This is a genomic window from Ruegeria sp. D6, from assembly GCF_056534365.1.
On the sequence record NZ_JBQFPH010000001.1, the window covers coordinates 1 to 57,671 of the forward strand.

Sequence of the window (57,671 nt, forward strand, 5' to 3'; positions counted from 1 at the left end):
CAAATCCTGCTCCCGCAACCAACTTTAGAAAATCCCAGAGCAGCCCGCGCAGACTACAATTGATCACCCCGATCAATCGCTTAACGATCAAACCTCGTCAGGCTCATAACCTGAAACTCAGAGGTTCAAATCCTACTCCCGCAAACAAAAAACACCGTGCAACATCAGATGTTTACGCACCGCCCTAGGGCGGTTTTGTTCATTCTGGGACGCCCCCAAAGTAAGCAAATCCGCAAGTTCCCCAACAAGTTTAATCGCATACTTCCGTTCTTCGGGGACCTACTGGGTCTCCGACAGAAGGCAGCGGATGATCGTCATCACCTCGGCTTTTGTGTATAGATCATTCAACGCTTCTTTTCAAAGTTAACTTGATGATTGGCGATGACTGGAGGCAGCTGTTGGGACGAAAGCGGTTAAGTGTCATTCATTAAACGCTATAGGTCAAAACCAGCCAATCCGGTGCGATGTCTGCTGCAGATACTGACGTTTACTGGAACTCCAATCTGAGAATGGCAACCTTTCAAACTGCCTATTCGAAGCGGTCTAAGTACGCTTTCGATTTGTCAAATTTTGTGTTGAAGGAACCCTTATCAAAGGTCTGAGACGGTATTGGCGCAGGTGGTAAGCCGGCAGAGACTACACTTCACACGACCAAGTTACTCGCAGCGAGTCAATGCGTTACGGAAAAATCAAGAAAACGTAGTTGAAGTAACATAATGCTTGCTGCGAATCGATGAGAGGCTTATTAACCGACCTATCGGTCACTTAATGATGTGAATTCAAATTCGGAGTAATCGACCTATGGACGCCTTTATCTGCGACGCCCAGCGCACCCCGATCGGACGATATGGTGGTGGACTTAGCCAGGTGCGCACAGATGATCTTGCCGCCCTGCCAATCGCTTCGCTTGTCGCGCGTAACCCACAGGTGGATTGGTCCAGTCTGGACGACGTGATTTATGGCGATGCGAACCAAGCCGGTGAAAGCAACCGCAATGTGGCGCGGATGGCGGCGTTGCTGGCAGGGCTGCCTGTGGATGTACCGGGAACGACAATCAATCGGCTCTGCGCGTCTGGCATGGATGCGGTGGGCATGGCTGCGCGCGCCATCAAGGCTGGGGATTATGACATGGCGATCGCGGGTGGGGTCGAAAGCATGTCGCGTGCGCCATTTGTGATGCCCAAGGCAACATCCGCCTTTACTCGTGCCAATGCCGTTTACGACACCACGATCGGCTGGCGCTTTGTGAACCCGAAAATGGAAAAGGAATTTGGTATCGACTCGATGCCCGAAACAGCGGATAACGTAGCGGAAGCTTATGGTATCAGTCGCTCCGATCAGGACGCGTTTGCCGAACGCAGCCAGGCCCGCTGGGCCGCGGCGCACCAGACCGGGGTGTTTCAGGAGGAGATCACCCCGGTCACAATCCCACAGCGCAAAGGTGACCCGGTGGTGGTCGATACGGACGAGCATCCACGTCCGGGGACTACAGCAGAGAAACTGTCTGGCCTAAAGGGCATCAACGGGGTGGACAAGACTGTGACCGCTGGAAACGCCTCGGGTGTTAACGACGGCGCGGCGGCGATCCTGATGGCAAATGAATCTGCTGCGGCAAAGAACGACCTGACCCCGATTGCCCGTGTGGTTGGCATGTCCGTTGCTGGAGTGGAGCCGCGCGTGATGGGCATCGGCCCGGTTCCAGCCAGCCGTAAGGTGCTTGCACGGGCCGGGCTCAGCATCGATCAGATGGATGTGATAGAATTGAACGAGGCGTTTGCCTCGCAGGGCCTAGCCACGCTGCGCGAACTCGGGGTGCCTGATGATGCGCCGCATGTGAACCCAAATGGCGGGGCAATCGCAATTGGCCACCCGCTTGGAATGAGCGGTGCGCGGCTAGTGATGACTGCTGCCTATCAACTGCGCCGCACCGGAGGCCGCTACGCGCTCTGTACCATGTGTGTCGGGGTAGGGCAGGGTGCCGCACTTATTCTTGAACGTGTGTAAGGGAGGAGACCTCACATGTACGCTCAGATGATTAAAACAGCCGGATCCGGCGTGAAATCCCGCGAGGAGATGACCGAGCAGGAACGCGCGTTTCAGGACAAGATCGACGCCGATATCAAGATCGAGCCCAAGGATTGGATGCCCGACGACTATCGCGCGACACTGATCCGTCAAATTGGCCAGCACGCACATTCTGAAATCGTAGGCCAGCTGCCCGAAGGAAACTGGATCACCCGAGCGCCAACGCTGGAGCGCAAGGCGATCCTGCTGGCCAAGGTGCAGGATGAGGCCGGGCATGGGCTGTATCTCTATTGCGCGGCAGAAACGCTGGGTGTCAGCCGGGATGAGATCACCGAGATGCTGCTGGACGGGCGCATGAAATACTCGTCGATCTTTAACTATCCGACCCTGAACTGGGCTGATATCGGCGCGGTCGGATGGCTGGTCGATGGCGCTGCGATCATGAACCAGGTTCCGCTGCAGCGGACGTCCTTCGGACCATACTCGCGCGCAATGATCCGCATCTGCAAAGAAGAGAGCTTTCACCAGCGCCAGGGCTATGATGCGATCCGCAAGATGGCAGAGGGTACGCCAGAGCAGCGTAAGATGGCGCAGGATGCAATAAATCGACTGTGGTACCCGTCGCTGATGATGTTCGGGCCGTCGGACAAGGAAAGCGTGCATTCGGCGCAATCCATGGCGTGGAAGATCAAGATCAACACCAATGACGAGCTGCGCCAGAAATTCGTGGATCAGACCGTGCCTCAGGCCGAATATCTGGGTCTGAGTATCCCTGACCCGGACCTGAAATGGAACGAAGAACGGGGCCATTATGATTACACCGACCCGGACTGGTCCGAGTTTTTCGATGTGATCAAGGGCAACGGCCCCTGCAATGTCGACCGGCTGGCCGCGCGTAACAAGGCGTGGGACGACGGTAAATGGGTTCGCGACGGGCTGCTGGCTCATGCCCGCAAGAAACGCGCCGCAAATCTGGCTGCAGAATAAGACTGCCCTGAGGAGGATACCAAATGAACAACGAATGGCCCCTGTGGGAAATCTTCATCCGCGGACAACATGGCATGAGCCACCGCCATGTTGGGTCGTTACACGCCCCGGACGCGGAAATGGCGATCAAGAACGCGCGCGATGTCTACACGCGCCGCAACGAAGGCGTTTCGATCTGGGTGGTTGAGGCCAACAACATCTCGGCCTCATCGCCCAGCGACAAAGGTCCGCTGTACGAGCCCAGCGAAAGCAAAGTGTACCGCCATCCAACCTTCTTCGATATTCCCGAAGAAGTGGGGGCGATGTAATGAGTGTTCCGGTTTCCAATGACGCTTTGCTGCAGTTTCTGCTGCGGATGGGGGACAATACCCTGATCCTCGGCCATCGCGTCAGCGAATGGTGCGGCCATGCGCCTGTGCTGGAGGAAGACATCGCGCTGGCCAATACCGCGCTGGACTTGATCGGTCAGACTCAGATGTGGCTGGGTCTTGCGGGTGAGATCGACGGCGGCAAATCCGCCGATGATCTGGCCTTTCTGCGCGACGCCTGGGATTTCCGCAATGTGCTGCTGGTCGAAGTGCCGAACGGCGACTTCGGCCGCACGCTGATGCGTCAGTTCCTGTTCGATGCGTGGCATTCGATCATGCTGGGGCGTCTGATGACATCCTCTGACGACCGGGTCGCGGCGATTGCCGCCAAGGCCAGCAAAGAGGTCACCTACCACCTCGAACGCTCGGGCGACACGGTTGTGGGCCTCGGCGACGGGACCGAGGAAAGTCATGCCCGCATGCAAGAGGCGCTGGACTATCTCTGGCCATATGTCGGCGAGATGTTTGCCAGTGACGATGTTGATGCAGAAATGGTTGCGGCGAGGATTGCCCCGAACCCGGCAGATCTGCGCGCAGAATATGACGCTCTGATCGAGCGTGTGCTGTCCGAGGCGACACTAACCATTCCCGAAAGCCGCTTTGCCCATAAGGGCGGTCGCGACGGTCGCATGCATACCGAGCATCTGGGCCATCTTCTGACACAGATGCAGTGGCTGCAGCGCGCCTATCCCGGCGCAAAGTGGTAAGGATCAATGCGGGCTTCAACGGATCAGGTTTGGGAATGGCTGGACGCTGTACCAGACCCTGAGATTCCGGTGATCTCGGTCGTCGATCTGGGCATCGTACGCGATGTGCGATGGGATGAAGACACTCTGACGGTTACCGTCACGCCGACCTATTCAGGCTGCCCGGCGACCTCGGTCATCAGCATGGATATCGAAACTGCGCTGCGTGATCATGGAATCGACGATCTGCGGATCGAGACAAGTATCGCACCGGCTTGGACCACCGATTGGCTCAGCGACAAGGGCCGTGCTCGGCTCGAGGATTACGGCATCGCCCCGCCGCAGCCTGCAGGTGGACCTGAACGCTGCCCACATTGCGGTAGCAAGGCGGTTGAAAAGGTCAGCCAGTTTGGCTCGACCCCTTGCAAGGCCCATTGGCGCTGCACCGACTGCCTGGAACCTTTTGACTATTTCAAGTGCATCTGAGGGAGGATCACCGGATGGCACGCTTTCATGATCTGGAAGTTACCGATGTTCACAAAACCATCCGCGATGCGGTGGTCGTGACGTTGAAACCTGTAAACGGTTCAGCCGATGAATTCGACTTTACCCAAGGCCAGTACCTGACCTTCCGCCGCGATTTCGACGGGGAAGAACTGCGCCGGTCCTATTCGATCTGCGCGGGCAAGGATGAGGGCATTCTGCAGGTGGGGATCAAGCGCGTGGATGGCGGCGCATTCTCGACCTGGGCCAACTCCGATCTAAAGGTGGGCGATACGGTGCAGGCGATGCCGCCGATGGGCAGCTTTTACACCGCAATCGATCCCTCCGCCGAAAAGCATTATCTGGGCTTTGCGGGTGGGTCGGGCATCACGCCGGTTCTCTCGATCCTGAAGACGACGCTCGCCCGAGAAACACATTCGCGGTTCACATTGGTTTATGCCAACAAGGGCGTGAACACGATCATGTTCCGAGAGGAGCTTGAGGACCTCAAGAACCTCTATATGGGGCGTTTGAACGTGATCCATATTCTGGAAACAGACGCGCAGGAAATCGAGCTTTTTACCGGTCTGGTCACGCAGGACAAATGTGCCGAACTTTTTGAACACTGGATCGATATTCAGAACGTCGACACGGCTTTTATCTGCGGCCCCGAGCCGATGATGCTGGGCATTGCCTCAGCCCTGCGGGCGCATGGGCTGAACGACGGGCAGATCAAGTTTGAACTCTTCGCCAGCGCTCAACCCGGTCGGGTCAAGCGCAAAGTGAGCGGGGCGGACACGGCATCTCAGGACAACCAGACCAAAACATCAATCACCATGGACGGGGCAACGCAAACGATCACCATGCCGAAGGATCAATCGATTCTCGATGCCGCGTTGGAGAATGCGATGGACGCGCCTTATGCCTGTAAGGCCGGGGTCTGTTCAACCTGCCGCTGCCGAGTGCTTGAAGGCGAGGTCGAGATGGTCGCCAATCACGCATTGGAAGACTACGAAGTCGAGAAAGGATACGTCCTGAGCTGTCAGGCCTATCCGATGACCGACACCGTTGTCGTGGACTACGATCAGTAGACGGAGGGAATGATGGCTGAAGACATGACAATCGAGAGCTATTTGGCAGCGGGTGGTGTCCTGAGTAATCCAACCAACGTGCCTCCGCGCTATCGTGCAGAGCTCATGAAACTGATGGCGACCTTCGTGGACAGCGAACTGGCCGGCGCAGCGGGCTTTGCCGACATCATAAATCTGGGCCCGGGCATTAAGGAACGCATCGCGGCGGCCAAGATTGTGCTGGAAAAGACCGACAACGCAGATCGTGTCCTGAAAATCATGGGCGAGTTCGGAGCCAATACTGACCGCTATGCAAATCACCATCCCTGGACCACACGTCTGGATCGTGATGCGGATATCGGGGCTACGCGGTCCGAACACGACATGCGCCTTGCTGTATTCAACTATCCGATCGAAGGATGGGAAGATGCCGTGGTTATGAACCTGCTGATGAGCCAGGCGGTTGACGTCCAACTCGCCCAGTTTTCGCAGATATCCTATCAGCCTCTGGCCGAGGCCTTCCGCGGGATTTCCCCGATCGAGGCGCGCCATGGGGAGCTTGCGCTTGAGGGTGCGGGCAAGCTGATCGAACAGGGAAAGGCTGCAGAAATGCAAGCGTCGGTCGACTATTGGTGGCCCCGGGTCGCGGCAAGTTTTGGGGCAGGCACAGCCGAGAAAACCGAAACGCTCCGCAAGCTGGGGCTGCGGCAATTAACCGGGATTGAGATGAAAGATCAGTGGACAGTAAAAGCGACCGAACAGATCGAAAAGCTGGGACTTAAAGTACCCTAGCTTTCAAAGTTGGCGTTTACGGCTCAGCAACCCATACTTCACGGCCAATCCGCGAAGCGTGCGACGCTTTCGCCGATCTTTCTTCAATGACTGCTGGGCTTTAGCACCACATTTCCGATTGAACTCAAAAACGTCAATCACCCGCTCGGCGCAGCCACAGGCTTCGCCCAGACCTACTTTGGCGAAATAGAATTTATCGAAACGATCAGGGCGTTGCATGGGTAACCTCCGCCCTTATTGAACCTCATCCTGACCGAAGAGCCAAATCAACTCTGTGCCAACAAGGGTTCAAAGGCCATCAACACCTGATAATGTCAGATTGCTTACCAACGCGGCGTAATCGCTGCGCGCGTTGGCATCCGCCCCGGCATTCCACATGTAGAACCAGTTCAACATTCCGAAAACGGACATGGTCGTGGCTCGAAGCTTGGCCGCATCATCCTTAAAAGTTGCAGGCGAGATGCTGGCGATGATGTCGCTGACGAACACCACCAGATCCCGCTGATAGCCACGCAGCAGATTCTGCTGCTCTTCGGGCAATGCGGACATGCCGCTGGTTTGCACGCGATGCTCATCATCCACGCCTTGATAGGCCAGTAGGATTTCCCGCACCACCCGTTTCAAGCGATCCGCGGGTTCCATCCCGTCAAGGTCCAAGCCGCAAACCTGGTCACGCAATTGCAGCAGGTAACTGTCGAGAATATCAAACAGAATGGCGTCCTTGCTGTCGTAGTAATGATAGATATTGGCCTTGGATATCCCGCACTCCCGCGCCAGCTGAGACATTGACGCCCGATCAAATCCTTCCTGCGCGAAGACGCGGGCGGCGCATTTCAGGATACGTGTTCGTTTATGGTCGTGGTCTTTTGCTATCGTGCGCGCCAAATCCTGACCCTCCGTCTGTCGCTTAGCTGTCCCGATTGTCAATCACGCGCCGGGCCTTGCCCTGTGAGCGTTCAACCTCGCCCGGCTCGCCTATATCGATCTCGGTCGAGATGCCAACCACCTCTTTAATCCGACGAGATAGCATCCGAGCAGCGGCGGTTTTGCTCAGCTCATCGGCTGCATCTGGCGTTGCTTCGACATGCACGCGCATCGCGTCCATCCGGCCAGCTTTATAAAGTTCGATCTGGTAGTAGGGCGCCAGACCGCCGGTTGCCAGAACCTGCTCCTCGATCTGACTGGGGAAGACGTTGACACCCCGCAGAATGATCATGTCATCCGAGCGGCCCGTGATCTTTTCCATCCGACGCATCGACCGCGCCGTGCCGGGCAAAAGCCGCGTCAGGTCACGGGTGCGATAGCGGATCATCGGAAGACCTTCTTTGGTCAGCGTGGTAAAGACCAGTTCACCAATCTCACCATCAGGCATGACCTCGCCGGTCTGCGGGTCGATGATTTCGGGGTAGAAGTGGTCTTCCCAGATCACGGGCCCATCTTTGGTTTCGACGCACTCATTGGCGACGCCCGGTCCCATGATCTCGGACAGGCCATAGATATCGACGGCATGCATATCGAAAGCCTGTTCAACCTCGGAGCGCATCGAATCCGTCCAAGGTTCAGCGCCAAAGACGCCGACAGCCAAGGAACTTTCGCGCGGATCGAGTCCAATCTTGTGATACTGCTCAAGAATGTTCAGCATATAGGATGGTGTTACCATAATCCCGTCTGGTTTGAAGTCGGTGATCAGATCAACCTGCTTGCCGGTCTGTCCACCGCTCATCGGGACGACCGTGGCCCCCAGACGTTCGATTCCATAATGCGCGCCCAGGCCGCCGGTGAACAGGCCATAACCATAGGCGTTGTGCACCATGTCGCCCCGGCGCAAACCGCTGGCACGCAATGACCGCGCCACCAGATCCGCCCAGTTGTCTATGTCGCCTTGCGTATACCCCACGACGGTTGGCTTACCCGTGGTTCCCGACGAGGCATGAACACGAATGATCTGCTCACGCGGGACTGCAAACAGACCAAAGGGATAGTTTTCCCTCAGATCGTTTTTGTAGGTAAACGGAAACCGTGCCAGATCACTGAGGGACTGAAGGTCGTCAGGATGCACACCGGCCTCATCAAACCGCTGCCGGTACATAGGCACGTTGTCATAAGCATGGCGCAGCGACCATTTCAGCCGATCCAACTGTAGGTTGCGGATTTCATCAATCGAGGCGATCTCGATCGGATCAAGATCCGCCTTGTTCGGAGTAAGATCCTTCATGCCATCCCCCTCATCTCAGGTCTCGTCAAACACCGGGCCTTTGACCGCGCGGGAAAAGCCCCGAAATTCTGCGATCTTTTGTCCGGCTTGGTTGGTTATGGATACGTCATAGATGCCGCTGCGCCCTGTCAGGCTCAGTTCCGTTGCGCGGGCCGTCAGCAGATCACCGGATCGCGCGGGCGCGACGTAGCTGATCACATTGTGCTGGGCGACTGTGGACTGGTTGCGACTATTGCAGGCAAAGGCAAAGGCGCTGTCGGCCAACATGAATGTCACGCCGCCATGGCAGATCCCGTGCCCGTTGCAGTGATGGTCAGCCACCTGCAACGCCAGCGTCGCAGCGCCTTCATCCATCTCGACCAGTTCCATGCCTGCCCATTTCGAGGCATTGTCCCGCCCCCACATGGCAGCAGCGGCTTTCTGGGCGCGTTCCTTCGGCGTCATCTCATTCTCCCCGAAATACTGGCGCGCGCTTTTCCAGAAACGCAGTAACGCCCTCGGCATAGTCGACGCTTTCGCCGCAGGTTTTCATTGCGTCCGCCTCAATCTCGAGATGATCGGTCAGGGTATTCGTGGCAGCCGCCTGTATCGTCTGTTTCGTCAGGCCAAGTCCCAGCGTTGGACCATTGGCGAACTGTTCCGTTAGCGCGCGCGCCTCGGTCATTAGTTCAGCGTCTGGAATTGCTTTCCAGATCAGCCCCCAATCCGCAGCCTGCTTTGCTGGCAGGGGTTGCCCAGTCAGGGCCAGCCCTTTGGCTCGGGCTTCACCCAGCAAACGTGGCAGATGCCAACTGCCGCCGGTATCAGGTATCAGGCCCACTTTGGAAAATGATTGGATAAACTTGGCAGAGTCAGCGGCAAGTACCACATCACAAGCCAGGGCTAGATTCGCACCCGCCCCGGCGGCAACGCCATTGACGGCGCAGACAACAGGTAATTCCAAAGACCTGATCAGGCGGACCAAAGGTGCGTAGAACGTGCGAACCGTATAGCCCAAATCCGGCGGACCCTCCATCGTGGCAGGGTTTCGATCGCCCAAATCCTGCCCTGCGCAGAACCCGCGCCCCGCGCCGGTTAACAGCACCGATCGGGCACCACCGTCACGCGCGGCCTCAAGTGCAGCGCGCAGGGCATAGTGCATCTCATCAGTGAAACTGTTCAGGCGATCAGGGCGATTGAGTGTAATTTCAACCCATTGACCCATATTCTGCGAAATAATCGTGTCGGACATGCCCGGTTCGCTTTTCATAAGTTACAACAAACTTCTTGCATAAACCGAACGGTTGGTCAATAAATTCTATAGCCGTTTGTGACTCGGCGATCGGAAATGCACTTTGGCCAGCGGGCGGAACAGCATTTCTCGTCGTTGATAGTTACAAAACGTACCATTAACACATTCACGACTTGCGATTTTGAGGAGGAGACCCGGTCATGAAATTCACCAAGCTCACCACATTGTTGGCGTCTGCAACCTTGGCGGTGTCCGGCACCATTGCTTTTGCGGCTGACTACACCTTGACAATTTCCAGCTGGGCCCCACCCACCCACGGCATCAACGCAAAGATGTGGCCCAAATTCGTCGAAATGGTAGAGGAGGCCACTGACGGGCAGGTCACCGCAGAGCTTAAGCTGGGTATCGCTCCACCGCCTGCGCAGATGGACCTGATTATGGATGGCGCGGCCGATGCCTCGATTATCTTTCACGGCTATCAACCGGGACGCTTCGTCACCACCAAGCTGATCGAACTGCCTGGTTACGAAGGCTCGGCCGAGGACGCTTCGGTTGCCTACTGGCGCGCCTACGACAAGTACTTGAAAGCTGCTGACGAGCATCGTGGTGTCAAAGTCATCGCCTTGCACACGCATGGACCCGCGCAGCTGCATTCCAGCGCGCCAGTAACCACTCTGGATGAGGTTTCGGGCCTGAAAGTACGTATCCCGGGTGGCGTTGGCGGAGACGTTGGTGCGGCGCTTGGCGCGACCGGCATTCAGGTGCCCGCTCCGAAAGTCTATGAAACACTGGCATCGAAAGCCGCTGACGGCGTGGTCATGCCACTGGAATCGCGCAAGGGTTTCAAGCTGACCGAGGTTGCGCAGAACGTCTATGAGATGCCCGGTGGCCTCTATCGTGGTTCGTTTGCATTCATCATGAACGAAGACACCTTCGCAGATCTGCCACCCGAGCTGCAGACGGCGCTGGAAGAAAACGTATTCGGTGAACCGCTGAGCCGTGAGATCGGCAAAATCTGGGATGAGATCGACGCCACTGGACGTGAGGCAACCGAGGCGGCAGAAGGCAATGCCATCAACGCTGCCACTGACGCGGATATGGAGAAGTTCTCGGCCATCGCCGAAGACATCCGCGGCAAGGTCATCGCCGAGGTTGACGCAACAGGAGTCGACGCACAGGCCGCATATGACATGATCAAATCGGAAATGTCCTCGAACTGATCCGACTGCAGGGCGGCTCTTGCGCCGCCCTGACTTACCCTGCGCGAGTTTCCCATGACCCCTATTATTCAGCTTGTGCGCCGTGCCAGCGCCCTTCCCGTGATCGTGGCCTGCATTGCACTGTTTATCCTGATGGTAATGACCTTTTGCGACGTGATCCTGCGTTCGGTCTTCAATGCGCCCATTGAGGCCGCCACCGAGCTGACGCGCATTCTGATGGCAATTCTGGTGTTTTCTGTCCTCCCGATCGTCTCCACCACCAATGGCCATATCGCGGTCGATCTGACAGACGGGTTCTTCCACCGTCTGCATCTGTCGCGTGCGCGGGACGTTGTGATCTATGTGGTCAGCGGCATCATGCTGTTCTGGCCGGTCCAGCGCGTTTGGGTCCTGGCCGAGCGTGCGCGGGATTATGGGGATGTAACCGAATATCTTTCAATCCCCACCTACCTGATCGGCTGGTTCATTACCCTGTCTGTTGCCATCACTGCACTGGTGATGATCGCCACTGGGCTGCTAAGGGCCTTCGCCCCAAATACACTGTCGGAGCCTATGTAATGACCGCAGCGCTAATCGGATTTGCGATTGTATTGATCTTGGTGCTGGTGCGCCTTCCTATCGTCTTTGCCATGGGTCTGGTCGGCACATTGGGATTTGCCTATGAGCGTGGCGGCTCAATCTTTGATGAGCGCGGGATGAAGGCTGCCATGTCCATGGTGGGCCGACAGATCACCGACACTGCGCAGGACTATGGTCTGTCGGTTGTACCGCTGTTCATCCTGATGGGCCTGTTCGTGAACAAGGGCGGCATGGCGCGCGAGCTTTACGCGGTGTCCAACGCCTTTCTTGGCCACATGCGCGGTGGTATTGCCATGGCAACGGTTGCGGCCTGTGGCGGATTTTCGGCTATCTGCGGATCGTCGCTGGCAACCGCCGCCACGATGTCAAAGGTCGCGATGCCGCAGATGCGGCGTTACGGCTATTCCGATGAACTCTCGACCGCCTCGATTGCCGCCGGTGGTACGCTTGGCATTCTGATCCCTCCATCGGTCATTCTGGTCATCTACGGGTTGCTGACCGAGACCTCGATCGGGAAACTGTTCATGGCGGGCATCATCCCTGGCATCCTCGGCATTCTGTTCTACCTCTTCGCCGTGCGCTGGACCGTCTGGCGCAACCCCGAGGCCGGCCCAGCCGGAGAGCGTGCCACATGGTCCGAACGCATCAGTGCGCTGGGTTCGGTTTGGGCGGTGCTGTTGTTGTTCTTCCTAGTGATTGGCGGGCTTTATGGAGCCTTCGATTTTGAGCCCCTAAACCTGACATTCTCACCCACCGAGGCCGCAGGTATGGGGGCCGCTGGGGCCTTTCTGATTGCACTCTTTCGTGGGGGTCTCACGGTTGGCTCGACATTCGAGGTGCTGAAAGAGACCTGCTTTACCGCGTCTGCCTTGTTCGCGGTGTTGATTGGTGCGCAGATATTCTCAAATTTCATCAATCTGGCCGGTTTGCCCGAAGCCCTGATCGCGATGGTGACCGCCTATGATGTGGCTCCGTTTGTCGTGATCCTGATGATCCTTGGTATCTACATCATTCTGGGTTGCGTCTTCGAATCTCTCTCGATGCTGTTGCTGACGGTTCCGATCTTCTTCCCGTTGGTCACGTCTCTGGGCTATGACCCAATCTGGTTTGGCATCGTCGTCGTGGTTGTCACCGAAATCTCGCTGATCACTCCACCCGTAGGCCTGAACGTCTTCATTCTGAAAGGCGTGGTGGGTGACGTCTCGACCGGCACCATATTTCGTGGCGTCACTCCGTTCTGGATCGCCGATATCTTCCGCCTCGCGCTGATCGTGCTGGTGCCCATCGTGGTGCTGTATCTGCCGCAGCAAATGGGCGCTTTGGGACACTAGTCCCACCGCATCAAACAGGAGAACACCATGTCCCTGCATCAGATTTCCAGCTTCGCCGCTGGTACTTGGGTCGCGCCCGGTGAAGGCGCGCGCACCATCGCATCCGCCATCACCGGCGCACCGTTTGCCAGCGCTGGCAATGCCGCGCTCGACGTACAGGCGATGCTTGACTATGCGCGTAATACCGGTGGCCCCACGCTGCGCAAGTTAACGTTCCATGATCGTGCTCGGATGCTCAAGGCGCTGGCGCAAGAGCTTTCGGCGCATAAACAAGCCCTTTACGACCTGAGTTTCGAAACCGGAGCTACGCAGAAGGACCACCTGATCGATATCGATGGTGGCATCGGCACGATGTTTGTCTTTGCCTCTAAGGGTAGACGCGAGATGCCGGATGCGCAGGTTTATCTGGACGGCGAAATCGAGCAGTTGTCACGCAATGGCACCTTTTTGGGGCAGCATATCTGCACGCCCCTGCAAGGGGTCGCGGTTCATATCAACGCCTTCAACTTCCCGGTCTGGGGGATGCTGGAAAAGCTGGCCCCGACGCTGCTGGCTGGCGTGCCTGCAATCGTCAAGCCGGCTACCAACAGTTGCTACGTCACCGAACTGGCAGTGCGGATCATGCTGGATAGCGGCATCCTGCCTGCCGGTGCGCTACAGCTGGTCTCGGGCGGGTTGGGCGACATGCTCGATCACTTGGATTGTCAGGATGTGGTCAGCTTCACAGGCTCGGCGAACACCGCGTTGAAGCTGCGGCAGACGCCTGCGATCTTGCAGAACTCGGTCCGGTTTGTGGCCGAGCAGGACAGCTTGAACGCTTCCATCCTCGGGCCCGATGCCACGCCCGGTACGCCCGAATTTGACCTGTTCGTCAAGGAAGTCTCGCGCGAGATGACCACAAAGGCGGGCCAGAAATGCACTGCGATCCGACGCATCATCGCGCCCCAGCTGCAGGTCGACGCCATAATTGCCGCGCTGTCTGACCGATTGGCAAATATCACCATCGGCGACCCCCGTTCCGACACCACTCACATGGGCGCGCTGGTGTCGAACGGGCAGAAAGCCGACGTTCTGGAAAAGGCAGCTCTGATCGGGCAAGAGGCTGAACGGGTTTATGGCAACCCCGACGCGTTCGACCTGCACGGCCCTGAAACCGGCGCATTCGTTCCCCCGATGCTGTTTTACTGTGCTGACCCCGACAAAGCGCAGCGCGTGCACGATACCGAGGCCTTCGGCCCAGTTTCGACCCTCATGGGCTACCGCGATCTGGATCATGCGGTGGCACTTGCCAATCGCGGGCAGGGGTCTCTGGTCACGTCGCTGATCACTCACGACACAAAGGTCGCGCACAACGTAGTGATGGGGGCCGCAGCCTATAACGGGCGGATTTACATCAACGACCGCGACTCGATGGCTGAATCGACCGGCCACGGATCTCCGTTGCCCCATATGGTGCATGGAGGGCCGGGCCGTGCGGGCGGTGGTGAGGAAATGGGCGGCGTGCGCGGTGTGAAACACTATATGCAGCGCACGGCCATTCAGGGCTCCCCGCGCATACTCAGTGGTATCAGCACCAAATGGGTGCCAGGAGCGCCCGAAATCCAAGGTCCGGCCCATCCCTTCACCCGTAAATTTGGTGAGTTGCAGGTCGGAGAGACGCTGCACACAGCCTCGCGAACCATCACGCTGGAGGATATCGAACACTTCGCCAATTTCACCGGCGATACCTTTTATGCGCATATGGACGAGGACGCGGCGGCGCGGAACCCGTTCTTCCCCGGTCGTGTGGCGCATGGTTATTTGTTGCTCAGCTTTGCGGCTGGTCTGTTTGTCGAGCCGAACGAGGGGCCGGTGCTGGCCAATACCGGGCTGGACGGGCTGCGGTTCATGAAGCCCGTTGTTGCTGGCGACAGCATCAAGGTGCGCCTGACGGCAAAGCAGAAAACCCCACGCAATGACGACTATGGTGAGGTTCGCTGGCACGTGTCCCTGACCAATCAAGATGACGAACCGGTCGCAGAATACGAGCTTCTGACCATGAACGCCCGCTGACCCGCTGTACTACCTGTTTTTCTTATTGGGCCTAATGGGTTAAACTGGGTCCATGACCGAAAAGACCTCGTGGTTCGAAACGGCTGTGGCCGAACTGGCGGACCCGCAAGACCAGCGGGTCTGGTCGATTATCGTCTCGCTGTTTGGTGACATGGCACAAGAGCCCGGCGCGCAAATCTCGGGCGGTGTTCTGACCCGGATAATTGAGCCGATGGGCATCAAACCCGAAGCGATCCGCGTCGCTCTGCACCGGCTGCGCAAGGATGGTTGGATCGAGAGTGACCGGATTGGACGCGTCTCGCGCCATGTCCTCTCGGAATTCGGCCGGACGCAATCCGCCGCCGTCACGCCGCGCATATATGCGCGCGGTCCTTCGCCCATTGAAAATTGGCATCTTCTAATCGCCGAGGATGGATCGGGCACACAAGTGCTTGAAGACGTGATGCTCAGCGATGACTATATCCCTATTGGGCGCAACGTAGCGATGGGTGCGGGTCCCGTACCAGATCAGTCGGACGGTTTGCTGGCCTTGGACATCTCTCCGCACGCAGCCCCCAAATGGGTGCAGGATCGGTTGTGTCCACCTGAATTGCGTGCCTCTTGCAAGGCTCTTCTGGGCGCGGTCGAACGCGCCGCGAAGTCCCGTCCCGAAGGCTGGGCGCCTACACCCTTGCAGAGCGCAACACTGCGCACCCTACTGGTGCATCGGTGGCGGCGCGTCGTGCTACGCCAGCCGGACTTACCTTTGGCTTTTTATCCTGTGGATTGGGCTGGTCCGGCTTGTCGCGATAGCGTGTTCGGGCTGCTTGATCTGCTGCCACGACCCTCAGCTGATGTGTTGAGCGGTACGAGTTGACCGCTGAGCGGTCTGTTCAACCATATTATCAGTGCGGCGCACATACCGGGTGCTGGGAGCTTTTCTGACCAAGTCATACCAATTTACACACCATTAATTAGGTTGCGGTTATCTGCCTGCCAATTCAGCCGTTCAGAAAACGCATGGTGCAATCGGGCTCCGGGCAATACCATCGCCTGTGCAAACCTGCCGGAGAACCGTGATGTCGATTTTGCTAACGATTGTCTTGTTGCTGATGTCCCTTTTGCTGGGGATGCACATCTGGACTCGCCGCCTAACGCGGCAGGGCACCGAAATGGTGCCGCAACTGGGGCGGATCGTGCCCGTTCACGGTGGCAGCATTCACTATGTCGAAAAAGGCGACCCTTCCAACCCGACAATTGTCATGATCCATGGCCTATCAGGCCAATTGCAGCATTTTACGTATGCGTTAGTGGATGATCTTGCTCAGGATTATCACGTTCTCGCGGTTGACCGTCCGGGCTGTGGCTATTCCACGCGCGATGCTGCCCAGTTGGCGGAATTGCCCGAACAAGCCCGCATGATCCACGAGTTTCTGGAAATAAAGACCGTCGATCAAGCCACACTGGTCGGTCATTCTCTAGGTGGCGCCGTGTCTCTTGCGATGGCACTGGATTATCCGGACAATACGGCGGCGTTGGCGCTTCTGGCCCCCTTGACACAACAAATGCCGGAACCGCCCGCCGTTTTCAAACCACTTGAAATCCGTACCGAGTGGCTGCGCAACCTTATTGGCAATACAATCGCCGTCCCGATGGCCCGAAAAACCGCACCTCTCGTGCTGAAAGACGTCTTCGCACCCGAGCCCGCGCCCTCAGACTTCCTGAACCGTGCTGGGGGTGCCCTTGGTCTTCGCCCCTCGGCCTTTATCACCGCCTCACAGGATGTTGTTGGGGTAGAGGCCAGCATGGGTGCCCTGACTTCACGCTATAACGATCTGCGCGTGCCCGGAGGCATCCTGTTCGGCACAGAGGACCCGATCCTGTCCGCCGAGCTACACGGTGCTACAATGACGAAATTCGGCCTAACCTTTGAGGTCATGGAACACCGGGGTCACATGATACTCATCACAGAACCCGAAATCTGCGCGCATTTCATCCGCCAGATCGCCGAGAATTCCCGCACCCGGCTGGCAGAGCAGGACGCGCATTGAATAACGCAATAAAGAATCTCGGCAGGCACGCTTTTCCCTCTTGACCCTCCCCGGCCCCTCGCTTAAATCGCCTCTCACTCGTGGCGGAGTAGCTCAGTTGGTTAGAGCAGCGGAATCATAATCCGCGTGTCGGGGGTTCAAGTCCCTCCTCCGCTACCAGAACTTCCCAAACAAATACTGCGGCCCTGTTAGCTGGGTTTCAATTTGGATCGCGCCCTCGGGTTCCGTGCGAGTTCAGACCAAACGCTGCAGTTCTTTGCGCTTCGTCGGTCTGAGGCCGCGAAGCGAGTTCTACCGCAACGTAAAAGGTTGGTTCCGGGCATGAACCGCGTGATTATGGTACTAAATCCGAGAAAATCAAATAAACCGAACGATCGGTCGAAAATGTAGTTGAATACGAACGCAGACCGGGCCAGTCTTTGATCGCGCCGTGTCCGGGGATTCCCCGATTTACTACCGGCATCGCATTTCGTCTGAGGAGGCAGGATCATATGACCCAAGTCATCGGGTATGAGAAAGTGGGCGATATCGCCGTTTTGTCGGCTGAGAACCCACCCGTTAACGCGCTGGGCGTGGATGTGCGCCGGGGTTTGTTGTCTGCGATCGAACGTGCCGAAACAGAGGGCGCGCGCGCGGTTTTGATCTATGGTGAGGGTCGGACTTATTTTGCAGGCGCAGATATTCGCGAGTTTGGCAAGCCGCCACAGGACCCGTGGCTACCCGCACTTTGTGATCGGATTGAGGCGTCGCCCTTGCTGGTGGTTTCTGCGTTGCATGGAACCGCGCTTGGTGGTGGGCTTGAGGTTGCCTTATCCTGTCATTATCGCGTTGCCGTGCCGTCTGCGAAGGTGGGGTTGCCCGAGGTTAATCTTGGTATCATTCCTGGCGCTGGAGGCACCCAGCGCTTGCCGCGTGTTGCCGGAGTCGAGGCTGCATTGGACATGATCACGACGGGGCGGCACGTCCGAGCTCCAGAAGCGCTTGAGATGGGTGTGCTGGACAAAGTTCAGGATGGTGACCCGCGCGAGATCGGCCTGGCCTATGTCAGAGAGCTGCTTGCAAACGATGCCCCTCGGCGTCCGGTTTGCGATATGGCCCGACCCGCTCCAATCCATTTTGATGCGGCCTATGACGCGGTGCTGAAGAAGGGCCGGGGCCAACTGTCGCCTGCGATTGCGGTGCGGGCAATCCAAGCCAGTTGCGAGGCCAAGGACTTTGCTTCTGGTTTGGCGCACGAACGGGAATTGTTCATGGACCTGATGGCCTCAGACCAGCGCAAAGGTTTGATCCACGCATTCTTTGCGGAACGTGCGGTCGCAAAACTGCCCGAGTTGAATGGGATCGAGCCGCGGGATCTGCATCAGGTTGGCGTCATCGGCGGGGGCACGATGGGCGCCGGGATCGCCACCTCGGTTCTGCTGGCGGGTCTTCCTGTCGTGCTGCTTGAGATGTCACACGAGGCAGCGCAGTCCGCAAAAGACCGGATCGCGGCAAATCTGGATGGCGCCGTAAAGCGCGGTAAGCTGAGCCAGGATAAGCATGATGATATTCAGCAGAACCGGCTGACGCTGGCCACGGACTATGCCGCGCTCAGTGGCGTTGATCTGGTGATCGAAGCCGTGTTCGAAGATATGGCGGTCAAGAAACAGGTTTTTGCGCAGCTGGATGCGGTCTGTAAAAGCGGTGCGGTATTGGCGACCAATACCTCATACCTTGATATCAACGAAATTGCCGGATCGACCGAAAGGTCCCGGGATGTCATCGGGTTGCATTTCTTCTCCCCAGCACATGTGATGAAACTGCTTGAGATCGTGGTGGCAGATGATACCGCGCCAGAAGTTGTGGCAACGGGTTTCGCGTTGGGCAAAAGGTTGGGAAAGGTGGCCGTTCGGGCCGGTGTGTGCGACGGGTTCATCGGCAATCGGATTTTGGGCACATACCGAGCCTGCGCCGATCACATGGTGCTGGATGGGGCGAGCCCGTTCCAGATCGATGCTGCGCTGACCGGGTTTGGATTTGCGATGGGCCCCTATGCGGTGTCAGACTTGGCCGGATTGGACATCGGCTGGGCGGCACGCAAGCGGAAACGGACTGCGGGTCAGGACCCGCGCGTTCGCGACAGCTTCTACGCCGACAAACTGTGCGAGGCCGGGCATTTCGGCCAGAAAACCGGCAAGGGCTATTACATTTATGAAAAAGGCAAGCGGGGCGGAGAGCCGAACCCCGAGGTGACATCATTGATCGAAGCCGAGCGTGCGGCCCAGAACATAACTCCGCGCGCGTTCACGAATGAGGAGATCATACGTCGCTATATGGTTGCGATGGTGAATGAGGCGGCGAAGGTGGTAGGTGACGGCATCGCGCGTAGACCGCTGGATGTAGACGTCACGCTGCTCTATGGCTACGGATTTCCGCGCTACTGGGGTGGGCCGCTGAAATGGGCAGATTTGCAAGGTTTGCCGGGCGTATTGAACGATATCCGCAAGTGGGCTGAAGAAGATGCCTATTTCTGGCAACCTGCACCCCTGCTTGAACAACTGGTGGCCGAGAACCGCTGCTTTGATGATCTCAACAAAGGTGCCTGAAGTCTCGGGGCAAAGGCTCCCGCGCCTGCGCAACATTGGCTGCGCCAATATTGTTAGCCGCCTTGGGCCCGGCATCGCGCAAAGCGCGATGCCGGGCCCAACAGGAGGAGGCGTTTCGTAAGAAACGTCGACGACTGGCGGGAGGGTTTGTTGTTAACCCAGTGCACCTTCGGCAGCAGTCCGCACAGCGCGAATATTGTCGCCATAGACCGACTGGTTTGAAACTGACCCGCCTTTAAAAACTGCTGATCCGGCGACCAACACGTCAGCGCCTGCAGCGGCCACCAGAGGCGCTGTTTTGGGATCAACACCGCCGTCGATTTCGATATGCACCGGTCGGTCGCCGATCATCTCGCGCAAACGTTGCACTTTTGCGGTCATGTCGATGAATTTCTGCCCCCCGAAGCCAGGGTTGACGGTCATGACGCACACCAGATCAGTCAGGTCCAACAGATGTTCGACGGCCTCGGCGGGCGTCCCGGGATTCAACGCGATCCCTGCTTTCATTCCCGCAGCGCGTATCGCCTGCAGCGTGCGGTGCGAATGCGGCCCCGCTTCGACATGCGCGGTCAGCACATCAGCGCCCGCATCGGCATAGGCTTGAATATAAGGATCGACCGGAGTGATCATCAAATGCACATCCATGACGGTCTTAACATGTGGGCGAAACGCTTTGACCGCTGGGGGACCAAAAGTGAGGTTTGGGACAAAGTGGCCGTCCATCACGTCCACATGAACCCAATCCGCCCCTTGAGCTTCGATGGCCTGAATCTCCTGTCCGAAATTTGCGAAATCGGCTGACAGGATCGAGGGAGCGATCTTGATGGAACGGTCAAAGCTCATGACTGGCCTCATGTGGGTGTGCTGTTGCGGTGGCGTATACCCTCGACTCGCGTCAATGCATAGGCCTGACTGCGGTGAATCTGATCGATAGATTCAATATACAATCCCGCCAGTTCAAAGCCTGCTCAGGCGCGATAGAAAAGATATCGATCGGGCGCGATGGTCTCGGGGCCTTCAATCTGAGCAAAACCCGTCAACGGTTGCCCTGAAATCAACAACCCACCGGGTCGCATGACCTGTTTGATCAGAGGGCTGAGGCGCGCCGCTTCCGCAACATCTTCGGACTTGATCCCGCGGCCGAAATCGTAGTGCGCCAGCGCGATTGTTTGGCCTGCGTCCGCTAGTTTACGCAACATCGGCTCGGCCTCACCCTGCAGGAAATCCTGTGCCGGTGGCGTGCTGTCGGGATGACACTGCAAGACGCGATCCATCACCCATATACGCCGAGAGGGCAGGATTTCACGCAGATGATCATAGGTACGTCCGTTACCTAGCCCCAGGTCCAGAACGTCCCCTTCCATGGTGCCGATCTGTGCGGCGGCCCAGTTTAGCCCGTCGCGTTGCGCCGTCAGGCGGCGCAGCATGGAATCCAGTCGGCTCATTCGGGCTCTCCTTGCGAGTTCAGTTACGTGGTGCGGTCCAGGGTGTGCCCGGTCCATCAAGCAGCCTGTGCAACAGATCCTGTGTAAACGTCCAGATGTCCTGATCATGGACCAGATGATGCGTCAACACCCCAAATGCTTCGGCATTGTCAGCGCGACCGGTGCGTCGGTCATGCAGCAGCTCAACTGTCTGTGCGATCAGTCTGTCAGGGTCGATTAAACCGCGCGTCCCGCGCCAGTCGATTGGATCGAGATGTGTGTTTACCTGCGCGAGGCCGGGCGCCGCGAGCGGTATCTTTCGGGGGGTCGCCGTCGACAGTATCCGATAGCCCAGCCCGTGAAGCTGCATGGCGACTTTGGAGTCGATCCGATTCCACGGGGGCACAAACATCGGACGCAAGTTGTCACCGAACAAACCTCGCAGCCGGGACAATCCAGCCTCGGCATCTGCAACTACCGCTTCAAGGGGCCGGTGCAGGCGAAATTCGGCTTTCTTCTCGTCCGCAGGCGCGTGGTTCTGATGCGCCCAGCCATGCACAACCGGGATCAAAACAGACTGATCTGACACATACTCTGCAAGTGCCGTCTGCGCCTCACGCGGGATTACCGCCAGATGGACTGGCAGGCCGAGCTCGTCTGACATGGCCGATAGCTTTTCTATCTGTGGTGTCACTGCAACTGCATCGTCATCACGCCACCACAAGGGCAGGGTCAATCCTGCATCCTGCCAGCGCCGCAACTCTGACTGCAAGGGGCGCCAATCAGGCCTCATCGGCTGGCCTCGTACAAGCTCACTGCAATTTCCACCGACCGGCGTGCACCATCAAACCCGTTGGTCATAGGGAGGCGTTCAGCACCCGAAATGACATGCTCAAGCGCATTCGCCAGTGAGTCCGCGTTCAGGTCAGAACTGTTAAGCACCTTGATCCCGTTCAACTGAGACAGAGATCTCGCGCGCAAAGTCTGTTCAACCTCTTTTCCATCATCGAACGGTATCAGAACCGCCGGGGTACCGCTTTGCAGCAGGTCCATGGCGGTGTTGTAACCGCACATGCTGACCGAAGCGGCGGCAAGCGGTAGCATTTGGCGAAAATCAGGGCGGACGGATTCAAGAAGAACCGAGGTACTCTGGGTCATTTGCGAAAGCTCGGAAATCCGCGCTTTTGCATCCTGCCCGCCCACCAACAATCGCCAGCGCCTGTTGGGCATCTTTTGGGCGGCCTCGATGGCCGCTCGAAAGATCGGCTGGCCGACCGACCCGCCACCCGCGCTGACCAATATCTCGCCTTGGCCTATGCCATCTGGATGGCTTGGCGCAGCACTTGGGGCGACGAAACCGGTGTAATGAAGGCGCGATGCCAGTTGAGCCGAGACAGGCCAACTGACCTCCAGCTCGGTGATCTTGGGGTCGGAATGGACCAGAACACCGTCGTAAAACTCTGCGATAACCTCATCCGTTTGGGTTACTTTTGCAGACTTCGATGGCGGTGCAAGAATGTCACGGATCGAACCCAGGATGATGGGCGGCTGAGGTAGGTTCCGCGCGGCTTCCAACGCAGAACGGAATTCTGCGGCCAAGGAGCGCCGCCCGAACGGATAAAGCTCGGTGATCAATATTTGTGGCCCAAAGCTGCGGACCGCCTGCGTCAGAGCGTTGGTGCGCGCAGCGAAATAGGCCGGGTCAGCAACAGTACCACTCTGATCAAGCAGGCGGGTGAAATCGGTGCCGTCAGACCGCAGCGGCGGTAAGTTCAGAAATGACAACCCACGTGTGTCAAGCTGTGGCGCAGGCATTCCGCCCGAGACCATAAACACTTCATGGTCCTGTTCGGCGAATGCGCGCCCCAATGTGAGGGCTCGGCTCAGATGCCCGGTGCCCAACAGATGGGTAACAACGATCATCACCTTCATGGTCAAACCTCACGCGCAATCAATCGAACGGGTTCGGGTTCAGGCCGCATTTCGTCCAAGTCTACGATAAACAGTCTGTTGCGCTTGATCTTGAACGGCGCGGGGCCGGCAAAATTCCAGCCCCACGCCTTGGCCAAGATCACCCTCATGATGCCGATATGGCAGACCGCGAGATTGTCGCCGTCCAAGCCCGCCAGCCACGGCGCGATACGCGCCCATAATTCGGCTGGGCTTTCGCCGCCCGGAGGCCGATAATCCCAGCCCCAGTCTTCGATGTGGCGGTAACCGCTATCGGGTGTCTCGATCAGCTCAGCACCGCGCTGTCCCTCCCATTCGCCCCAATTCATCTCGGTCAGGGCCTGAGATGTTTTGGGCGCTTTACCCGATACCAACTGCGCTGTTTCAGACGCGCGGCTTAGCGGGCTGGACCAGACTGATGCCGCGTTCCATGGCGATGGCAGGCAATACCCCGCAAGTTCAGCCCGAGCGTCGGCATCCAACGGAATGTCGCTGCGCCCCTGAATGCGACCCGCGCGATTCCAATCCGTGTGTCCATGGCGCAGAAGGGCGAGGCGGGTCATCGGTTTTTCTCCAACAATGGGCGCACAGTGGTCCAGAATCGCTCGGTGGCGGATGGCATCAGATGGCGGTGCGCGACATAGGCGCGGGCGCGATTGCCCTCAGACTGGCTCAGGTCGGGATGGTCCAGAAACCTCTGTATACGCACGGCCAACCCTTTGGCACCCGATCCGGTATCGGGATGATCGGAAGGTATCAGCACATCACGAACACCGGGGCGATCTTGTGCTGCGACGGGAACGCCGCAGGCCTGGGCCTCAAGATAGACCATACCATAGGCTTCGTTGACCCCAGGCCAAACGAACAAGGACGCTTGGCTGTACCGGGCCCGCAACGCGTCCCGATCCAGCTGACCCAGAAACCGGACACGAGGTCCGAACCGCGCCATCAGCGCCTCGACTTCCAATCGGGCCGGGCCATCGCCTACCACGTCCAACGCCCAATCCCCTGTCAGATGTTCCAGCGTGTCGGCCAGAATGGCGTACGAGGCCAACTTGTCCCCCGGCCGCATCATGCCCACGGTCAGCATCGGCCCATCACGGGTCGAAACAGGGGGTAATTCCGTGATGGGAAGAAACGGAGGCAGCTCGACGAGCGCCTGCCTACCGAATCTTTCCCGTTCTAACGTAATCAGATCGTTGGCAGTGTGGTAGAAAATCACCTGCGCAGAATCGCACGCGTCGTGCGCCGCTTGCGCAAAATCAGCCCATGGGCCTGCAAGCCGGCTGGTGGCGCGGGTACTTTCCAGCTGCACATACGGTATGTCTCTTGCGCGGCTCACGGCCGGGCCGAGCAGGTCGGGGGCCTTGTAGTAGTTGTGATAAGTCACCCACAGTTTCGTGTCAGGTGGCAGTTCCTCAGCCAGTCGTGCAGCCTCGGCCTTTGCTTTGCGATGTAATTCGTCCTGAAGCGCGCGGTCGCCTGCTTTGTCGTAAATCCGCAAATGCGAGGCCAAGTCGACAATGTCTCCCTGAGCGCCGAGGGCCTGCATCAGGTTGCGGGCCATTTCGCGATCACCCGAGGGCTTGGGACTGTCGGGGGACTTCATCGGTGCATAGAAAGCCACCCGCGCCATCAGGGTCCGTCCGCGCACAAGGCGCTGAGCCGCTCGGACAAGCGACGTATGCCCGGGTCCATCCGGAAGTCGGCGATCAACCGGTCATACGCGGCCTCAGCCATCTCGGCCGTTCTGGTCGGGTTCCTGGCGAGATCCGCAATAGCCGAGGCAAGAGAGGTCGGGTCATCTGCTGACAACTGACCGTGAACACCGGAATCAATGAACTCCGGGATGGCTGACACCGGCGTTGACAGGATCGGGAGGCGCTGGGAGGCGGCTTCCATCAAAACATTGGGTAAACCATCGCGGTCGCCGTCGGCAGCAATTCTGCTGGGCAGGACAAACAGATCAGAGCGGCGCATCTCGGCAATGACTTCCGGTTGATCGCAAGCCCCCATCCACGTGATCCGATCGGAAATCCCTGCGGCATCGGCTTGTGCGCTCAACTCATCGCCCAGATTTCCGCCGCCGATATGGGTCCAATGCCAATTCAGCGATCTGGGGAGCAGCGCGAAAGCTTGGAGAAGCCGGTCAAAGCCCTTCTTTTCGACAAGACGCCCGACCGACAGCATGTGAAAGGGTGCATCCACTGCACGCGAACACTGCTGGGGAGGTGCAGGAAACCGCGACAGGTCCAGCCCATGATAGATCAGTTCTACCCGCGCAGGATCATCCGCCAGTTCGCGCAGATGTGCGGCACCAATGGCAGTACAGGTTGCCCCGAAGATGGCGCCGTGAGAGGCCAGTTGCAGCTTTTCCCGCTTTTCCCAGTCTGGTGAGGTCCAGATATCTTTGGCATGCGCCGAAAAACTCCAGGGCAGGCTGCGCATGATAGACGCATAGCGGGCGACCGAAGACGGAGTGTGCATGAAATGCGCATACAGCGCCCGCGTTTGATCGGGCAGCTCAGCGGCCAATACGCAGGCCTGACCAAACCGGCGAATTCGGTTGTGAGTCGGGTCTCGGCGAAGGTCTTGCCGCCAGACCTGGTAAGCTTGTGCGTATCCGGGCAGACGAGCTGCATTGTCTCGCGCAGTCGCCAGCCGCTCAGGCTCTTCATAAAGGTATTCCGGCAGGTAATGCACCTGCCCCTTGAAGCGATCGTGCAGAGGATGGCGCTTGGTATCGGTCGGGTGGCGCAACGACCAGATATCGAAGCCGTGCCCTGCCTCCTGCAAGGCCACCAATTCTTGCGCGATGAACGTCTCGGACAGGCGCGGCCAGCCTTTGACCAGCACCGCCAGCTTGGGGGGTTCGCGCTTCATCCGGTGGCGCGCTCTTGTTCCGCGCCTAGCAGCGCGTTTATGCGATGAGTGACGTAGCTTAGCCCGTCCAACAACCCTGCGCGAATGGCCTGCGAAGGCAGCGGCTGATGGGGCAAGGCGCGGATCGCGCGGATCATTGCATCCGCCGTCAGACCGTCACGGTTTTCATCCAGCATGCGTACCAGACCCAGATCCTCGGCGCGCGAGGCACGAATCCATTGCTCCAGCCGCGGCGTCGTGCGCGGAACAATGACGGCGCGTTTGTCGAAGGACAAAACCTCGCAGAAGGTATTGTACCCGCCCATGCAGACCACACCGGCAGCGCCCGCGAACAGCGTTTCGATCTGCGATTCAAAGCCAACGGCGGTCACACGGCCATTTAGGGCGGCGACACGGGTTTCAAAATCTTCGCGTAGTTCGCCTGACAGGAAGGGCCCATAGACCAGCACAGCGCGGGGTGACAGATCCGGGTCTTTTTCATATGCGGACAGCACCAAATTGACCATCGCCTTGCCATCCCCGCCACCACCAGGGGTGATCAGGATATACGGTTGTTCTGGTGGCTCACCAACCGGCCCAAGATCGCGACGTAGATACCCTGTCCAATGAATGCGCTGTTGCGTCGCCGGGCTGAGGGGAAGGCCTTGTGTAGGATCGTAGACCGATCGCAACCCATATACCCAGATCTCATCATAGAATCGTTCAGTCGCCGAGATCGCGTCCTTACGCTCCCATTCGGCGGCCAGTACTTCGGGCTCATCCAGAACGTCGCGCAGGCCCAGAACCAATTTGGTTGAGCAGGAGTTTTCAAGATACTCAAGCGTCGGCAGCAGCTCACCGCGAAAACCGGTAGGCTCTTTGTCGACGATCAGCACATCGGGGTCGAACTGTTCGACAGATGTCTGGATCAGGCTTGCGCGCAACTCGGTCACATCATCGATGCCCATGCCGATGGTCTGCGAAGCATACGAGCCGTCGGCGCGTTTGGTGACCCCGGGTAGACGGACATGGTCAACCCGACGCGGAAAAGTAAACCGTCCGGCAATGGGTGAACCGGTCAATATGAGGGCCGAAGCGCGTTGATCGGCTTGTGTTATGGCCGCAGCCAGCGCGCGTGACCGGCGCAGGTGACCCAGGCCGAACGTGTCGTGACTATATAGCAGGATGCGCGGTGCGCGGCCGTGATTTTCGTTTTTGATCCCTAGGCTCATGCCTTCGCCTGTTTCGGTTCCGGTGCAACTCCGCGCGTCTGCACCTGATTATCGTAATTCTGCCAGACCTTCTTGCCAAAGGCACAGATTCCGCCGTCCAAATGCGCCAAACATTGCGAATTGGCAACAGCATAATGCCACCGCCGGCAACAGGCGCACCTTGCGATATGCAGGCCGATGGTTCTTCATGCACAAGCCAATTCGGAGGCTGGACGCCTCAGGTGGTCATATTCAATTTTTGTTGTCTTGGAAACACTTTATCCCATCCATTGCGTCAGGAACACGGGCTCTCACGATGTTGACACCGCGTGTGCGGATGATTTGAACAGCCTTCTGAGGTTCTATAGTCTTGGACGCAGCTACGAATTGGATGCGATATACGATGAAAATGAATGTTCTGGCCGGGCTGATTTTGGTGATTTGGGCGGCGATGCTGGCCAGTGCAACCGACGCGGTTGCGCAAACTTCGCTTATTCCGGGATACCCAATAGGATCAAGCGAGGAAACCGGTTCTTCAAGCTCTGCCGCTGACAGCGATCTGGCGGCGGCCATTCGATCCGCTTCCGAGGCGGGCGCAAGCGTAATCGTAATCGACAGCGCCGGGCAGGTTGTATCGGCAGCGGGCAATAGCGCCGACGCGACGCCAGAGGCAGATAGCATTGATCACATGGCTGAGGGTTCTCAGCTGATGAAGGCGCAAGAGCGGTTCTCAAAGTTCCGGGATTCCGTACGCTCGCGGATGGAGGCGCTGCCCTATTCGGTCTTTGAGGTCCAATACATCCTCAGACAGACCAGTCCGGATGGGCGGATTCAGACCTATGTCGAGGTGTTGGTCCTGAACGTGTTGTTCCTTTTGCTGGGGCGTTGGTTGTCGATCGAAATCTACGGCAAGCGCATCGCGAAGCGTTTGGTGGTTGCGCGCATCAAGGAAAACCCGGTTGGCTATCGTGAGAAGATGCCTTTCCTTGTGTATCGTTTCGTGATGGGCATTGGCGGAACGATCTTTGCCATGCTCATGGCGCTGATCGTTGGCTATCTGTTCTTTGGTGAAGCGGAAGACATATCAATCCAGTTTACCGTTACGGCAATCTTTACCGCATTCTTCCTCTCGCGCACCGTCTCGGACTTGTGGCGGATGGTTCTGTCGCCTTACCTCAGCCAGTATCGCTTGCCGCCTTTTTCAGACCGGGACGCCAAGCGCCTGTATGTTTGGGCGTCAGCACTGGCGACCTATGACATCTCGGTTGTTCTGTTCTCGACATGGGTCGCGGATTTTGGGCTGAACTATAACGTCTATGCCATGGTCTATGGTAGCCTGACGCTGATCGGGGCGCTGGGCAACATACTGATGATCCTGTTCAATGCACGCGCGATCTCGAACGCTATTCGTGGCGGGCGTGCTCCGGATCAGGTGTCTTGGATACTGAAGTTCATCTCTTTCGCCTGGGCACCGGTTCTGGTGCTTTATATGGTGTTCAGCTGGTTCAAACTGGCCGTTGATCTGGTTCTTGAGGTTCAGGATTCGATCCCGATCGTGGCCAGCAGCTATGCCATCTTTATGTCCGTCGTCGTGGCCTACGGCGCGATGAACTATCTGCTTGAAAGGTATTTTGATCGCAATCGCAGAATTGAGGTGATGAATGCCGACGCAGAAGCGGCTGAGCAGATCGAGGATGAGCTGGTGGCTGATACGCCGCAGGCCGAAAAGCGCAAACACGCCATTCTGACGTACGAAGACCTTGCCCGTCGTGTGGCAGGCATTCTGGCCTTTGTGGTGGGTCTCTATGCGCTGGTAGTGATCTGGAACCCGCAGGCCAATTGGTCGGATGACTTGCCTATCGAGCGGGCGCTGGATGTGATGGTGATCCTGTTTATGGGTTACATTCTGTTTCACTTCTTCCGCGTCTGGATCGATAGCAAGATCGCGGAAGAGACGGATGACGGCGGTGCTGAAGCCGAGCTGGGCGACGAAGGAGGCGAAGGCGGGCAGAGCCGTCTTGCAACTTTGTTGCCTCTGTTCCGCGGGGCCATTCTGGCTGTGGTCGTTGTGACCATCGCGCTGATTGTATTGATGGAACTGGGGATCAATGTCAGCCCGCTGTTTGCCGGTGCAGGTGTTGTGGGTCTGGCCGTTGGTTTCGGGTCGCAAACCTTGGTCCGCGACATCTTCTCGGGTGCGTTCTTCCTGATGGATGATGCTTTCCGCAAGGGAGAATACATAGACATCGGTGATGTAAAGGGGACGGTCGAAAAGATATCGGTCCGGTCCTTCCAACTGCGCCACCATCTTGGTGCGCTCAACACGATCCCATTTGGAGAGATCAAGGTTCTGACAAACTATTCCCGCGACTGGGTAATCATGAAGCTGCCGTTGCGGGTGACCTATGACACCGATGTCGAAAAGGTGCGGAAGCTGATCAAGAAGCTGGGTCAAGAGCTGCTGAGCGATCCGGTGATTGGTGATAACTTCATCCAGCCGCTGAAATCGCAGGGTGTGATCGAAATGCAGGATTCTGCGATGATTATCCGGGTCAAGTTTATGACCAAGCCGGGCGATCAGTGGCTGGTGCGCAAGAAAGTCTATCAGGATATTCGTGAGCTGTTTGCCCGTGAAGGCATCCGGTTTGCGCATCGGGAAGTCACCGTGCGACTGGCGGATGACAAAGAGGCCGAGGACCTGACCCCCAAACAACGCGAGGCTGTCACAGGGGCCGTTCAGGCCGCGATTGACGAAGACTATCTGGACGATATCGGCCCCGGCGGTGGTGATGATCGCTAGGAGGGCTCCCGCCCCTTTGGTTTGCGTCTCTGGCGAGACGTCAACCAAAGCGTTGGGCCGGGCCGCGCGTCCCGCGCGGGGGCAGCTTTAAGCGGTAAGTGACGTCCAAGTGGGCTGCGAAGTTCCCAGTTTGGACGCAGGCAAAGCCCAGTGCATCTTTGCGGATCCAACAGTTAGCGCCGGCTTCAATCGATAGCCGGGCCCCCACCCGGAAGGTTCAAGCGCATCCGCATAATCGACAGGCAGCGCCTCGGTAATTTCGTCACCGGGCTCGCTCTTGGCGAGGGTGGCCAGCAATTCGGCGGTGCGCGCCAGCGAGAGCCTGGCATCCATAACAGCGTGTCCAGATGCGGCTTCGGCGAGCGCCGAGAGCAGGGCGGCTGCCATCAAGTAACCAGTTGCGTGATCCAGTGCCTGAACGGGCAACGGAGTTGGCTTGTCGGCCCCCGCCCAACCCATCCCTGCATGTGCGATTCCGGAACTCATCTGTACAAGGCTGTCAAAACCGCGGCGCGCTGCCCATGGTCCTTGCCAGCCATAGGCGTCGAGCGTGACTTCAACCCTGTTGGGGGCAAGCTGATCCCGCATGTTTTTGCCCAGACCGAGTGCGTCCAAAGCGCCGGGCCGATACCCGTGGACAAATATGTCCGCTTGGGCCAGCAGCTCTTGCAGTTTTGCTTTTCCATCGGGTGATTTCAGGTTCAGATAGGCGCAGTGCTTGCCGAGAGAAATGTCAGGAATGACGCCAGGTTCATCCCAGCCGGGTGGATCGATCCTCAGGACCTCGGCGCCGAATCCCGCGAGTGTTCGTGTCGAGACGGGCCCGGCCAGAATGCGGGTCAGATCGAGCACACGCAGCCCAGCAAGAGGTCGCGCGGCAGTCGCCTGAGGCCGATCACGTAGCTGAATATTGCGTGGCCCCTGCCATCCGATCAACGGCTCGCGGGCCAATATGCGTCCTTGCGGATGGTCATGCCACTCAGAGCGGCTGCGCATTGCGGCAGCGACGCCGCCCTCGGCGACAATCGCGGCTTCCAGTTCAGAGATGCTCCAATCCCGAACCGCGCGCGATACCAGCGCACGGTCCGACGCGACTTGCAAAACGTTCAGGGCGGCGGCACGATGACTGGGCAGGTTGGTGTGCAGCCTGATCCACCCATCAGAGGCCTGATAGTCGCCAGCAATCGCGTCCCAAAGGCTGGGCATATCCCACCCTTCGGGTTTGAAGGAAAAGCCATACCACAAGGAGGCCAGTCGATGATCTACGGCCACCTCCGGAGGCGTATGCGTCAGGTTCAAGGCTGTCACAAGGCGCGACAGCTCCTGCCCGACTGCCGCAAAACTGGCCGTCGCCAGCTCCGAGACCGCGAAGGCGCTTGGCCGCGCACCCGCCCCGTTGACTCTGTAGGTGTCAGTTGAGGGGAGGGCGGACAGCAAGCTCATTGCTGATAGGGGTCAAGACTGTCGCGCAGCCCGTCGCCAAGGAAGTTGAAGGCCAGCACCACGACGATGATCGGTAGCATCGGAATTGCGGTCCATGGATAGATCTCGATCGAAGCAAGGTTCTGCGCATCGTTCAGCATCACGCCCCAACTGACCGCCGGGGCCCGCAGTCCAAGGCCAAGGAAGCTGAGGGCGGTTTCGCCCAAGATCATCGCAGGGATTGATAGCGTGGCCGAGGCAATCAGATGCGACATGAAATTGGGTAGCAGGTGCTTTCGGATCACACGACCGGAACTTGCGCCCATCATCTCGGCCGCGCGTACGTATTCCTCTTCTCTGAGAGACAGGAATTTTGCGCGGACAGATCGCGCAAGGCCTGGCCAATCGAGAATACCGAGGATGATCGAGATGATGAAGAATACCGCGACCGGGCTCCAATTTGATGGCACCGCGGCGGATAAGGCCAGCCAGAGGGGAAGTTCCGGCAGCGAGCGCAGGATTTCGATCACACGGTTGATGGTCCAGTCGATGCGCCCTCCGAAATACCCGGCCATTGATCCGAACAGGATGCCGAGGAAGAAGGATACCGAAATGCCGATCAGGCCCACTGTCAGCGACAGTTGCGCGCCATATAGGATGCGGCTGAATACATCGCGGCCCAGACGGTCCGAGCCCCACAGAAACAGCGTGGCCCCTTCGGGTGCGCAAAACAGGTGCGTATCGGATTTGATCAAGCCTGCGAGTTTGTATTCTGACCCTTCGCAGAAGAACCGGATTGGGCGCGGATCTTCCGTGTCAGCGACGAATTTCCACTGGAAAGTTTCAAGGTCCGCCTCTGCAACTATTGGATAAATGTAGGGGCCGATGAACTTCCCCTCATGAAACCAGTTGACCGACTGGGGTGGAGCATACAGGTGCTCTCCGTTCCGATCATTGGGGCCGTAGGGGGCAATAAAGCCCGCAAAAGGCAGCATCAAGTAGCAGAGCAGTAAGAAGAGGCCAGAAATCAGACCCAGCTTGTGGGTCCTGAACTTGCGCCAGACCAGCACCCAATTAGGGGCATCGAGATCTGCGCGCTCAAGCTGCTGAATAGAGGCCTGCGGGTCAAATGGTGCGTCGTCGACATAGCGACCATCGGGTTTATCGGTCATGCTTCGCGCCCCTCGTAACGAATGCGCGGATCAAGCATGACCAGCAGGATATCGGAAATCATGGTGCCGATCAGCGTCAGCAGAGCCACGAACATAAGAATGAAGGCCGACAGGAACTGGTCCTGCGTTTTCAAGGCAGTCAGCAGGGTCGGGCCGATTGTTTGCAGACCCAGAACCACCGAGACCAAAACCGACCCGGAAACCATCGAGGGCAGCAGGTTTCCAATGTCGGCGACAAACGGGTTGAAGGCCACGCGCAATGGGTATTTAGTCAGCATCCGCGATGGGGACATGCCCTTGGCGATTGCTGTTTCGACATAAGGTTTCCCTAGTTCATCCAGCATATTGGCGCGCAGGCGCTGCATCATGGCCGAAGCACCCGAGGTTCCGATGACGAAGGTTGGAACGATCAGGTGGACAAGGATGGATTTCAGCTTGTCCCAACTCATCGGTTGTCCCTCAAAGGAAGGGTCCATCAGGCCGCCGATGGGCAGGTTGAAATAGCGATGGCCATAGTAGAATAGGATCAGCGCCAACAGGAAGTTCGGGGTCGCAAGACCCAGATAGCCTACAAAGGCAGAGGTATAGTCGATCCACGTCCGTGATCTGGCCGCAGCGATGACCCCCAATGGTAGAGCAACGGCATAGACGAATAAAATGGCAGCCAGATTGACCACAACCGTCAACCAGAGCGTATCGCCCACGATCTCGCGCACGGGGCGGTCAAATTCGAAGGACCAGCCATAATTGCCCTGTAACAGGCCCTCGAACCCATGCGGTCCGGGCCAGAAGCCCATCCAGATCAGGTACTGCTCGGGCAACGACCGGTCCAATGAGTATTCCTTGCGCAGAAACTCGGCCTTGGCGACACCGGCGGACTGTCCTGAAGCCTGCAGTTCGGCGATCTGGTTGCTGAGATAGTCGCCGGGGGGCAGGTTGATGATCACGAAAATCAGAACCGACACCACCAGCAATGTCAGCAGCATCGTGAAAAAGCGATACACCGCGTAGCGCAGCATGACCATTTAGCTGCTCCTGAATTAGTCGGCGAAGAAGAACTCGTCGGGACGGTGAATGCCGAAGTGTGCGCCGGGTTCCCATGCCCACATGGCCTGCTCAGGCACATTGCGCAGGCGGTTCGACACGACAATAGGCTGCGGTGCGCCGTTCAGGATGCCGATCGCATAAAGCTGGTCGGCGTGAATTTTCAGCATCTCAGACCAGACTGCGCCGCGTTCTTCATCCGTGGAGGCGATTTCCCAATCGTGGGCAAGCTTCATGAGAAGTTCGGCCTCGGGCATGTCTGGTGGTTCGCCCGACCCTCCATTTGTCTGATAGTATTGGCCCCATTTAGGCCACGCCAGAAAGACCTGATCGGTCGGGGCGAGATAGGCCGGCGATGTGTGGCTTTGCGGAATGCCGTCATCCCAGCCGAACCAGACCGACGCCATTGTATTGCCCGAGAAGACCCGGTTGCGCAGAATGTCTCGATCTAATGGTCGCATGACCAGTTCGACTCCGATCTCACGCCAGGTATCCGTGACGATCTGCAGGGCATTTTCAACCTCTTGCCGCTCACCTGCGGTTTCGATGATCAGCTCCATCGGACGCCCGTCGGGCAACAGTCGGATACCATCTTTGTCACGCTCGGTCAGCCCAGCCTCATCAAGCAGAGCATTCGCCTTGTCGACGTCATACTGTGCCCAAGCCTGCGCATTCGCTTCGTCGTAGAAGGGCGATGCGGGCAGAACCGACATCGCGCCGGGTTGGGCCAGCTTGAAATAGAGCGCCTGATTGATCGTCTTGCGATCAATGGCGAGCGACAGCGCCCTGCGTACACGTACATCGCGCAGAACCTCGCGCCATGCATCGTCAGTGTAATTCAAATTGGGATAAATCGCGATCTGCGACGCGACGCCTGTTTTCCACAAAAGCGTCTTGTATCCACCTTCAGCCTCGCCCTTTTTCAAGATCGAGGCATCGCGGAATGCCAATCCGCGACCTTGCAAGTCAGTTTCACCCGCATTTGCTTTGGCCGCAACCAAACCCGGTGCGACGATTTCCATTTCGACTACGTCGATATAGGGCAGCTGAACCCCATTTGAATCCACCCGATGGTAATATGGGTTACGGACAAAGTTGTGCCGGATTTTCTTGCCCGAACTTGCGTTGAGCCATGGCTGCAACGTCGGCAGTTCATGATTGTCGTACTTATATAGATTGTCCAACTTGTTATGCAGCGCCGCCCAGCTTTTTACCCGCGCATCTTCGACCTTGAATGCCAGTTCTTCGGGGTCTGCAAACTTCTCGTGATACTGCTTAAGGAACTCAGACGGTCGATAGATAAAGGGCGGCCGCGCCTGAGCAAGTGATTGCAGGAAATTCGGGTTGGGGTCATCCCATTCGAATACAACTGTTGTTTCGTCGGGGAAGGTGACGGTGGGTGTTTTGCCTTCAACCAGCAGGAAATCTGGTGGGCCTGAAGGGCTGAGCAATTCGTTGTTGGCCACATCCTCCCACCAATACCGGAAGTCTTCGGATGTGAACGCGGATCCGTTTGACCATTTGTGGCCGGGTCGCAGGTTCAAAGTAAATTTGCGATTGTCTTCGTTTTCGAAAGAAGCCAGCAAATCCGGGACGATGTTGTAATCCTGATCGAAGCCCACAAGCCTTGCGTAGCCATAGACCACCATTTGCCGAATATCTTTGGACCGGGTGACCATCGTGCGCAGTGTACCGCCGGGTACGCCGAATTCGCGACCTTTGGCGGCTAAGTCCACGATCAGTGGATCTTGCGGAATACGTTCAGCAACCGGTGGCAGGTCACCGCTTTCAACCTCGGTTTGCCAGAACGCGTTTTCCTGAAGATTAGACGGTATTTCTGCCGCAGCGGGCAGCATTCCTGCGATGGCCAGCGACGCGGCCAGAATCAATCGGTGAGTGGTCTTAAACATGGCAACGTACCTTATGGCCGGGCTCCAACTCTACCAAAGAAGGTATCACGGAGTCGGAAAATCGAAAGGCGTCATCCCAACTGTCGGGAGAACCGGCACCCAACGCAACCAGTTTCAGATCAATCGGGCGATTGATATCTGGTTCCGGCTGGGCGGCAATCAGTGCCTTGGTATAGGGATGACGTGGATTGTAGAACAGGGTTTCGGGTGGGGCTTGTTCCACCACAAGACCCCGGCGCATGACGGCGACCTCGTCGGCAATGCGTGCGACGACGGCCAGATCATGCGAGATGAACAGGTAAGACAGGTTCAGACTGTCCTGCAGTTCTTCGAGCAGGGTCAAAATTTGCTCTTGAACGGATACATCCAGCGCCGAGGTTGGCTCGTCACAAACAATCAGCGCCGGGTCCAGCATCATCGCGCGGGCGATAGATAGGCGCTGTCGTTGTCCACCAGAAAACGCATGCGGATAGCGTTTGAGCATATCGGCATTCAGCCCGACCCGCTGCAACATCGCAGCCGCTTTGTCGCGCTGCTCTGCCACGGTGCCGAGGCGGTGTATCTCCAACGGCTCGGTCATGGCATCCTGAATGCGCATACGGGGGCTAAGAGAGCTATAGGGATCCTGAAACACCATTTGCGCCTTGCGCTGAAACGCGGTGCGTTCGGTCCGTGTCATACTGTGAACCGTTATCGGTTCGGAATCCCTTGTTGTTCTGAACAGAACTTCGCCGCCCGGGTCGGGCAGTTCAGCGCCCAGAGCGATTCTGGCGGCGGTTGTTTTGCCAGACCCGCTTTCGCCAACGATTGCAAGCGTCTTGCCGCGCGCCAGCTTCATATCTACGCCCCGGCAGGCATGGATCAGTTTGTCGGCTTTCCAACCTTTGCTCGATCGCATCGTGTAGGTCTTTGAGACCCCGGTCATCTGCAGAATTAGGTCCTCGTCGGGCATCGGTATGCCGACGGCATCCTGATCGGGTATCTCAGGCGCAGCGTCGAACAGCTGCTGCGTATAGGGGTGCGCCGGATCATTCAGAATTGGTGCTGCCGGGCCAGCTTCCATCACGCGGCCTTTGTGCATGACGACCACCCGCTCGGCCATGTTAGCAACTACACCCAGATCATGGGTGACAAGGATCAGCGCCATACCGGTCTCGCGCTGCAGCTCTTTGATCAGCCCAAGAACCTGCGCTTGGGTGGTAACATCCAGCGCTGTTGTCGGCTCGTCCGCGATGAGCAATTCAGGCTTGGACACCATGGCCATGGCAATCATGGCACGCTGGCGCATGCCGCCGGACAGCTCGAACGGATAGCTGTCGTAGGCGCGGGCAGGGTCGGGGAAACCAACCCTCTCAAACTGGGTCAGAACTTCTTTGCGGGCCTGTGCATCGGATGCGCCGCGATGCAACCAAAGAACTTCGCTGACCTGATTTCCGATTTTGTGAAGCGGTGACAGAGATCGCATCGGTTCCTGAAAAATCATAGAAACCCGATTGCCGCGAATACCACGCATCTGTCTTTCACTCAGTTCGATCAGATTAGCGGTGCCTTTGGAATCGTTCAGCGTGATCGTTCCGCTACGGATCTGGGCGGTACGCGGCAGAATACGCAGTGCAGCGCGACAGGAAATCGTTTTGCCCGAACCGGATTCTCCAACCAATGCAAGTGTCTGCCCGGGTTCGACCTCGAAGCTGACATCTTGGACAACGGATGGACCCGTGCCAAAGCCGATGCTGAGATCCCGAACGGACAACAACGCACTCATGCGGGTTTTCCACCCGTCTGGCCGCTAAAAAACATCGGCTTTGTGAACTCCCTGTCTTTTTTGAGCAGTTTCGCGCGGTTGGGGCGGCGTAGTCAAACACCTTCTTCACCCGAATTGTCGCGGAATCGTGAAACTCGGGCCGTATGGCTACACAAAGTCTTGAGTTTTTGCCATCAAAGGCGCAATCGCCCCCCGACTGGTGTCGAATGATTTTGAAAGAGGTGCCCCGTGTCCGAGCAACAAAGCCGATTGGATCTGTTCATTGACCGAATGGTCTCGCAACGTGCTTGTCTGGACTTTGCCATCGCGCAGACCACGGGGCAGCCCGGTCCGGTTTTTGAGCTGGGATTGGGAAATGGGCGCACATATCACCACATGGTTAAGCACATTCAGGACCGTCCTGTTTATGTTTTTGAACGGGCCGTTGCGTCTCATCCCGATTCGACACCGCCCGATGATCTGGTGATTCTCGGTGATGTGCGCGAAACATTGCCTGCTTCGGTTACGCGATTTGGCGCGTCAGCCAGTCTGATCCATGCCGATCTTGGGGGACACAACCGGCAAAAGAATGATGCTTTTGCCCGCCTCGTCTCACCTTTGATCGAACCGCTTCTGGCGCGGGATGGACTGATGGTTTCCAGCGATCGTATGTATTTCGAAACACTGACCGAAGTGCCGCTGCCTGCAGGCGCGGTGGAGGGGCGCTGTTTCATCTACCGGCGTTGATCTGCCGTAGGGTCACTGTGTGATCCGACTCGCGCTGTAGTGCCGGGCCGGTCTAACGTCTGAGGTGTGATGCTTTGGAGGGGACCGTCAAATATGTTGTTCTACGATTGCTCAACCGCGCCAAGCCCGCGCCGTGCCCGGATGTTTATTGCGGAAAAGGGGCTGGAGATTGAAACCCGCGATATCTCAATCGCCAAAGGTGAACAGTTTAGCGATGCCTTCCGGGCCGTGAACCCCGGTGCAACGATCCCTGTTCTTGTCACGGATGAAGGCACCACGCTGACCGAAAATCTTGGCATCGCCGCCTATCTCGAAGCGCGCTTTCCGGAACCTGCCTTGATGGGGCATACGCCGGATGAAAAAGGCGAAATTCTGATGTGGAATGCCATCGCCGAACAGCAATGTGGCGCACCAATCGCGGAAACATTGCGCAACACCCATCCTTCGTTCAAAGATCGCGCGATTACCGGGCATGCAAACCACGCGCAAATCCCTGAACTAGCGCAGCGGGGGGCTGAGCGGGTGCGTGCCTTCTTCGATTTGCTTGAGGCCCGTCTGCAAGTGAGCGGTTTCGTTGCGGGTGACATGTTTTCACTGGCCGATATCACCACATTTGTGTTTGTCGATTTCGCACGTGTCATCAAGATGCGTATCCCAGAAGAGAACACGGCCACACGCGCCTGGTTTGATGCCGTTCAGACACGCCCGAGCGCCCGGCTTTAAGCTGATCCGGGTGCTGTCCCTCGAACTGTACAGAAATGTCTAGACAGAAGTGAACAGTGCCTCTAGCGTCCTCTGCGAGTCATGCAGGGGAGCGCAGGATGAAATCTCAGTATCGTGTCGTAGTCATCGGTGGCGGCGTTGTCGGCGCCTCGGTTCTGTACCATCTCGCCAAGTTTGGCTGGTCAGATGTGGTCATGCTGGAGAGGCGGCGTTTGGCCTCGGGGTCTTCGTGGCACGCGGCGGGAGGCATCCATGCGCTGAACGCAGATCCGAACATGGCGTCGCTGCAGGCCTATACGATTGATCTGCTCAGCGAGATCGAAAAAGAGTCGGGCCAGAATATCGGCCTGCACATGACCGGCGGCCTGACGCTGGCGGGCACGCCCGAACGGTGGGAGTGGCTGCAGGCCAACTACCGCATTTTTCAGTCCATCGGCATTGACGACTGTGAGTTGTTGTCGCCAGAGGAGGCGCAGAAACGCTGCCCGATCATGTCCACCGACGGCGTGCTGGGCGCGATGTGGGCGGATCGCGAAGGTTACATCGATACAACCGGTACGGTTCAGGCTTATGCAACTGCGGCCAAGAAACGTGGCGCGGAATACTACGAAGAAACCAAGGTCGAAAGCCTGACACAGACTGCGGATGGTTGGGAAGTTGTGACCGACAAAGGCACTATCACTTGTGAACATGTGGTCAACGCTGCTGGCCTCTGGGCCAAACAGGTGGGGCGCATGGCCGGAGTGGAGCTGCCGGTTTCGCCGCTGAAACACCACTATCTGATCACCGATACGGTGCCTGAGGTGGCCGAGGCGGATTTCGAGATGCCGATGACGGTTGATCTTGAAGGCTTCACCTATATGCGACAGGACCAGAAGGGCGTTCTGGTGGGCATCTACGAGGTCGATCACGAGCACTGGGCTATGGACGGTGCGCCGTGGAATTACGGTGAAGAATTGTTCCAGGAACAGCTCGACCGGATCGAGAACGAGCTGACGCTGGGCTTTGAACGGTACCCGTCGATCCAGAATGTTGGCATCAAAACATGGGTGAACGGCGCGTTCACCTTCTCACCCGATGGCAACCCGCTGGTCGGTCCGGTCCCAGGCAAGCGCGGTTATTGGTCAGCTTGTGCGGTGATGGCCGGATTCCTGCAGGGTGGCGGCGTTGGTAAGACGCTGGCCGAATGGATGATCCATGGCGAGCCTGAGGCCGACGCATGGCCTATGGACGTGGCGCGCTATGGCGATTTCGCTCAGAACAAACGCTACATCCGCGAAACAACCGGTCAGTTCTATTCCCGTCGTTTCGTGATGACTTACCCGAACGAGCAACTGCCCGCAGGTCGCCCGCTGAAGATGGCCCCAGCCCATGATGCAATGACCGAGGCGGGGTGCAAATGGGGCGTCAGCTGGGATCTGGAAGTACCGCTTTACTTTGCGCCCAAGGGCTTTGAAGAGACGCCGACGCTGAAACGCTCGAATGCGCACGACATCGTGGCTGAGGAGTGCAAAACCATCCGCGAAGGCGTGGGACTACTGGATATCTCGGGCTTTTCGCGCTTCGAGGTCACAGGCCCAAATGCCGAGGCTTGGCTAGACAGGATCATGGCGTCGAAACTGCCTGCACCGGGGCGTGCCAAACTGGCTCCAATGCTGGGTGAGAACGGTCGCCTCAAGGGTGATCTGACCGTGCTGAACTGGGGCGACGGGACCTGGTGGATCATGGGCAGCTATTATCTGCGCGCATGGCATATGCGCTGGTTCAATGATCACATGATGGACGCCGTGAATATCCGCGATCTGGGCGAGGAATATTGCGGTTTTGCCGTGGTTGGGCCGAAATCGCAGGCTGTGGTCGAGAAACTGGCCGAACAGGATATCTCGGGCCTGAAATTCATGGGCTGCGGCGACTTTGATATCGGTCTGGTGCGTGCCCGTGTGGCGCGTATGTCTGTGACGGGCGAAAAAGGGTATGAGATAAACTGCCGCTATGGCGACCATATCAAACTGCGCCGGATGCTGCTTGAGGCTGGGGCCGGGGACGGTATCCGCGAATGCGGATTCAACGCGATGCTGTCGACGCGGCTTGAGAAGAGCTTTGGTATCTGGTCTGCAGAATTCACTCAGCTTTACACGCCAGGCATGACCGGAATGGATCGCTGGATCGACTGGAACAAGGATTTCGTCGGCAAAGAGGCTGCGCTGGCTGAACGCGATGGCAACGGTCCGGCGCAAGTTCAAGTGACGCTTGAGGTAGACGCGCTGGACGCCGATGCCAGCGGGTATGAACCGATTTGGGCCGGGGATGAGCGTGTGGGCTTTGTGACTTCGGGTGGCTATGGCCATTATACAGGCAAGTCGCTGGCCATGGCTTTGGTCAACCGCGACAAGGCTGAACCGGGCACCGAGTTGTCGGTGCATGTGGTCGGTGCGGAACGACCCGCCCGCGTGATTGCGCCGTCGCCTTATGATCCGCAGGGCAAAGCGATGCGAGGTTGACCATGTCGGATTTGGGCCAAAAACGCCGACGGCGCGGGCGCGGGGCAGATGCCGCCCCGCAACCTAGCCGTGATGTGAATTATCGCCAGCTACGCAATCCGTTTCCGCAGATGGAAGTGTTCCCGACGGATCAGATTGCAGATATGCACGACACCGCATTGCGCACGCTAGAAGAGTTGGGCGTGAAAGTTCTATTGCCCGAAGCGCGGCGAATCTACGCGCTGGGTGGCGCGCGTGTGGACGAAGACAGCGAGATGGTCTTTATCGGGCGGGATATGGTTGAGGCCGCCGTTGCCTCGGCCCCGAAATCCATAGCCTGCCGCGCAGGCGCTCGGCACCGGGATTTCACTTTGGAGCTGGGCTCTTTGGTGTTCCAGCCCGGCGCTGGCGCTCCAAACGCGACCGATCTGGAACGCGGTCGTCGGCCAGCGAGTGGGCAGGATTATCTGGAGTTCCTAAAGCTCACTCATCACTTTGATGTCTTCCAGATGATCTCACCGCAAGTCGAACCGCAGGACGTGCCAACCAATGTGCGGCACTATTTCACCACCCAAGCGCAGATGGAATTGACGGATAAGTTCCCGTTCTTCTTCTCGCGGGGCACGCCGCAAGTGATGGACTGCTTCGAGATGCTCTCGACGGCGCGAGGTCTGTCTGACAAGGAGTTCCGCGCTAACGCCCATTGTTACACGATTATCAACACCAACAGCCCGCGGACGCTGGATATTCCAATGGCTCAGGGGCTGATCGACTTTGCGCGCCATGGTCAGATGTCGATCATCACACCCTTTACCCTGATGGGCGCAATGGCTCCGATCACGGTGGCCGGGGCCATCACGCTGTCCCATGCCGAGGCGCTTGCGGCCTTGACGCTGACCCAGCTTACCAACCCCGGTGCGCCGGTGTGCTATGGGACCTTTACCAGCAATGTCGACATGAAATCAGGGGCGCCTGCATTCGGGACGCCCTCGCATTTTCAGGCGTCTTTGGCAGCGGGCCAGTTGGCCCGGCATCTGGGCCTGCCCTGGCGGTCTGCGGCGGGGTCTGCGGCAAATATCAACGACGTTCAGGCCGCCAATGAAAACCAGTTCGGCCTGTGGGGCTGCCTGATGGCCGGGGCGACGGTGATCATTCATTCGGCCGGATGGCTCGAAGGTGGCCTGACCGTATCTTTCGAGAAGATGATCTGCGATGCCGAGGTGTTGAACATGGTGGCCGAGCTTTGTGCAGGGGCACAGGCCAATGGTGCAGAGATCGGGTTTGATACTGCGCTGAGCGAGGTTGAACCCAGCGGACATTTCTTCGCCACCAGTCAGACGATGGAGCGCTATAATACCGCATTTTATGAGCCGCACCTGCATGATTACGCAAATTTTGGCACCTGGACCGAGCGTGGCGCGATCGACGCCAACCACCGCGCGACAGGCGTATGGAAGGAAATCCTGGCAAATTTCAAAACACCGGCATCAGATACGGATCGCCTTGGTGCGTTGAAGGATTTCATAGCGCGCCGTACAGAAGAGGGCGGCGCACCGCCGGAGAGTTGAATGAACACCAAACCCATCCTGCACAGGGACGATCCCGAAGCTGAGCCACTGATTGGTAACGTCAAGGTCACGCGCGATGATTGGCTGAACGTGGCCATGGACGTCCTGATTTCGGACGGGGTCGAGCAGGTGAAAGTCATGAACCTTGCCGAGCGGATGGCGGTCTCGCGCTCATCATTCTACTGGTACTTCAAGTCGCGGCAGGAATTACTGGATGCGCTGCTGGCGCGGTGGCAGGCGACAAATACCGCGGCCTTGATCGCGCAATCCGAATTGCCTGCTGAAACGATCACGGCTGCGGTGTGCAATGTTCAGCGCTGCGTTGTGAATACCGAACTATTTGATACGGCGCTTGATTTTGCTGTGCGGGATTGGGCACGAAGATCGGGAAAGGTGCGGCGTATGCTGGACCAGTCCGATGCCCGTCGCCTGGCCGCGCTGCGCGCGATGTTCATCCGGTTCAACTATGATGAGACCGAGGCAGAGACGCGGGCGCGGGTGCTATATTATATGCAGATCGGATATGATCTGGCGCAGTTAAACGAACCATTGGCGATCAGGCTGTCGATGGTTCCACACTACCTTTATGTTTTTACAGGGGTCGAACCGCGACCCGAGGAAATCACCGAATTCAGCGCGTATGCGAAACATTTCTGGGAAGGGGCAGGACATGAACCAACCTGACGCAATCATCATTGGCACCGGTGTGATCGGAGCCGCCATCGCGTTCGAGATGTCCAAGGCCGGTTGGAAAACTCTGTCGTTGGATCGCAATGCGCAGGTTGGGCATGGCTCGACCGCAGGCTCTTGCGCGATAATTCGGATGCATTATTCGACCCTCGATGGAACCGCGTTCGCTTGGGAAGGCTATCACTATTGGCGTGATTGGGCGAACTATCTGGGCTTGCCCGACAAAGCCGATTTGGCGCAGTTTCGTGAGACCGGTTGTTTGGTCGTCAAGACCGAGGCCAATGGATTTCTTGAGAAACATAAGAAGTACAGCGCCGAACTGGATTGTCCGTTTGAAGAATGGACACCTGAGCGGATTACCGAACGTCTGCCGATCTATTCTCTGGACAGCTTTGCCCCGGCGCGGCGCATGGATGATCCGGAGTTCGGCCAACCGAACGGAGATCGGATTCAGGGCGCAGTGTTCTGGCCGAAAGCAGGCTATGTGACCGATCCAGCCTTGTCGGCGCAAAACCTGATGGATGCCGCCAAGCTGCATGGTGCCGAAGTGCGAACGGGTGCAGACGTGCGCGAAATCCTGTCGCAGCAGGGGCGCGTCGCAGGTGTCAGACTTGCCTCTGGTGAAGAAATCCACGCCAAAGTGGTGGTGAATGTTGCCGGTCCCGGGTCAGCGCTTGTCAACGAAATGGCCGGGGTTCTGGGTGACATGACCATTCAAACCCGCCCGCTGCGGCAGGAGGTGGTGCATGTACCCGCGCCCGAAGGATTTGATTTCGAAACGCAAGGAACAATTGTCTCGGATAGTGATATCGCGCTGTATTGCCGTCCAGAACATGGCAATCATATTCTGATCGGTTCCGAGGATCCGGCATGTGATCCGCATCAATGGTGCGAAGATGATGTAAGCTATAACCACGATTTTACGGATCAATGGACCACGCAGGCCATGCGTTATGCCCAGCGGGTCCCGAGCTTGGGGATACCCTCCAGAACCCGTGGGGTGGTGGATTTGTATGATGCCTCGACTGACTGGATTCCGATCTATGACAAGTCCAGCCTGCCGGGGTTTTACATGGCCTGCGGCACCAGCGGTAACCAATACAAGAACGCGCCGATTGCGGGCAAAATGATGGCTGCGCTGATCGACTACGTCGAAGGCGGTGCGGATCATGACGACAAGCCGATGCAGTTTGAACTGCCTTACATTGGACGCACAATCGACACCGGTTTTTATTCCCGCAAGCGACCGGTCAATACCGATAGCAGTTTCTCGGTGCTTGGTTAACGCGCCATCGCGCGCGCGTTCTCATAGCTTTCTTCCCGTACTGGACCGAAACCGCGTATCTGGTCCGCAGCTGACAGCACGTCCAGCCACTCGGCCTCGGAATGGGCGGAGGGGTTTGTCAGATACATGTCCAACAGCGATTGGTACCAGTTTAGGATATCTCGATGCAGTCGCGCTTCGGAGTGATAGCCGAAGGGGTTCAGGACCGAGCCGCGCAAACCACGTAGACGGGACAGTCCCCGCAGAACCGGGCGCATCCATGGGCCCAGTGCAAACTTGAGGGGGCGGCCCCGTTCGTCCTTGCGCCAGCTCAGCATTGGCGGGGCGAAATGGTAACTGGTTTTGAAATCTCCCTCGAATTGTTGCTTCAGTTCGTTGTCGAAGTTTTGGGACGTTTGCAGCCTGGCTACTTCGAACTCGTCTTTATAGGCCATGAAACGGAACAAGTTGCGGGCTACGGATTCTAGAATATCGTCGGATATTTTCGGGTTCGACGCGCGGATTGCTTCAATCTGTTGCGCATAGCGATCCGCATATGCGGCATCCTGATAATCTGTCAAAAACGCCACCCGACGCGCAATCACCTGATCCAAGGTGCCGTTTGTCTCTTCGGGTAGTGCCAGCCCGTGAATGCGGTCGGGGTCAGCCGCCAGACAACGCCCAAGAGCAAAGGCCAGCCGGTTTTTTTCGACGGCTACACCGTTCAGTAAGATGGCCTGAGCCAATGCAAGATGCGATACCGGAACCAGCTCGTTTTGCCATGCATAACCCAGCAAAATGACGTTGGCGAAGACGGCATCCCCCAGTAGCGCCTCAGCTATTGCATTTGCGTCAAGGCTGGCGAGATTGTCCACCCCAACCACATCTGCAATCGCCTGTTCCCGCTTATCGACCCGCAATTGGGCATCGCGGCGCAGGACAAGATCGCCGGTGGGCATCTCGGCCCTGTTCAGCACAACGCGTGTCCCGCGGGCATAATGAGCTGAGGCTTTGGGGGCCGAACTCACCACCACATCACAGCCAATCACCGCATCCGCAGCGCCTTGATCTATGCGTACTTGGTTAAGCGCATCCGGAGCTGCGCCAAGGCGGATGTAACTGAGTACCGTGCCGAATTTCTGCGCAAATCCGGTGAAATCCAGGACCGAGGCACCTTTGCCTTCCAGGTGCGCGGCCATAGTGATCAGGGCCCCAACCGTGACAACCCCAGTGCCACCCACGCCTGTCACAAGCAGATCAAATGGTGTGTCCAAAGACGGAAGCTTTGGGTCTGGCAGGCCTGTTTCAAGCGCATTGAAGTCCATTTCGATGGCGCGCTTTCGTCGGGTTGCGCCCTCAACGGTCACAAAACTCGGACAGAACCCGTTCAAGCACGAAAAATCCTTGTTGCACGAACTTAAGTTGATCTTGCGCTTGCGCCCCAGCGGGGTTTCGCGCGGCTCAACGCTTAGGCAATTCGACGCGACCGAGCAGTCGCCGCAGCCTTCGCAGACCAGATCGTTGATCCAGACGAACGTTGAGGGGTCCTCCATTGTCCCACGCTTGCGGCGGCGGCGTTTCTCGGTGGCGCAGGTCTGTTCATAGATCAGGACCGTGACTCCGGGTATGTCGCGCAGTTCGCGTTGCAGGCTGTCCATCTTTGCCCGGTCGTGGAATGTGGTGCCAGCCGGGAAATCGGATCGGTGAAACTTGGCAATGTTGTCCGAGACCAGCGCGATCCGCGCAACGCCTTCAGCCCGGCAGGTTTGGGCAATGCCTGCAACGCTGACAGGTCCATCCACTGGTTGCCCTCCGGTCATTGCGACCGCATCATTGTAGAGTATTTTATACGTGATATTTGTCCCGGCCGCGACCGCCTGACGGATCGCGAGTGATCCAGAATGGTACCACGTCCCTTCGCCAAGGTTCTGGAAGATATGCTTGCCGCCATTGAATTGTGAGGCCACCACATGGGGTACGCCTTCGCCTCCCATTTGTGCATAGCCGACCGTCTCGCGATCCATCCAAGATGCCATTACGTGGCAACCAATGCCGCTGGCAGCGGTAGAGCCTTCTGGAACTTTGGTTGATGTATTGTGCGGGCAGCCCGAGCAGAAATAGGGTGTCCGTGTTGCGCCCGGGACATTGATCACGGGCGGTTCTGTCTCAGTCAGTGCACGCGCTTTGGCAGGCAGGTTTTCTTCAGGGAAGAACGTGTTAAGTCGGGCGGCAACAAAGGGGGCCAGCATCAAAGGGCTGAGTTCCCCGGTCCATGGGATCAGCGGTTCGCCATGGCTGTCATATTTACCTACCATCTTATGGGGTTTGTCGCCGGGCCAGTCATAGAAATATTCTTTGAACTGGCTTTCGATGATGCCGCGCTTTTCCTCGACGACCAGAACCTCGGCCTTGCCTTTCACAAAGCGCAACGCGTTGCGACGGGCCAGCGGCCAGACCATGCCAACCTTGTAGATGTCGATCCCCAAGCGGCGGCAAGCGGCTTCATCAAGGTCCAGCAAACGCAGCGCCTCCATCAGATCGAGGTGCCCCTTGCCGGTGGTCACGAAGCCGAACTTCGCGTTGTCGATGTCATAAATACGCCGGTCGATGGGGTTTTCTTCGGCAAAGGCCCGAACGGCGCGCAACTTGTGCTGGATGCGGGTCTCGATCTCGGGCGAGGGCAAATCGGCAGTGCGGACGTGCAAGCCGCGTTCGGGCAAGTCGATCTGCGGCAGGGAAAAGCTGCGATCCGGGTGCAGATCGACGGACCGCGCGCTTTCGACCGTTTCCGAGACCGCCTTGAACCCGACCCACGTGCCTGAGAAACGGGACAGAGCGAACCCGTACTCGCCGAATTCCAAATATTCCTCGACCGAGGCTGGGTTCAATGTCGGCATGAACCACGACATGAAGGCCACATCCGACTGATGGGGCATCGAAGAACTGACGCAACCATGATCATCGCCTGCCACGACCAGCACGCCACCTTTTGGCGCAGACCCATATGCATTCCCATGTTTCAATGCATCGCCTGATCGGTCGACACCGGGGCCTTTACCGTACCACATCGAAAAGATGCCCTCGACCTCGCAATGCGGGTCCAAAATGGCCTGTTGCGCACCCAGAACCGCCGTTGCGCCGAGGTCTTCGTTTACGGCGGGCATGAACGTGATGCGATCCGTCTTCAGCCGGTCCTTTGCGCGCCATAGCTCAAGATCCAGCCCGCCCAGTGGCGATCCGCGATAGCCCGAGACAAACCCCGCCGTGTTCAGCCCGGCCTGACGATCGCGTCGGGCCTGGTCCATCATAATCCGCGCCAAGGCTTGCGTGCCTGTTAGAAAAACCCGGCCCTGCGTCAGGGTATAGCGGTCTTCAAGCCGATAGGTGCGGGGGGAGGGTTCGTGGTGGCTCATTGCTACGCGTCCATGGGTTTTTGTCTTTGGTGTTCGGTTATTTTAACCCCCCGCAGGTGAATTTCTGTTTCAGAGTTTGTGCGAGCTCTGCAAATTATGATAGAATTCACCAGATTTAGTTAAAATTACGGATTAATCTTCCTAAGATGGGCATACTTGATGATCGGGACCGCCGCATTCTGACGCTGCTTCAAAATGACAGCCGGGTTTCAAACGCCGAATTGGCAGATGCTGTCGGCATGTCAGCCTCAGCCCTGTGGCGCAGGGTGCGCGCGCTGGAAGAGGCTGGGGTGATCGAACGGTACGGCGCTTTGGTGAACCCTGCCGAGATGGGGTTGACGTTCGAAGCAATCGTGCTTGTTCACCTGACCCGGCATGACCCGGACAAGATTGTCGACTTCATCCGGGCCGTCGAGATCAGCCCCGAAGTGCAGGAATGCTACGCCACGACAGGTCAGGCCGATTATCATCTGCGTGTCTTGTGCAGGAATCTGTCTGCTTACAACACGTTTCTGGAAGATTTCTTGTTTCGATTGCCCGCCGTCGCCAGCGCGCAAACGAATGTCGTGCTGCGGACGATCAAGCGGAACCGACCGGTGGTACCCTGAAGCTTAAGCCGCGAAAGCCACCCAAGCCCAGGCCATGCCAATATAAGTAAGGTTGTGAAACAACTGATCCAGACCAGCGGCACGCCAAAAAGCGGCCTGATTGGGTTGCAACTGTTTGCGGTCAGAATAGTTGGCTTTGGCAAAGTCGATGTGGAAATGCACGATCCATTCCAACGCAGCGATGATCAGTATGAATTCAATCGGGGCGCGAAAAAGCGCGAAAATCACGACCGAACCCACAACATGCACAGCAGCATGTTGCGCGCGCCCCATGTGGAAATACGTGCCTCGCCCGGAAAGCATCTTGGGCGTCTGTAAATAATAGTCGGCGAACATGTGTTTGATCTGAAGCAGGCACAGCAACAGAAACACAGCGCCAAAGCTGGCAGGCAAATGAATCCTCCCGATATCGTCCTGAATCAGGAGATTAGGGGGTAAACGCGAAACGCGCAAATGAACTTGTTCACACAACGCAAATTAGGCGCAAATCGGAAATTCATTTGCTTCCGAGGATACGATTGCGGTAAATTCGGCCCGTTGTATTCACGCCAAAATCAGTGATTTGAGCGGCGGATCGTTAGTAGGGGCGGGTTCAATAGAACGATCGATCTTTCAGTTCATCTGGAAATACTCGAAGCGCGACCAGTTGATTTTGCTGGCCGTGACGTCGACCTTGTTTCCTTTGCTTTACCTGACGTTGGAGCTGCCCAAGCGCATCATCAATGACGCAATCGGCGCGACAAGTCAGATTGTCGATGTCTGGGGTTATAGCCTGACGCAGACCACTTTTCTGATGATCCTGTGCTTTGCCTTTCTGGCTGCGGTGCTGGCGCACGGGCTGATGAAGATGCGTATCAACACCATGAAGGGTGTTCTGAGCGAGCGTATGCTGCGTCGCTTTCGCTATCAGTTGATCAACCGCGCGCTTCGCTTCCCACAACCATATTTTGAGCGGGTCAGTCAGGGCGAAATGGTCTCGATGATAACCGCTGAAAGCGAACCGATGGGTGGGCTGATGGGGGATGCGATCAGTCAGCCCGTGCTGCAGGCCGGACAAATGATCACGATCCTGTCCTTTCTGTTCCTCCAAAGCGTTTGGTTCGGACTGGCCGCGGTGGCGTTGATCCCGCTGCAGGCCTGGCTGATCCCGCGATTGCAACGCCAGATCAATCTTCTGAACAAGAAGCGCATTCAAGAGGTCCGCGTTTTGGCTGCCCAGATCGGCGAGAACGCTGCCGGTGCTTCGACCCTGCGCGCCAATGGCGGTTGGCGTTATCGGCGGGCGATGATCTCGGATCAGCTGGGGCGCCTGTTCGCCATCCGCTTTGAGATCTATCAGAAGAAGTTCTTTATGAAGTTCATCAACAACTTCATATCGCAGCTGACGCCATTCATGTTCTACCTTGTCGGTGGCCTGCTGGTGTTGCAGGGGTCTGTTTCGCTGGGTGCTCTGGTGGCTGCGCTGGCGGCTTACAAAGACTTGAGCTCACCCTGGAAAGAACTGCTGACCTATTATAATCAAACGCAGGACATGTCGCTGCGATGGGATGTTGTGATTGATCGTTTCGCACCGGATGGAATGATTGATGAGGCCCTGTTTGACGGAGAGCCAGCGGATTGTCCACATCTGAATGGCGATATCGTACTGAATCAAGTCTCGGTTCGTGATATCGACGGCAATCAGGTTTTGGATGATCTGGACCTGACGTTCCCAGCAGGTAAAACGGTCGGCATTTCGGCCACCAGCGAGGAAGATCGCCATGCGCTGACCGAGTTGCTGACCCGCGAGATACTGCCAACCTCTGGCCGTATTGAAATCGGCGGCATCAATATGGCTGGCCTGCATCAAAGCGTTGTTGCCCAACGAATAGGTCTAGCAACCTCGCGCCCCATAATGTTTCAGGGCACGTTGGGTGAAAATGTGATGATGCCGATGCGGTCACATCCATTGTCCAAGTCCACCGAGGATCCGGATTTCACCGAGACGCTGAGGGCAGGCAATAGTGCTGATCCATTCAACGCCGAATGGCTTGACCCCGGAATGGCGGGTTTTGACGATACGGCGCGGCTGCGCGATTGGTGGCTGAAACTGATCGATGGCATGGGCTCGGGCGCGGCGTTGTTTCAGCGCGGTGCCGAGCAGGTGTTTGATGCGAATGAGCGCCCGGAACTGGCAGCAAAGCTGGTCGAATTGCGCCCTCGGGTTCAGAAGGCGGTGCGCGAGGCCGGGCTTGATCAGCAGGCGCTGATTTTCGATCGCTGCGCGTATAACCCTGCGCTACCCGTTGCTGAGAACCTGTTGTTTGCCACCCCTTGTGTTCCAGTGACACGGCAATTGCTGGCACAGCAGACCGTGTTTCTGGGCCAGTTGCGCGAGTTGGGGTTGGATGAAACCCTGATCAGCCTGACACGCGACGTAATTGAGATGCTGCGCCAGATATTTGGGCTTGATGGAACAGATCATCCTTTGTTTCGCAAGCTGGGGCTTGAGGCCCAGACCTACGAGGCCGCGGTTGAATTGGTCGAGCAAACCCGGAAGGAAGGCGCAAATGGGCTGGATGACGAACAATTGGCTAGCTTGCTTTCGGTGCCATTTGTGATCTCGGCCGAGCAGATTGGCCCGGCGTTTTCGGATGAGCTGAAGAACCGCATTCTTGAGCTTCGCCACAGCCATTCGGCCAAATTGCTGGAACCCTTGCACGATGTATTCGTCCCGTTGGATGAAGATGCCTTTGCACCCGGTTTGACGGTCATGGAAAACGCACTGTTTGGCAAGGTCAGCCAGATCGGCGGTGCGCGGACCGACGAGGCGCGCAAACTGATCGTCGATGTTCTGGCCGAGAACGGGGCGCGACCGATGGTGGTGGAACTGATCTATGATGTTCCGGTCTCGATTGGCGGCCAGAACTTGCCTGCGGTATTTGCCGAACCGCTGGCCTTTACCCGCGCTGCGATCAAAAAGCCGGATATTCTGATCCTGGAAACCGCGCTTGCCAGCTATGATATGGAGACACAGGTCGCAGTTTATAAAAATCTGCGTGAATTGCTGCCCGAAACTACTGTAATCTATCTAAATGATGCGTTCGAAAATCCAGATGTTTTCGACATGTATGTTGAAATCCGTCAGGGCCGGGTCGTGACGGGTGAAGGCCCAACCGACGTCGACGGCGACGGTGCGGCGTCTGCCGATCTGGTACGCAAATTGCGTGCGCTTGAGCAGACCCCGTTGTTCTCTGGGCTCGACCGTCGCCAGCTTCGACTGCTGGCCTTTGGTGCGCGCTGGTTCGAAGCGAAACCTGGCCAGGTGGTGTTTCTGAAGGATGATCAGCCAACCGATGGCGCCTATGTCATCCTTGAGGGCGAGGCAGGATTGTACCTGCCGCGTTCGGGCGAGGCCGATCAACTGATCACAACGGTTGGTGCGGGCGCGTTGGTGGGAGAGCTGGGGTTGATCCGAAAAGAGCCTCGGGCGTTGAGCATGGTGGCTGAAACGGAACTGTCCTGCCTACGGATCGGTGAGGAGGAATTTCTGGCGGTCGTCGAGAACGATGCAGCCACAGCCTTTAAACTGTTGCAGGTCATCGCGGGGTATGTCTCGAACTGATCGGCTTGCTCGCCTGTCGATTGTTACCCTTCGGTTGCGGGTGCCCCGCCTTGAAACGCATTCCCATTTGCATAGTCACATGGTGTTTCCTGCATCTGTAAGTGCAGCCCGTCACCTTTGTAGGGATGGGCTCGGGCAAGGCCTTCATCGACCTCGATACCAAGGCCGGGCTCGATCGGAGGAGTGACGAAGCCCTTCTCGACGCGGATGCTTCCCTTTATCAGTTGATCGTGGAATGGGGTCTCGATGCTTTCAAGCAGCAGCAGGTTCGGGATCGACGCCGCAAGATGAATATTCGCCGCCCACTCGATCGGTCCCGCATACAGATGGGGTGCCATCTGGGCGTTGAAAACCTCGGCCATCGCGGCGACTTTCTTCATCTCCCAGATACCACCAGCGCGTCCCAACGCAGGCTGAAGGATTTCGGCGGCCCCGGCGCGCAGGACCGTGCCAAATTCCGCTTTGGTTGTCATCCGTTCACCGGTCGCGACAGGGATACGGACATTGCGCGCCACACGGGCCATATCCTCGATCATGTCGGGGGGTGTGGGTTCTTCGAACCACAGCGGCGAAAAGGGTTCCAGCGCTTGGCCCAGACGTATAGCTCCGGCTGTGTTGAACTGGCCATGAGTACCGAACAGCAGATCGGCCTTCTCTCCAACTGCCTCACGGATCGCTTTGCAAAACGCTATCGACATTGAGATATCGGACATCGCGGGCATGTGCCCGCCGCGGATTGTATAAGGCCCGGCGGGATCAAACTTGACGGCGGTATAGCCGCGCCGGACCATTTCAGCAGCACTTTCTCCGGCCTGCTCAGGTGAAGTCCAGAAGTCCGTCAGGTTATGCTGAGGAAGTGGGTAGAGATAGGTGTACGCCCGGATACGGTCGTTCATCCGCCCACCCAGCAGCGCATAGACCGGACGATCACGATCCTTGCCCAAAATGTCCCAGCAGGCGATTTCGAGCCCTGAGAACGCACCCATGACGGTCAGGTCTGGTCGCTGAGTGAAGCCGCTGGAATAGGCGCGGCGGAACATCAACTCGATATTCTCGGGGTTTTCGCCCTGCATGTGCCGTTCGAATACATCGCGAATGACATGGGTCATGGCCTCGGGACCAACCGAGGACGCGTAGCATTCCCCCCAACCGATCACGCCCGTATCCGTGGTGACCTTGACCAAAATCCAATAGCGCCCACCCCAACCCGGGGCCGGAGGGGCAGTAACGATGACATCGAGATCTTGCAGTTTCATCGGGCGTTCCTTTTGCGGGTTCAGTCGCGATCGAACAAGATCACGTTGCGTTTGGCCGCACCGGACTTGGTGTCTTCGATGGCCTCATTGATCTGTGACAGGGTCCAGCGACCCGAGATCAACTCGTCCAGTTTCAGCCGCCCCTGTTCATACAGATCGATCATCCACGGGATGTCGCGCTGGATCACTACATCGCCCATTTTTGAGCCCACCATGCCCTGGCCAAGCGCGGCCAGCACGACGGGTTCGTAGCTGGACATGTCACCAGAATGGGGCATCCCGATCATGATCGCCTTGCCGCCCCGACCAAGGTAACGCGGGGCCTGATCATAGGCCGGGATTGCACCAACTGTAATCAAGACGGCGTCTGCGCCACGTCCGCCCAGCGCCTTGTAGGCGGCTTTCCACGGCTCTTTCTGGTTGGCCAAAACACCATGGGTCGCGCCGAACTCCATTGCGATATCCAGCTTATCCTGTGTCATATCGACCGCAACGATACGGCGAGCTCCGGCAATACGTGCGCCTTGGATTGCGTTCAAGCCGACGCCCCCGGCGCCGATGACAACCACGTCCTGCCCGGGGCGAAGCTGGGCGGCGTTGACCGCTGCGCCAACACCGGTGATCACCCCGCAAGACAGCAGGCTGGCAAGGTCCTTGGGCAGGGTCTCAGGTATGCGGACGATCTGTCGGTGGCTGACAACTACCTTTTCGGCAAAGGCCCCGCACGCCATGGCCTGTTCCAGCGCATCACCTTCGGCAGTCTGCAGCGGGCCTTTGACCGTGTCATACGGTGTCTCACAAATGGTGGGCTTGCCACCGGCACAGGACGGACAGCTTCCGCAGGCGCGGATCAACGTGACCACGACGGGATCACCAAGTTTGAAATCCCCTGCGCCCTCGCCAACGGCAGAAACGAAGCCTGCCGCCTCGTGCCCATAAACCGCGGGCAAGTGGCCGCCCCACGCGCCGCTTGCAAAGGAAATGTCCGAATGACAAATCGCGACCGCATCCAGCGTGACCTCGACCTCGCCCATGCCGGGCGGTGCAATCAGGATGTCTTCGATGACCAGAGGTTCGCCGAAGGCTCGGCATACGGCTGCTTTGATGGTTTGCATGTGTTTTCCCGCTCCCTAACGGGATCACGGTGACCTGTCCCGGCGGGACCTGCAAGGTGGAAACCGTCACGGATGTGTCGTTGTTCTGCCAAAGTGGGGTAGACGCAAAAGAATCCACCTATTGATAAGCATTGTGTGGGTCATCGGTTCAGTGTGCGACAACCAAACAGATCGGCGCACGGCGTATCGGGGTCGGGACATCGACGGTGGCTGGCTACATTCGTTGCGAGATCTGGTGCATCAACCCGGCAAGATGCTCAGGATGCGAAAAAAACGGCGAGTGAGAGCTGTCTATCGTAAGGTGCATATCAGGGTCCGCGCAGCCCGCCATCTCGGCCTGATATTCGGTCGGAACGATTCGGTCATCGGTAGTTCTGATGTACCCTTTTGGAACGCGCGCGAAGTTATCTCCGACGTCTAGGGGGGTAGTCTGCGGTGCAATCGCCTGGGGGCACAGGCGCGCGAATGCATAGGCAACCACCTCGCGCGCGCAGTCGTGATAAAGCAGGTCGTGCACCTGATCCGGTACCACCGAATACGACAACCCGTCGCCGGATACTTCGACGGCATTTCCGATCAGTTGGCGTGGGGCTCGTTTGCGCATTTCGACCATAGATAGCCCGGATTTCGGAACATAGGCACTTAGATAAATCACACCTCGCATGGCGTTCGGGTCGGTCTCGGCAGCCGCACTTACGGGATATCCACCCCACGAGTGCCCTAAGATGATGGTCTTTGGTGTCGAAGCCTTCAGCACGGCATCTCTGCACGTTCCAAGGGTGACATCGCGGATAGGCGTCGGGTCCGAGCCGTGGCTTGGCATATCGATGGCGCGGGCGGTATGTCCGAATGTGGTCAATTCTGGGATCATATCGCGCCAGCACCAGGCACCGTGCCAAGAGCCATGTACAAGCAAGAAATCTGCCAACAATCCCTCCTTCAAATATGTCCGATCTCGGTCAGAAAATCACCAATCAATTGGGCAAAGTCCTGAGGGCGCTCGACGCAGGGCAGGTGGCCTGCCTTTCGGATCAGCGCAAAGCGCGAGCCAGGGATCAGATCGACCGTTTCGCGCACCAGATCGGGCGGGGTTGAGCCGTCTTCGCTGCCCGCAATCCCCAAGGTCGGCAGGCGCAATCCGCTGGTTGGCGTATAGAAATCGGTGCCAGAGATTGCAGCGCAACAGCCCAGATAGCCATCGACCGGTTGTCGGACCATCATGTTGCGCCAAAGCGTCATCTCGGCGCTGGTCCGGAATGATTTCGAGAACCACCGATCCATGGTGGCATCCGCCAGTGCCTCGATCCCGCCTTTACGGACAGCATTCATACGCTGCTGCCACATCATGGGAGTGCCGATCTTGGCGGCCGTATTCGACAGCACCAGCGCGCGGATCTGATCCATACGCTTGACCGCCAGACCCTGCGCAATCATGCCACCGACGGACAGACCCACGAATACGCAATCCTTGACCTCTAGATAATCCAGCAATTGCTCGGCGTCGCGCACCAGATTTCCCATGGAATAGGGCGCTGAAGGTGCTGATGACAATCCGTGCCCGCGTTTGTCGTACCTAATGATGCGCAGGCCTTTGGGCAGTAGCGACAATATCGGGTCCCACAGCCGCATATCCGTACCCAGTGAATTAGCAAACACGATGGGGGCGCCAGCGGCGTCGCCATCAATTCGGTAGTGTATCCGAACATCTTTGAGGTCAGCGATATGCATGTTTAGCGTCCCCGTCTGCTCAGGGTGTCGGTTAAAACGACTACGACCGGATTTTGCACCGGCTGTAAGCGATTGTCAGGTAAGGAATTCCAACGCCCGTTCAAAGATCTGCGGATCCACGTTGCCGCCCGAGGCGACTAAGATCACCGCATCCCCATCAATCTGATCCTTGCGAAACAGGGCAGAGGCCAGCGAAACAGCTCCGCCCGGTTCCAGCACGATCTTCAGACGCAGAAACGCAAGGGCCATGGCGCGTAGTGATTCCTGTTCAGATACCGACAGACCAGGGCCGCAAAGCCGCTGTAGGATGGGAAAGGTAATCTGCCCCGGCTGTGGCGTCAGGATTGCGTCGCAGATATTTCCCGAAGTAGCGTCGTTGCTTTGGATCGTCCCGCTTGCCAGCGAGCGTTTCACGTCTTCGAACCCTTCAGGCTCGCATGGACGAGGGCGCAGACCGGGCGCGTGACGCTCTAATGCCAGCGCTATACCAGATGTCAGCCCGCCGCCGCCACAGCAGATCAGCACGTCACCTTCGGTCACGCCCAGCGCCCGTGCCTGACGCGCCAGCTCCAGTCCCGTTGTTCCCTGGCCAGCGATCACTTGCGGTTCGTCATAAGGCCGGATCAAGGTCAAACCGCGCTCGGCAGCCAATGCCTCGCCGATGTCTTCGCGGCTTTCGCTGGCGCGGTTATAAAGGACGACCTCACCGCCCAGCGCGCGGGTGTTTTCAATCTTCAGCTTCGGCGCATCCGAGGGCATGACGATGACGGACGAGACTCCATGTTGAGCCGCTGCATAGGCAACACCCTGTGCGTGATTGCCCGAGGAATAGGCGATGACGCCCCGGTTGCGCGCCGCTTCATCCAATGCGGAAATAGCTGACCACGCGCCGCGAAATTTGAAACTGCCGGTGTGTTGCAGGCATTCGGGTTTGATCAGCACGCGGCGACCCGCGATTTCATCCAGGAAAGGCGATGACAGAAGCGGCGTCTCGCGCACGTGACCTTTCAGCCGCTCGGCGGCGGCTTCGATCATGTCTATGTTGCTCATTTGGCGTCCAGTATCTTGCGGATCAGGTCTAGGGATTGAGGCTCGTTCAGGAACGGGACATGTCCTCGGTCCGGCACTTCGGTCGAGATCAATTCGGGGTGGTGTGCGTGCATCTTCTGCACCGTGGCTTTGCTCAACAAGTCGGAATTTGCACCGCGGATCACGCCGGTGTGGATCGTGCTCAGGGCGTCGAACAAAGGCCACAGGTCCGGTACCGGGGTGATGGCGGCCT

The 57,671-nt window shown here is 57.7% G+C and carries 50 protein-coding genes and 1 tRNA gene (1 of these 51 running past the window's edge); 25 read left to right on the plus strand and 26 right to left on the minus strand.

Features of this window, described 5'->3' with window-relative positions:
- From ACR0A1_RS00005 to ACR0A1_RS00040, 8 genes are all read left to right on the plus strand, one after another.
- Nucleotides 1-188, plus strand: a 188-nt coding sequence (locus ACR0A1_RS00005; RefSeq protein ID WP_480865743.1) for a hypothetical protein, incomplete at its 5' end; no start/stop codon positions are given.
- 613 nt (nt 189-801) lie between these two features.
- On the plus strand, nt 802-2,004 hold the full coding sequence (pcaF, locus tag ACR0A1_RS00010) for a 3-oxoadipyl-CoA thiolase (RefSeq protein ID WP_170404698.1): 1,203 nt from the start codon (nt 802-804) through the stop codon (nt 2,002-2,004).
- A 15-nt stretch (nt 2,005-2,019) separates the two neighbouring features.
- Nucleotides 2,020-3,012 carry a 1,2-phenylacetyl-CoA epoxidase subunit PaaA gene (gene paaA / locus ACR0A1_RS00015; protein ID WP_170397736.1) on the plus strand — a complete coding sequence of 331 codons (993 nt, stop codon included), beginning with the start codon at nt 2,020-2,022 and terminating at the stop codon, nt 3,010-3,012.
- 23 nt (nt 3,013-3,035) lie between these two features.
- Entirely contained in the window at nt 3,036-3,320 is a 285-nt protein-coding gene (gene paaB, locus ACR0A1_RS00020; RefSeq protein ID WP_170404692.1) for a 1,2-phenylacetyl-CoA epoxidase subunit PaaB, read from the plus strand.
- Complete coding sequence (gene paaC, locus ACR0A1_RS00025) at nt 3,320-4,087, plus strand: 1,2-phenylacetyl-CoA epoxidase subunit PaaC (protein ID WP_170397730.1); 768 nt, start codon at nt 3,320-3,322, stop codon at nt 4,085-4,087. Before paaB ends, paaC begins: the two co-directional genes overlap by 1 nt.
- A gap of 6 nt (nt 4,088-4,093) precedes the next feature.
- On the plus strand, nt 4,094-4,552 hold the full coding sequence (gene paaD / locus ACR0A1_RS00030) for a 1,2-phenylacetyl-CoA epoxidase subunit PaaD (protein ID WP_170404686.1): 459 nt from the start codon (nt 4,094-4,096) through the stop codon (nt 4,550-4,552).
- 14 nt (nt 4,553-4,566) lie between these two features.
- The gene (locus tag ACR0A1_RS00035; RefSeq protein ID WP_170647370.1) at nt 4,567-5,640 is read left to right on the plus strand and encodes a 2Fe-2S iron-sulfur cluster-binding protein; all 1,074 of its coding nucleotides are present in this window, start codon (nt 4,567-4,569) and stop codon (nt 5,638-5,640) included.
- 12 nt (nt 5,641-5,652) lie between these two features.
- Nucleotides 5,653-6,411 carry a Phenylacetic acid catabolic protein gene (locus ACR0A1_RS00040; RefSeq protein ID WP_170647372.1) on the plus strand — a complete coding sequence of 253 codons (759 nt, stop codon included), beginning with the start codon at nt 5,653-5,655 and terminating at the stop codon, nt 6,409-6,411.
- A gap of 3 nt (nt 6,412-6,414) precedes the next feature.
- Here the strand turns inward: ACR0A1_RS00040 and ACR0A1_RS00045 are convergent, their stop codons facing one another.
- The 5 genes from ACR0A1_RS00045 to paaG all read right to left on the minus strand — a co-directional run bounded on the left by ACR0A1_RS00045 (nt 6,415) and on the right by paaG (nt 9,857).
- Entirely contained in the window at nt 6,415-6,630 is a 216-nt protein-coding gene (locus ACR0A1_RS00045) for a hypothetical protein (RefSeq protein WP_170596871.1), read from the minus strand.
- A gap of 69 nt (nt 6,631-6,699) precedes the next feature.
- Nucleotides 6,700-7,296 (minus strand): TetR/AcrR family transcriptional regulator, encoded by a 597-nt coding sequence (locus ACR0A1_RS00050; protein ID WP_170397716.1) that lies wholly within the window; start codon nt 7,294-7,296, stop codon nt 6,700-6,702.
- A 22-nt stretch (nt 7,297-7,318) separates the two neighbouring features.
- A complete protein-coding gene (gene paaK / locus ACR0A1_RS00055) occupies nt 7,319-8,626 on the minus strand; it encodes a phenylacetate--CoA ligase PaaK (protein ID WP_170397713.1) in 1,308 nt (435 codons plus the stop codon).
- Nucleotides 8,627-8,641: 15 nt separating this feature from the next.
- Entirely contained in the window at nt 8,642-9,070 is a 429-nt protein-coding gene (gene paaI, locus ACR0A1_RS00060; RefSeq protein WP_170397710.1) for a hydroxyphenylacetyl-CoA thioesterase PaaI, read from the minus strand.
- Nucleotide 9,071: 1 nt separating this feature from the next.
- A complete protein-coding gene (gene paaG, locus ACR0A1_RS00065; protein WP_223118251.1) occupies nt 9,072-9,857 on the minus strand; it encodes a 2-(1,2-epoxy-1,2-dihydrophenyl)acetyl-CoA isomerase PaaG in 786 nt (261 codons plus the stop codon).
- 200 nt (nt 9,858-10,057) lie between these two features.
- On the opposite strand from paaG, the gene ACR0A1_RS00070 reads away from it, so the two are divergent.
- The 8 genes from ACR0A1_RS00070 (at nt 10,058) to ACR0A1_RS00105 (ending at nt 19,654) form a co-directional block, all read left to right on the plus strand.
- Nucleotides 10,058-11,077 (plus strand): TRAP transporter substrate-binding protein, encoded by a 1,020-nt coding sequence (locus tag ACR0A1_RS00070; protein WP_170397704.1) that lies wholly within the window; start codon nt 10,058-10,060, stop codon nt 11,075-11,077.
- Between the two features lie 54 nt (nt 11,078-11,131).
- A complete protein-coding gene (locus ACR0A1_RS00075) occupies nt 11,132-11,635 on the plus strand; it encodes a TRAP transporter small permease (protein WP_223117615.1) in 504 nt (167 codons plus the stop codon).
- Complete coding sequence (locus ACR0A1_RS00080; protein ID WP_480865747.1) at nt 11,635-12,987, plus strand: TRAP transporter large permease; 1,353 nt, start codon at nt 11,635-11,637, stop codon at nt 12,985-12,987. Before ACR0A1_RS00075 ends, ACR0A1_RS00080 begins: the two co-directional genes overlap by 1 nt.
- A gap of 27 nt (nt 12,988-13,014) precedes the next feature.
- Nucleotides 13,015-15,039 (plus strand): phenylacetic acid degradation bifunctional protein PaaZ, encoded by a 2,025-nt coding sequence (paaZ, locus tag ACR0A1_RS00085; RefSeq protein ID WP_480865749.1) that lies wholly within the window; start codon nt 13,015-13,017, stop codon nt 15,037-15,039.
- 52 nt (nt 15,040-15,091) lie between these two features.
- Nucleotides 15,092-15,895 carry a PaaX family transcriptional regulator C-terminal domain-containing protein gene (locus tag ACR0A1_RS00090; RefSeq protein ID WP_480865751.1) on the plus strand — a complete coding sequence of 268 codons (804 nt, stop codon included), beginning with the start codon at nt 15,092-15,094 and terminating at the stop codon, nt 15,893-15,895.
- A gap of 202 nt (nt 15,896-16,097) precedes the next feature.
- Nucleotides 16,098-17,069: an alpha/beta fold hydrolase gene (locus tag ACR0A1_RS00095; protein ID WP_480865753.1), complete on the plus strand. Its 972-nt coding sequence runs from the start codon at nt 16,098-16,100 to the stop codon at nt 17,067-17,069.
- A gap of 82 nt (nt 17,070-17,151) precedes the next feature.
- A tRNA-Met gene (locus tag ACR0A1_RS00100) sits at nt 17,152-17,228 on the plus strand.
- Between the two features lie 332 nt (nt 17,229-17,560).
- Nucleotides 17,561-19,654 carry a 3-hydroxyacyl-CoA dehydrogenase NAD-binding domain-containing protein gene (locus ACR0A1_RS00105; protein ID WP_480865755.1) on the plus strand — a complete coding sequence of 698 codons (2,094 nt, stop codon included), beginning with the start codon at nt 17,561-17,563 and terminating at the stop codon, nt 19,652-19,654.
- 153 nt (nt 19,655-19,807) lie between these two features.
- On the opposite strand, the gene rpe is transcribed toward ACR0A1_RS00105, so the two are convergent.
- From rpe to ACR0A1_RS00145, 8 genes are all read right to left on the minus strand, one after another.
- Nucleotides 19,808-20,497 carry a ribulose-phosphate 3-epimerase gene (rpe, locus tag ACR0A1_RS00110; protein WP_170663931.1) on the minus strand — a complete coding sequence of 230 codons (690 nt, stop codon included), beginning with the start codon at nt 20,495-20,497 and terminating at the stop codon, nt 19,808-19,810.
- A gap of 125 nt (nt 20,498-20,622) precedes the next feature.
- Nucleotides 20,623-21,099, minus strand: coding sequence for a class I SAM-dependent methyltransferase (locus ACR0A1_RS00115; protein WP_170397683.1), 477 nt, complete (start codon nt 21,097-21,099; stop codon nt 20,623-20,625).
- A gap of 19 nt (nt 21,100-21,118) precedes the next feature.
- Nucleotides 21,119-21,871: a polysaccharide deacetylase family protein gene (locus ACR0A1_RS00120; RefSeq protein ID WP_480865757.1), complete on the minus strand. Its 753-nt coding sequence runs from the start codon at nt 21,869-21,871 to the stop codon at nt 21,119-21,121.
- Nucleotides 21,868-23,010 (minus strand): glycosyltransferase family protein, encoded by a 1,143-nt coding sequence (locus tag ACR0A1_RS00125; RefSeq protein WP_480865759.1) that lies wholly within the window; start codon nt 23,008-23,010, stop codon nt 21,868-21,870. Before ACR0A1_RS00125 ends, ACR0A1_RS00120 begins: the two co-directional genes overlap by 4 nt.
- Nucleotides 23,011-23,012: 2 nt before the next feature.
- Nucleotides 23,013-23,591, minus strand: coding sequence for a histidine phosphatase family protein (locus ACR0A1_RS00130; RefSeq protein WP_170397674.1), 579 nt, complete (start codon nt 23,589-23,591; stop codon nt 23,013-23,015).
- Nucleotides 23,588-24,664, minus strand: a complete 1,077-nt coding sequence (locus ACR0A1_RS00135) for a glycosyltransferase family 4 protein (RefSeq protein ID WP_480865761.1) — start codon at nt 24,662-24,664, stop codon at nt 23,588-23,590. Before ACR0A1_RS00135 ends, ACR0A1_RS00130 begins: the two co-directional genes overlap by 4 nt.
- Complete coding sequence (locus tag ACR0A1_RS00140) at nt 24,664-25,911, minus strand: glycosyltransferase family 4 protein (RefSeq protein ID WP_480865763.1); 1,248 nt, start codon at nt 25,909-25,911, stop codon at nt 24,664-24,666. Before ACR0A1_RS00140 ends, ACR0A1_RS00135 begins: the two co-directional genes overlap by 1 nt.
- Nucleotides 25,908-27,122 (minus strand): hypothetical protein, encoded by a 1,215-nt coding sequence (locus ACR0A1_RS00145; RefSeq protein ID WP_170424455.1) that lies wholly within the window; start codon nt 27,120-27,122, stop codon nt 25,908-25,910. The genes ACR0A1_RS00140 and ACR0A1_RS00145 overlap by 4 nt, the downstream gene beginning before the upstream one ends.
- Nucleotides 27,123-27,504: 382 nt before the next feature.
- Here ACR0A1_RS00145 and ACR0A1_RS00150 point away from each other — a divergent pair, with 382 nt between their 5' ends.
- Complete coding sequence (locus tag ACR0A1_RS00150) at nt 27,505-29,901, plus strand: mechanosensitive ion channel family protein (protein ID WP_170397663.1); 2,397 nt, start codon at nt 27,505-27,507, stop codon at nt 29,899-29,901.
- Nucleotides 29,902-29,988: 87 nt separating this feature from the next.
- Here ACR0A1_RS00150 and ACR0A1_RS00155 read toward each other — a convergent pair whose 3' ends face one another.
- Genes ACR0A1_RS00155 through ACR0A1_RS00175 form a run of 5 tightly spaced genes read right to left on the minus strand, consistent with a single transcriptional unit; the run spans nt 29,989 to nt 37,214 of the window.
- Nucleotides 29,989-31,344 carry a CoA transferase gene (locus ACR0A1_RS00155; protein WP_480865765.1) on the minus strand — a complete coding sequence of 452 codons (1,356 nt, stop codon included), beginning with the start codon at nt 31,342-31,344 and terminating at the stop codon, nt 29,989-29,991.
- Nucleotides 31,341-32,495, minus strand: a complete 1,155-nt coding sequence (locus ACR0A1_RS00160; protein ID WP_170663923.1) for an ABC transporter permease — start codon at nt 32,493-32,495, stop codon at nt 31,341-31,343. The genes ACR0A1_RS00155 and ACR0A1_RS00160 overlap by 4 nt, the downstream gene beginning before the upstream one ends.
- Nucleotides 32,492-33,520, minus strand: a complete 1,029-nt coding sequence (locus ACR0A1_RS00165; RefSeq protein ID WP_170397654.1) for an ABC transporter permease — start codon at nt 33,518-33,520, stop codon at nt 32,492-32,494. The genes ACR0A1_RS00160 and ACR0A1_RS00165 overlap by 4 nt, the downstream gene beginning before the upstream one ends.
- A gap of 15 nt (nt 33,521-33,535) precedes the next feature.
- A complete protein-coding gene (locus ACR0A1_RS00170; protein WP_480865767.1) occupies nt 33,536-35,449 on the minus strand; it encodes an ABC transporter substrate-binding protein in 1,914 nt (637 codons plus the stop codon).
- Nucleotides 35,442-37,214, minus strand: a complete 1,773-nt coding sequence (locus tag ACR0A1_RS00175) for an ABC transporter ATP-binding protein (protein WP_170397648.1) — start codon at nt 37,212-37,214, stop codon at nt 35,442-35,444. The genes ACR0A1_RS00170 and ACR0A1_RS00175 overlap by 8 nt, the downstream gene beginning before the upstream one ends.
- A gap of 228 nt (nt 37,215-37,442) precedes the next feature.
- Here ACR0A1_RS00175 and ACR0A1_RS00180 point away from each other — a divergent pair, with 228 nt between their 5' ends.
- From ACR0A1_RS00180 to ACR0A1_RS00205, 6 genes are all read left to right on the plus strand, one after another.
- Nucleotides 37,443-37,940, plus strand: a complete 498-nt coding sequence (locus ACR0A1_RS00180; protein ID WP_170397645.1) for a class I SAM-dependent methyltransferase — start codon at nt 37,443-37,445, stop codon at nt 37,938-37,940.
- A gap of 93 nt (nt 37,941-38,033) precedes the next feature.
- Nucleotides 38,034-38,663, plus strand: a complete 630-nt coding sequence (locus ACR0A1_RS00185; protein ID WP_480865769.1) for a glutathione S-transferase family protein — start codon at nt 38,034-38,036, stop codon at nt 38,661-38,663.
- Between the two features lie 98 nt (nt 38,664-38,761).
- Nucleotides 38,762-41,164 carry a GcvT family protein gene (locus ACR0A1_RS00190; protein WP_480865771.1) on the plus strand — a complete coding sequence of 801 codons (2,403 nt, stop codon included), beginning with the start codon at nt 38,762-38,764 and terminating at the stop codon, nt 41,162-41,164.
- Nucleotides 41,165-41,166: 2 nt separating this feature from the next.
- A complete protein-coding gene (locus ACR0A1_RS00195) occupies nt 41,167-42,711 on the plus strand; it encodes a trimethylamine methyltransferase family protein (protein WP_480865773.1) in 1,545 nt (514 codons plus the stop codon).
- Complete coding sequence (locus ACR0A1_RS00200) at nt 42,712-43,395, plus strand: TetR/AcrR family transcriptional regulator (RefSeq protein WP_480865775.1); 684 nt, start codon at nt 42,712-42,714, stop codon at nt 43,393-43,395.
- On the plus strand, nt 43,382-44,686 hold the full coding sequence (locus tag ACR0A1_RS00205) for an NAD(P)/FAD-dependent oxidoreductase (RefSeq protein ID WP_480865777.1): 1,305 nt from the start codon (nt 43,382-43,384) through the stop codon (nt 44,684-44,686). The genes ACR0A1_RS00200 and ACR0A1_RS00205 overlap by 14 nt, the downstream gene beginning before the upstream one ends.
- Here ACR0A1_RS00205 and ACR0A1_RS00210 read toward each other — a convergent pair.
- Entirely contained in the window at nt 44,683-48,078 is a 3,396-nt protein-coding gene (locus ACR0A1_RS00210) for an indolepyruvate ferredoxin oxidoreductase family protein (RefSeq protein ID WP_480865778.1), read from the minus strand. The genes ACR0A1_RS00205 and ACR0A1_RS00210 overlap by 4 nt on opposite strands.
- Nucleotides 48,079-48,224: 146 nt before the next feature.
- Here ACR0A1_RS00210 and ACR0A1_RS00215 point away from each other — a divergent pair, with 146 nt between their 5' ends.
- Nucleotides 48,225-48,686 (plus strand): Lrp/AsnC family transcriptional regulator, encoded by a 462-nt coding sequence (locus ACR0A1_RS00215; protein WP_480865780.1) that lies wholly within the window; start codon nt 48,225-48,227, stop codon nt 48,684-48,686.
- A 3-nt stretch (nt 48,687-48,689) separates the two neighbouring features.
- On the opposite strand, the gene ACR0A1_RS00220 is transcribed toward ACR0A1_RS00215, so the two are convergent.
- Nucleotides 48,690-49,079, minus strand: a complete 390-nt coding sequence (locus tag ACR0A1_RS00220) for a DUF3307 domain-containing protein (RefSeq protein WP_170397621.1) — start codon at nt 49,077-49,079, stop codon at nt 48,690-48,692.
- Between the two features lie 169 nt (nt 49,080-49,248).
- Here ACR0A1_RS00220 and ACR0A1_RS00225 point away from each other — a divergent pair, with 169 nt between their 5' ends.
- The gene (locus ACR0A1_RS00225; RefSeq protein WP_480865782.1) at nt 49,249-52,290 is read left to right on the plus strand and encodes an ABC transporter transmembrane domain-containing protein; all 3,042 of its coding nucleotides are present in this window, start codon (nt 49,249-49,251) and stop codon (nt 52,288-52,290) included.
- A 23-nt stretch (nt 52,291-52,313) separates the two neighbouring features.
- On the opposite strand, the gene ACR0A1_RS00230 is transcribed toward ACR0A1_RS00225, so the two are convergent.
- From ACR0A1_RS00230 to ACR0A1_RS00255, 6 genes are all read right to left on the minus strand, one after another.
- Complete coding sequence (locus ACR0A1_RS00230) at nt 52,314-53,546, minus strand: mandelate racemase/muconate lactonizing enzyme family protein (protein ID WP_480865784.1); 1,233 nt, start codon at nt 53,544-53,546, stop codon at nt 52,314-52,316.
- 20 nt (nt 53,547-53,566) lie between these two features.
- Nucleotides 53,567-54,661 (minus strand): Zn-dependent alcohol dehydrogenase, encoded by a 1,095-nt coding sequence (locus tag ACR0A1_RS00235; protein WP_170511497.1) that lies wholly within the window; start codon nt 54,659-54,661, stop codon nt 53,567-53,569.
- A gap of 214 nt (nt 54,662-54,875) precedes the next feature.
- On the minus strand, nt 54,876-55,589 hold the full coding sequence (locus tag ACR0A1_RS00240; RefSeq protein WP_170636465.1) for an alpha/beta fold hydrolase: 714 nt from the start codon (nt 55,587-55,589) through the stop codon (nt 54,876-54,878).
- Between the two features lie 11 nt (nt 55,590-55,600).
- On the minus strand, nt 55,601-56,389 hold the full coding sequence (gene pcaD, locus ACR0A1_RS00245; protein ID WP_480865786.1) for a 3-oxoadipate enol-lactonase: 789 nt from the start codon (nt 56,387-56,389) through the stop codon (nt 55,601-55,603).
- A 75-nt stretch (nt 56,390-56,464) separates the two neighbouring features.
- Nucleotides 56,465-57,439: a threonine ammonia-lyase gene (locus ACR0A1_RS00250; protein WP_480865788.1), complete on the minus strand. Its 975-nt coding sequence runs from the start codon at nt 57,437-57,439 to the stop codon at nt 56,465-56,467.
- On the minus strand, nt 57,436-57,671 hold the 3' end of the coding sequence (locus ACR0A1_RS00255) for an alpha/beta fold hydrolase (protein ID WP_480737182.1). Its footprint extends 592 nt past the window's final position; the window shows 236 of its 828 coding nt (coding positions 593-828); its start codon lies beyond the right edge, outside the window; it ends in the stop codon at nt 57,436-57,438. Before ACR0A1_RS00255 ends, ACR0A1_RS00250 begins: the two co-directional genes overlap by 4 nt.

Bases quoted from the DNA above. Each gene is read 5' to 3' on its own strand.
- ACR0A1_RS00230 (WP_480865784.1), bottom strand. From the start codon at position 53,546: ATGAAACTGCAAGATCTCGATGTCATCGTTACTGCCCCTCCGGCCCCG.
- ACR0A1_RS00140 (WP_480865763.1), bottom strand. From the start codon at position 25,911: ATGAAGCGCGAACCCCCCAAGCTGGCGGTGCTGGTCAAAGGCTGGCCG.
- pcaD (WP_480865786.1), bottom strand. From the start codon at position 56,389: ATGCATATCGCTGACCTCAAAGATGTTCGGATACACTACCGAATTGAT.
- paaC (WP_170397730.1), top strand. From the start codon at position 3,320: ATGAGTGTTCCGGTTTCCAATGACGCTTTGCTGCAGTTTCTGCTGCGG.
- ACR0A1_RS00215 (WP_480865780.1), top strand. From the start codon at position 48,225: ATGGGCATACTTGATGATCGGGACCGCCGCATTCTGACGCTGCTTCAA.
- ACR0A1_RS00075 (WP_223117615.1), top strand. From the start codon at position 11,132: ATGACCCCTATTATTCAGCTTGTGCGCCGTGCCAGCGCCCTTCCCGTG.
- ACR0A1_RS00090 (WP_480865751.1), top strand. From the start codon at position 15,092: ATGACCGAAAAGACCTCGTGGTTCGAAACGGCTGTGGCCGAACTGGCG.
- ACR0A1_RS00155 (WP_480865765.1), bottom strand. From the start codon at position 31,344: ATGAGCTTGCTGTCCGCCCTCCCCTCAACTGACACCTACAGAGTCAAC.
- ACR0A1_RS00175 (WP_170397648.1), bottom strand. From the start codon at position 37,214: ATGAGTGCGTTGTTGTCCGTTCGGGATCTCAGCATCGGCTTTGGCACG.
- paaK (WP_170397713.1), bottom strand. From the start codon at position 8,626: ATGAAGGATCTTACTCCGAACAAGGCGGATCTTGATCCGATCGAGATC.
- ACR0A1_RS00150 (WP_170397663.1), top strand. From the start codon at position 27,505: ATGAAAATGAATGTTCTGGCCGGGCTGATTTTGGTGATTTGGGCGGCG.
- ACR0A1_RS00250 (WP_480865788.1), bottom strand. From the start codon at position 57,439: ATGAGCAACATAGACATGATCGAAGCCGCCGCCGAGCGGCTGAAAGGT.
- ACR0A1_RS00160 (WP_170663923.1), bottom strand. From the start codon at position 32,495: ATGACCGATAAACCCGATGGTCGCTATGTCGACGACGCACCATTTGAC.
- ACR0A1_RS00170 (WP_480865767.1), bottom strand. From the start codon at position 35,449: ATGTTTAAGACCACTCACCGATTGATTCTGGCCGCGTCGCTGGCCATC.
- ACR0A1_RS00045 (WP_170596871.1), bottom strand. From the start codon at position 6,630: ATGCAACGCCCTGATCGTTTCGATAAATTCTATTTCGCCAAAGTAGGT.
- paaD (WP_170404686.1), top strand. From the start codon at position 4,094: ATGCGGGCTTCAACGGATCAGGTTTGGGAATGGCTGGACGCTGTACCA.
- ACR0A1_RS00120 (WP_480865757.1), bottom strand. From the start codon at position 21,871: ATGAGGCCTGATTGGCGCCCCTTGCAGTCAGAGTTGCGGCGCTGGCAG.
- ACR0A1_RS00125 (WP_480865759.1), bottom strand. From the start codon at position 23,010: ATGAAGGTGATGATCGTTGTTACCCATCTGTTGGGCACCGGGCATCTG.
- ACR0A1_RS00145 (WP_170424455.1), bottom strand. From the start codon at position 27,122: ATGAGCCTAGGGATCAAAAACGAAAATCACGGCCGCGCACCGCGCATC.
- ACR0A1_RS00210 (WP_480865778.1), bottom strand. From the start codon at position 48,078: ATGAGCCACCACGAACCCTCCCCCCGCACCTATCGGCTTGAAGACCGC.
- paaB (WP_170404692.1), top strand. From the start codon at position 3,036: ATGAACAACGAATGGCCCCTGTGGGAAATCTTCATCCGCGGACAACAT.
- ACR0A1_RS00165 (WP_170397654.1), bottom strand. From the start codon at position 33,520: ATGGTCATGCTGCGCTACGCGGTGTATCGCTTTTTCACGATGCTGCTG.
- ACR0A1_RS00130 (WP_170397674.1), bottom strand. From the start codon at position 23,591: ATGACCCGCCTCGCCCTTCTGCGCCATGGACACACGGATTGGAATCGC.
- paaG (WP_223118251.1), bottom strand. From the start codon at position 9,857: ATGTCCGACACGATTATTTCGCAGAATATGGGTCAATGGGTTGAAATT.
- paaI (WP_170397710.1), bottom strand. From the start codon at position 9,070: ATGACGCCGAAGGAACGCGCCCAGAAAGCCGCTGCTGCCATGTGGGGG.
- ACR0A1_RS00040 (WP_170647372.1), top strand. From the start codon at position 5,653: ATGGCTGAAGACATGACAATCGAGAGCTATTTGGCAGCGGGTGGTGTC.
- paaZ (WP_480865749.1), top strand. From the start codon at position 13,015: ATGTCCCTGCATCAGATTTCCAGCTTCGCCGCTGGTACTTGGGTCGCG.
- ACR0A1_RS00105 (WP_480865755.1), top strand. From the start codon at position 17,561: ATGACCCAAGTCATCGGGTATGAGAAAGTGGGCGATATCGCCGTTTTG.
- ACR0A1_RS00190 (WP_480865771.1), top strand. From the start codon at position 38,762: ATGAAATCTCAGTATCGTGTCGTAGTCATCGGTGGCGGCGTTGTCGGC.
- ACR0A1_RS00195 (WP_480865773.1), top strand. From the start codon at position 41,167: ATGTCGGATTTGGGCCAAAAACGCCGACGGCGCGGGCGCGGGGCAGAT.
- ACR0A1_RS00035 (WP_170647370.1), top strand. From the start codon at position 4,567: ATGGCACGCTTTCATGATCTGGAAGTTACCGATGTTCACAAAACCATC.
- ACR0A1_RS00235 (WP_170511497.1), bottom strand. From the start codon at position 54,661: ATGCAAACCATCAAAGCAGCCGTATGCCGAGCCTTCGGCGAACCTCTG.
- rpe (WP_170663931.1), bottom strand. From the start codon at position 20,497: ATGAGCTTTGACCGTTCCATCAAGATCGCTCCCTCGATCCTGTCAGCC.
- ACR0A1_RS00200 (WP_480865775.1), top strand. From the start codon at position 42,712: ATGAACACCAAACCCATCCTGCACAGGGACGATCCCGAAGCTGAGCCA.
- ACR0A1_RS00070 (WP_170397704.1), top strand. From the start codon at position 10,058: ATGAAATTCACCAAGCTCACCACATTGTTGGCGTCTGCAACCTTGGCG.
- ACR0A1_RS00185 (WP_480865769.1), top strand. From the start codon at position 38,034: ATGTTGTTCTACGATTGCTCAACCGCGCCAAGCCCGCGCCGTGCCCGG.
- ACR0A1_RS00080 (WP_480865747.1), top strand. From the start codon at position 11,635: ATGACCGCAGCGCTAATCGGATTTGCGATTGTATTGATCTTGGTGCTG.
- ACR0A1_RS00135 (WP_480865761.1), bottom strand. From the start codon at position 24,664: ATGGCGCGGGTGGCTTTCTATGCACCGATGAAGTCCCCCGACAGTCCC.
- paaA (WP_170397736.1), top strand. From the start codon at position 2,020: ATGTACGCTCAGATGATTAAAACAGCCGGATCCGGCGTGAAATCCCGC.
- ACR0A1_RS00095 (WP_480865753.1), top strand. From the start codon at position 16,098: ATGTCGATTTTGCTAACGATTGTCTTGTTGCTGATGTCCCTTTTGCTG.
- ACR0A1_RS00115 (WP_170397683.1), bottom strand. From the start codon at position 21,099: ATGAGCCGACTGGATTCCATGCTGCGCCGCCTGACGGCGCAACGCGAC.
- ACR0A1_RS00205 (WP_480865777.1), top strand. From the start codon at position 43,382: ATGAACCAACCTGACGCAATCATCATTGGCACCGGTGTGATCGGAGCC.
- pcaF (WP_170404698.1), top strand. From the start codon at position 802: ATGGACGCCTTTATCTGCGACGCCCAGCGCACCCCGATCGGACGATAT.